The 57,671-nt window shown below is 59.1% G+C and carries 48 protein-coding genes (2 of these 48 running past the window's edge); 30 read left to right on the top strand and 18 right to left on the bottom strand.

Annotated elements, in window-relative coordinates:
- Positions 1–2,932: the 3' portion of a DUF7133 domain-containing protein gene (locus AC3RLQ_RS06340; RefSeq protein ID WP_493035389.1), read on the top strand. 1,529 nt of this gene lie to the left of the window's left edge; 2,932 of the gene's 4,461 nt are visible here — the last part of the coding sequence; the start codon falls outside the window, past its left edge; it ends in the stop codon at positions 2,930–2,932.
- Positions 2,933–3,004: 72 nt separating this feature from the next.
- Positions 3,005–4,225 (top strand): AAA family ATPase, encoded by a 1,221-nt coding sequence (locus AC3RLQ_RS06335; protein WP_493035387.1) that lies wholly within the window; start codon positions 3,005–3,007, stop codon positions 4,223–4,225.
- 55 nt (positions 4,226–4,280) lie between these two features.
- On the opposite strand, the gene AC3RLQ_RS06330 is transcribed toward AC3RLQ_RS06335, so the two are convergent.
- Both AC3RLQ_RS06330 and AC3RLQ_RS06325 read right to left on the bottom strand, forming a co-directional pair.
- On the bottom strand, positions 4,281–5,189 hold the full coding sequence (locus AC3RLQ_RS06330) for a hypothetical protein (protein WP_493035386.1): 909 nt from the start codon (positions 5,187–5,189) through the stop codon (positions 4,281–4,283).
- A 27-nt stretch (positions 5,190–5,216) separates the two neighbouring features.
- Entirely contained in the window at positions 5,217–7,535 is a 2,319-nt protein-coding gene (locus AC3RLQ_RS06325) for a Kelch repeat-containing protein (RefSeq protein WP_493035384.1), read from the bottom strand.
- Positions 7,536–7,840: 305 nt separating this feature from the next.
- On the opposite strand from AC3RLQ_RS06325, the gene AC3RLQ_RS06320 reads away from it, so the two are divergent.
- Genes AC3RLQ_RS06320 through AC3RLQ_RS06310 form a run of 3 tightly spaced genes read left to right on the top strand, consistent with a single transcriptional unit; the run spans position 7,841 to position 11,259 of the window.
- Positions 7,841–8,443 carry an Ntn hydrolase family protein gene (locus AC3RLQ_RS06320; RefSeq protein WP_493035383.1) on the top strand — a complete coding sequence of 201 codons (603 nt, stop codon included), beginning with the start codon at positions 7,841–7,843 and terminating at the stop codon, positions 8,441–8,443.
- A gap of 32 nt (positions 8,444–8,475) precedes the next feature.
- Complete coding sequence (locus AC3RLQ_RS06315) at positions 8,476–10,494, top strand: prolyl oligopeptidase family serine peptidase (RefSeq protein ID WP_493035380.1); 2,019 nt, start codon at positions 8,476–8,478, stop codon at positions 10,492–10,494.
- A 3-nt stretch (positions 10,495–10,497) separates the two neighbouring features.
- Positions 10,498–11,259 (top strand): formylglycine-generating enzyme family protein, encoded by a 762-nt coding sequence (locus AC3RLQ_RS06310; RefSeq protein WP_493035378.1) that lies wholly within the window; start codon positions 10,498–10,500, stop codon positions 11,257–11,259.
- 49 nt (positions 11,260–11,308) lie between these two features.
- Here the strand turns inward: AC3RLQ_RS06310 and AC3RLQ_RS06305 are convergent, their stop codons facing one another.
- Together AC3RLQ_RS06305 and AC3RLQ_RS06300 are read right to left on the bottom strand one after the other, a co-directional pair.
- Positions 11,309–11,641 carry a hypothetical protein gene (locus AC3RLQ_RS06305; RefSeq protein ID WP_493035376.1) on the bottom strand — a complete coding sequence of 111 codons (333 nt, stop codon included), beginning with the start codon at positions 11,639–11,641 and terminating at the stop codon, positions 11,309–11,311.
- Between the two features lie 18 nt (positions 11,642–11,659).
- Positions 11,660–12,040 (bottom strand): ApaG domain-containing protein, encoded by a 381-nt coding sequence (locus AC3RLQ_RS06300; RefSeq protein WP_395739355.1) that lies wholly within the window; start codon positions 12,038–12,040, stop codon positions 11,660–11,662.
- Between the two features lie 86 nt (positions 12,041–12,126).
- Between AC3RLQ_RS06300 and thiD the strand changes: the two genes are divergently transcribed.
- From thiD to AC3RLQ_RS06285, 3 genes are read left to right on the top strand one after another with little or no spacing between them, the layout of a single operon-like run.
- Positions 12,127–12,942: a bifunctional hydroxymethylpyrimidine kinase/phosphomethylpyrimidine kinase gene (thiD, locus tag AC3RLQ_RS06295; protein ID WP_493035374.1), complete on the top strand. Its 816-nt coding sequence runs from the start codon at positions 12,127–12,129 to the stop codon at positions 12,940–12,942.
- Positions 12,939–14,036: a S41 family peptidase gene (locus tag AC3RLQ_RS06290; RefSeq protein WP_493035372.1), complete on the top strand. Its 1,098-nt coding sequence runs from the start codon at positions 12,939–12,941 to the stop codon at positions 14,034–14,036. Before thiD ends, AC3RLQ_RS06290 begins: the two co-directional genes overlap by 4 nt.
- On the top strand, positions 14,036–14,245 hold the full coding sequence (locus AC3RLQ_RS06285; protein WP_493035370.1) for a hypothetical protein: 210 nt from the start codon (positions 14,036–14,038) through the stop codon (positions 14,243–14,245). Before AC3RLQ_RS06290 ends, AC3RLQ_RS06285 begins: the two co-directional genes overlap by 1 nt.
- Before the next feature lie 174 nt (positions 14,246–14,419).
- Here AC3RLQ_RS06285 and AC3RLQ_RS06280 read toward each other — a convergent pair whose 3' ends face one another.
- Positions 14,420–15,934 (bottom strand): Gfo/Idh/MocA family protein, encoded by a 1,515-nt coding sequence (locus AC3RLQ_RS06280; protein WP_493035368.1) that lies wholly within the window; start codon positions 15,932–15,934, stop codon positions 14,420–14,422.
- 83 nt (positions 15,935–16,017) lie between these two features.
- Here AC3RLQ_RS06280 and AC3RLQ_RS06275 point away from each other — a divergent pair, with 83 nt between their 5' ends.
- The 5 genes from AC3RLQ_RS06275 (at position 16,018) to AC3RLQ_RS06255 (ending at position 21,497) form a co-directional block, all read left to right on the top strand.
- Positions 16,018–17,490 carry a sulfatase family protein gene (locus AC3RLQ_RS06275; protein WP_493035366.1) on the top strand — a complete coding sequence of 491 codons (1,473 nt, stop codon included), beginning with the start codon at positions 16,018–16,020 and terminating at the stop codon, positions 17,488–17,490.
- Positions 17,491–17,553: 63 nt separating this feature from the next.
- Positions 17,554–17,799: a DUF433 domain-containing protein gene (locus tag AC3RLQ_RS06270; RefSeq protein ID WP_493035364.1), complete on the top strand. Its 246-nt coding sequence runs from the start codon at positions 17,554–17,556 to the stop codon at positions 17,797–17,799.
- Entirely contained in the window at positions 17,796–18,125 is a 330-nt protein-coding gene (locus tag AC3RLQ_RS06265) for a DUF5615 family PIN-like protein (protein WP_493035362.1), read from the top strand. Before AC3RLQ_RS06270 ends, AC3RLQ_RS06265 begins: the two co-directional genes overlap by 4 nt.
- A 194-nt stretch (positions 18,126–18,319) precedes the next feature.
- Positions 18,320–19,978 (top strand): sulfatase, encoded by a 1,659-nt coding sequence (locus AC3RLQ_RS06260; RefSeq protein WP_493035360.1) that lies wholly within the window; start codon positions 18,320–18,322, stop codon positions 19,976–19,978.
- An 82-nt stretch (positions 19,979–20,060) separates the two neighbouring features.
- On the top strand, positions 20,061–21,497 hold the full coding sequence (locus tag AC3RLQ_RS06255; RefSeq protein ID WP_493035358.1) for a Gfo/Idh/MocA family protein: 1,437 nt from the start codon (positions 20,061–20,063) through the stop codon (positions 21,495–21,497).
- Between the two features lie 58 nt (positions 21,498–21,555).
- On the opposite strand, the gene AC3RLQ_RS06250 is transcribed toward AC3RLQ_RS06255, so the two are convergent.
- Entirely contained in the window at positions 21,556–22,812 is a 1,257-nt protein-coding gene (locus tag AC3RLQ_RS06250) for a hybrid sensor histidine kinase/response regulator (RefSeq protein WP_493035356.1), read from the bottom strand.
- Positions 22,813–22,817: 5 nt separating this feature from the next.
- The gene (locus tag AC3RLQ_RS06245) at positions 22,818–24,173 is read right to left on the bottom strand and encodes a sensor histidine kinase (protein WP_493035354.1); all 1,356 of its coding nucleotides are present in this window, start codon (positions 24,171–24,173) and stop codon (positions 22,818–22,820) included.
- Positions 24,174–24,517: 344 nt separating this feature from the next.
- Between AC3RLQ_RS06245 and AC3RLQ_RS06240 the strand changes: the two genes are divergently transcribed.
- Genes AC3RLQ_RS06240 through AC3RLQ_RS06230 form a run of 3 tightly spaced genes read left to right on the top strand, consistent with a single transcriptional unit; the run spans position 24,518 to position 27,179 of the window.
- The gene (locus AC3RLQ_RS06240) at positions 24,518–25,657 is read left to right on the top strand and encodes a glycerate kinase (RefSeq protein ID WP_493035352.1); all 1,140 of its coding nucleotides are present in this window, start codon (positions 24,518–24,520) and stop codon (positions 25,655–25,657) included.
- Between the two features lie 48 nt (positions 25,658–25,705).
- Positions 25,706–26,629 (top strand): ACP S-malonyltransferase, encoded by a 924-nt coding sequence (gene fabD / locus AC3RLQ_RS06235; RefSeq protein ID WP_493035350.1) that lies wholly within the window; start codon positions 25,706–25,708, stop codon positions 26,627–26,629.
- Between the two features lie 4 nt (positions 26,630–26,633).
- Positions 26,634–27,179, top strand: coding sequence for a redoxin family protein (locus tag AC3RLQ_RS06230; RefSeq protein WP_493035348.1), 546 nt, complete (start codon positions 26,634–26,636; stop codon positions 27,177–27,179).
- A 169-nt stretch (positions 27,180–27,348) separates the two neighbouring features.
- Here AC3RLQ_RS06230 and AC3RLQ_RS06225 read toward each other — a convergent pair whose 3' ends face one another.
- The gene (locus tag AC3RLQ_RS06225) at positions 27,349–27,879 is read right to left on the bottom strand and encodes a GNAT family N-acyltransferase (RefSeq protein ID WP_493035346.1); all 531 of its coding nucleotides are present in this window, start codon (positions 27,877–27,879) and stop codon (positions 27,349–27,351) included.
- A gap of 192 nt (positions 27,880–28,071) precedes the next feature.
- On the opposite strand from AC3RLQ_RS06225, the gene AC3RLQ_RS06220 reads away from it, so the two are divergent.
- The gene (locus tag AC3RLQ_RS06220; protein WP_493035344.1) at positions 28,072–29,466 is read left to right on the top strand and encodes a phenylacetate--CoA ligase family protein; all 1,395 of its coding nucleotides are present in this window, start codon (positions 28,072–28,074) and stop codon (positions 29,464–29,466) included.
- Positions 29,467–29,480: 14 nt separating this feature from the next.
- On the opposite strand, the gene AC3RLQ_RS06215 is transcribed toward AC3RLQ_RS06220, so the two are convergent.
- The 6 genes from AC3RLQ_RS06215 to AC3RLQ_RS06190 all read right to left on the bottom strand — a co-directional run bounded on the left by AC3RLQ_RS06215 (position 29,481) and on the right by AC3RLQ_RS06190 (position 39,535).
- On the bottom strand, positions 29,481–31,079 hold the full coding sequence (locus AC3RLQ_RS06215; protein WP_493035342.1) for an arylsulfatase: 1,599 nt from the start codon (positions 31,077–31,079) through the stop codon (positions 29,481–29,483).
- A gap of 111 nt (positions 31,080–31,190) precedes the next feature.
- A complete protein-coding gene (gene gyrA, locus AC3RLQ_RS06210) occupies positions 31,191–33,821 on the bottom strand; it encodes a DNA gyrase subunit A (protein ID WP_493035340.1) in 2,631 nt (876 codons plus the stop codon).
- Positions 33,822–33,865: 44 nt separating this feature from the next.
- A complete protein-coding gene (locus AC3RLQ_RS06205) occupies positions 33,866–34,324 on the bottom strand; it encodes a four helix bundle protein (protein WP_493035338.1) in 459 nt (152 codons plus the stop codon).
- Between the two features lie 48 nt (positions 34,325–34,372).
- Positions 34,373–36,934 carry a DNA gyrase subunit B gene (locus tag AC3RLQ_RS06200; protein ID WP_493035336.1) on the bottom strand — a complete coding sequence of 854 codons (2,562 nt, stop codon included), beginning with the start codon at positions 36,932–36,934 and terminating at the stop codon, positions 34,373–34,375.
- A 153-nt stretch (positions 36,935–37,087) separates the two neighbouring features.
- Positions 37,088–37,744: a gluconate 2-dehydrogenase subunit 3 family protein gene (locus AC3RLQ_RS06195; RefSeq protein ID WP_493035334.1), complete on the bottom strand. Its 657-nt coding sequence runs from the start codon at positions 37,742–37,744 to the stop codon at positions 37,088–37,090.
- Between the two features lie 12 nt (positions 37,745–37,756).
- The gene (locus AC3RLQ_RS06190; protein ID WP_493035332.1) at positions 37,757–39,535 is read right to left on the bottom strand and encodes a GMC family oxidoreductase; all 1,779 of its coding nucleotides are present in this window, start codon (positions 39,533–39,535) and stop codon (positions 37,757–37,759) included.
- 187 nt (positions 39,536–39,722) lie between these two features.
- Here AC3RLQ_RS06190 and AC3RLQ_RS06185 point away from each other — a divergent pair, with 187 nt between their 5' ends.
- Entirely contained in the window at positions 39,723–41,849 is a 2,127-nt protein-coding gene (locus AC3RLQ_RS06185) for a beta strand repeat-containing protein (protein ID WP_493035330.1), read from the top strand.
- A gap of 4 nt (positions 41,850–41,853) precedes the next feature.
- Here the strand turns inward: AC3RLQ_RS06185 and queD are convergent, their stop codons facing one another.
- Entirely contained in the window at positions 41,854–42,219 is a 366-nt protein-coding gene (gene queD / locus AC3RLQ_RS06180) for a 6-carboxytetrahydropterin synthase QueD (protein WP_395732432.1), read from the bottom strand.
- A 101-nt stretch (positions 42,220–42,320) separates the two neighbouring features.
- Positions 42,321–44,348 carry a sulfatase gene (locus AC3RLQ_RS06175; RefSeq protein ID WP_493035328.1) on the bottom strand — a complete coding sequence of 676 codons (2,028 nt, stop codon included), beginning with the start codon at positions 44,346–44,348 and terminating at the stop codon, positions 42,321–42,323.
- A 459-nt stretch (positions 44,349–44,807) separates the two neighbouring features.
- Here AC3RLQ_RS06175 and atpB point away from each other — a divergent pair, with 459 nt between their 5' ends.
- From atpB to AC3RLQ_RS06130, 9 genes are all read left to right on the top strand, one after another.
- Positions 44,808–45,671: a F0F1 ATP synthase subunit A gene (atpB, locus tag AC3RLQ_RS06170; protein ID WP_493035326.1), complete on the top strand. Its 864-nt coding sequence runs from the start codon at positions 44,808–44,810 to the stop codon at positions 45,669–45,671.
- A gap of 83 nt (positions 45,672–45,754) precedes the next feature.
- Positions 45,755–46,009, top strand: coding sequence for an ATP synthase F0 subunit C (locus AC3RLQ_RS06165; protein WP_493035324.1), 255 nt, complete (start codon positions 45,755–45,757; stop codon positions 46,007–46,009).
- A 73-nt stretch (positions 46,010–46,082) separates the two neighbouring features.
- Positions 46,083–46,604: a F0F1 ATP synthase subunit B gene (locus AC3RLQ_RS06160; RefSeq protein WP_395732436.1), complete on the top strand. Its 522-nt coding sequence runs from the start codon at positions 46,083–46,085 to the stop codon at positions 46,602–46,604.
- 21 nt (positions 46,605–46,625) lie between these two features.
- Positions 46,626–47,024, top strand: a complete 399-nt coding sequence (atpH, locus tag AC3RLQ_RS06155) for an ATP synthase F1 subunit delta (RefSeq protein ID WP_493035322.1) — start codon at positions 46,626–46,628, stop codon at positions 47,022–47,024.
- Between the two features lie 51 nt (positions 47,025–47,075).
- Entirely contained in the window at positions 47,076–48,605 is a 1,530-nt protein-coding gene (atpA, locus tag AC3RLQ_RS06150; RefSeq protein WP_397381613.1) for a F0F1 ATP synthase subunit alpha, read from the top strand.
- A gap of 43 nt (positions 48,606–48,648) precedes the next feature.
- Positions 48,649–49,527, top strand: a complete 879-nt coding sequence (gene atpG / locus AC3RLQ_RS06145; protein ID WP_422320034.1) for an ATP synthase F1 subunit gamma — start codon at positions 48,649–48,651, stop codon at positions 49,525–49,527.
- Between the two features lie 39 nt (positions 49,528–49,566).
- Positions 49,567–51,024 (top strand): F0F1 ATP synthase subunit beta, encoded by a 1,458-nt coding sequence (gene atpD, locus AC3RLQ_RS06140; RefSeq protein WP_493035319.1) that lies wholly within the window; start codon positions 49,567–49,569, stop codon positions 51,022–51,024.
- Between the two features lie 71 nt (positions 51,025–51,095).
- Positions 51,096–51,512, top strand: coding sequence for an ATP synthase F1 subunit epsilon (gene atpC / locus AC3RLQ_RS06135; RefSeq protein ID WP_422320032.1), 417 nt, complete (start codon positions 51,096–51,098; stop codon positions 51,510–51,512).
- A gap of 259 nt (positions 51,513–51,771) precedes the next feature.
- Complete coding sequence (locus tag AC3RLQ_RS06130) at positions 51,772–52,788, top strand: IS630 family transposase (protein WP_493032190.1); 1,017 nt, start codon at positions 51,772–51,774, stop codon at positions 52,786–52,788.
- 117 nt (positions 52,789–52,905) lie between these two features.
- Here AC3RLQ_RS06130 and AC3RLQ_RS06125 read toward each other — a convergent pair whose 3' ends face one another.
- A complete protein-coding gene (locus AC3RLQ_RS06125; RefSeq protein WP_493035318.1) occupies positions 52,906–53,445 on the bottom strand; it encodes a hypothetical protein in 540 nt (179 codons plus the stop codon).
- 189 nt (positions 53,446–53,634) lie between these two features.
- On the opposite strand from AC3RLQ_RS06125, the gene AC3RLQ_RS06120 reads away from it, so the two are divergent.
- From AC3RLQ_RS06120 to AC3RLQ_RS06110, 3 genes are all read left to right on the top strand, one after another.
- Positions 53,635–54,624 (top strand): SPFH domain-containing protein, encoded by a 990-nt coding sequence (locus AC3RLQ_RS06120; protein WP_422320030.1) that lies wholly within the window; start codon positions 53,635–53,637, stop codon positions 54,622–54,624.
- Positions 54,625–54,680: 56 nt separating this feature from the next.
- Complete coding sequence (locus tag AC3RLQ_RS06115) at positions 54,681–55,613, top strand: SPFH domain-containing protein (protein WP_493035316.1); 933 nt, start codon at positions 54,681–54,683, stop codon at positions 55,611–55,613.
- A 196-nt stretch (positions 55,614–55,809) separates the two neighbouring features.
- Complete coding sequence (locus AC3RLQ_RS06110) at positions 55,810–57,018, top strand: saccharopine dehydrogenase family protein (protein ID WP_493035315.1); 1,209 nt, start codon at positions 55,810–55,812, stop codon at positions 57,016–57,018.
- Positions 57,019–57,136: 118 nt separating this feature from the next.
- Here AC3RLQ_RS06110 and AC3RLQ_RS06105 read toward each other — a convergent pair whose 3' ends face one another.
- Positions 57,137–57,671, bottom strand: the end of a protein-coding gene (locus AC3RLQ_RS06105) for a PP2C family protein-serine/threonine phosphatase (protein WP_493035313.1). Its footprint extends 1,247 nt past the window's final position; the window shows 535 of its 1,782 coding nt (coding positions 1,248–1,782); the start codon falls outside the window, past its right edge; its stop codon occupies positions 57,137–57,139.

Raw genomic sequence — 57,671 nt, 5'->3', positions numbered from 1 at the left:
CTACCAGCCCGATTTCCCACCTCAGGCGGAGTTCCGCATGGGCGGCACCGGTTTGAGCGGCCTTGCATTGATTGAGAGCGGCTCTCTCCGCGACCCCAAAGCGGCGCATACCATGGCCGTGGCGAATCCCATCACCTCCAAGATTCAAACCCTCGGCATGCACCGCGACGGCGCGTATTGGAAACTTGAACAACTTCCGGACCTCATCACCTGCGACGATCCTTTCTTTCGCCCTGTGGGACTTACCAATGGGCCCGACGGCTGCATTTACATCGTGGACTGGTACAACAAGATCATCTCCCACAATGAGGTGCCGCGAACGCATCCGGATCGCGACAAGACGAGGGGGCGTATCTGGCGTGTGAAGCCGAAGGGGGCCAAAGCGGAAGTGGCTGACTTCACGAAGCTGAGCAGCGATAAACTCATCGCAATGCTTGGCACGGAGCCCGTCGCAAAAGCGCATCTGGCATGGCAGACACTGGCGGACCGCAGCGGTGAATCCGACGATACCCTAGTCAGCCTCAGTCACACAGCCAGCCAAGCCGTGAAAACGACGGCGATGACAGCCCAGGCTTTGTGGGCTTTTCAAGAGCACGGCACGAGGTCGTTCCAAACAGAAAACTTGGACATGCTGCCCATCAAACACGCCGATCCCCTGCTTCGGCGGACCGCAGCCGAGTTCCTCGGCGGCAGGCTTTATTCCTTCGATGCTCACGGTGTCAGCACCTCTCGTTCCACCGCCCTGCTGCGCGGCCTGGCGGAAGATGCAGATCCTGCGGTGCGAGCTGCAGGCATTCGTTCGCTCGGATCATTGCTGGCCTTCGTTGAGGGGCCAAACCATGGTGAAGAAGAAACGGAGGCCATTGATGCATTGCTGGCCTTCGCGAAACCCAGCCTCCCCGGCCCGACCATTCAATCCTCCCGTGGGCCGAAACAGATCCCTGTGCGTGAGGCTTATGACCGCGAGTTCGAACGCTTCCTAGTGCGCATGTTCCTTGAGCGGCATCCTGTCGTCGTCGCGAAGTTCCTCGATTCCGAGACCTCTGAGAAGCTGCCTGTGGAAGCCCGCGTGCTCGCCTCGCTTGCATTGGAACCGAAGGCGAGCGCACCGCGTGTGGCGAAGTTGCTGCCGCATCTGGATCGTGCTCCGAATGATGAAGAACTCCTCCGTCTCGCCCAGTTCCCGGCGGAAGCCGGAGTGGGCGATGCCCTCAAGGCGCTGCTGACGAATGAAAAATCGCGCACCGTTGTTGCTGAGAAGCTGCTCGCCCAGCGCACGAAGCTCGACGCGAAACAAATCGCGCCATTGCTGACGGAAACGGCGAAAGGCATGATCAGAAGTGCTGATGGCTCTGTCCGCAACCTCGCTCTCCAGCTCATCGGCGGCTTCCAACTCGTCGATTTGGAAGACAGTCTTGTTCAGCCTTTGAAAATGGCGATCGCCATCAGCGGAGGTGATCTTCGCATGGTGGTTGATTCAAAAGGCACGAATTCCAGTGATCCCAAAGACTTCATCGCCTCGCTTCAGGTCTTGAAGGATTTACGCAGCGGGGCTGCAGATGTTTTCGTTTCGCTCGCCACGATTGGAAAGCCTGAAGTGCGCAACGCCGCACTCGAAGCTCTCGCGGCATCACGTGCGCCTGATGCCGCTGCCAAACTCCTCACGCTTTATCCCTCGCTGCAGCCTGCGCAGCGCCGTGCGGCCCTGAACACTCTTGCCAGCACCAAGGCGGGCGCGCAGACCATCGTCGCCGCGTTGCTTAATAAGACTCTGCCACAAGCGGATCTGGATGGGCCCACGGTCGAGAGGCTTGCCACCGTGCTGGGCAATGACCCTGCGCTGGAAAAACTACAGCAGCAGCTCGGGGGCATTTTCCGTGAAGTTTTGCTGCTTGATGGTGAGGATGCAGCCGTGGTTGATTCCAAGATCACGCTCGATGGTCCTTTCACCGTTGAGGCCTGGGTGCGGCTTGCCGAAGGCATCAGTAACGCCGACAGCCTTCTCGGCACGCCCGGTGGCGTCGATATGAACTTCTTCGGCTCCAAGTTCCGCGTCTATGCGGGCTCCGAATTGAAAGATGTCTGCGTGGCAACCAAGCCCATGACGCCCGATCTGTGGACGCATCTCGCTGTCACTCGCGATGACAAAGGAATCATCCGCATCTATCAAAACGGAGAGCTGGATGCCACGGGCAGCAAGGCCGCGCCTGCGAAGTGGGAGAACTGCAAGATCGGCTGGAGTGGGCCGAAGCAAGGTACGGAGGGTGTGATTACCGAGTTCCGCGTGTGGAAAAAGGCCCGCAGCGCGCAAGAGATCCGAGCTACGTTTGACCGCATTGTCGTCCCGGCTGCAGCCGGTTCTGATCTTGTATATTCTTCCACGGACCGGCTCAAGCCGGGACTGAAAAACATGTTTGGCAAAGGCGCGCGACTGGCCAAAACCATCGACACACCGCCGCTGCTCACGGAGGAGCAGGCGAAGGCGCTGGATACGAAGTTCGCCCGGTTCACGGCTCTCGCCCCCAAGGGAAATGCGGCGAATGGCAAAGTGCTCAGCGCGCTGTGCATGGCCTGCCATCAGATCGGCAGTGCGGGCGGGCAGATCGGTCCGAATCTCAGCGGTGCGGGTGCCATGGGGCTGGAGGCGGTGCTGCGTAATATTTTGACCCCGAATGCTGCCATGGAGCCGGGCTACCGCATTTACCGTGTGGAGATGAAAAACGGCGATCTCATTGATGCGTTCTTTGTCAGTGAGGACAAAAACGCCACGATCATCCGCATGCCCGGCCTGCCCGACCGCCGACTGGACAAGAAGGACATTCGCAGCACAAAGTTTATCCGGCGTTCACTGATGCCTGAGGGATTGCTCGATGCGCTGCAGGAGCAGCAGGTGGCGGATTTGCTGGCGTATTTGATGACTCTCAAGGGGTAGTTGCGAGGAGCGGGACTGCTCAAGGTCGCTCGTTGTACTTGGCAAGCGGCCATCCTTGGGATAATCGCAGCGATGCCGACTGCCACGAACGAACCTGCCACCAAACCTGCCGCACCGGCAGATCTGGAAATCAAAGACGCCCAGCTCATCTTCAACCACGTCTGGAAGCAGCTGGAGGAAGAATATGGCCGCGAGAAGCTGCGTTTTCCAAAGGAGCTGATCCTGCTGGGCGGAGCGCCCGGTGCCGGCAAGGGAACGAACACGGATTTCATCCGCGAGGTGCGCGGCATCACGGCGCAGCCGATTGTGGTCAGTGCGCTGCTCGACAGCCCGGAAGCGCAAAAACTCAAAGCCCAGGGCGGCATGGTGGGCGACCGCGAGGTGGTGGGCATCCTCATCCGCAAGCTGCTCGAACCCGCGCAGCAAAACGGGGCGATTCTCGATGGATTCCCTCGCACCAAGGTGCAGGTGGAGTGCCTCAAGATGCTCTTTGATGAGATGATCCGACTGCGCCGCGATTTTTCGGAAACGCCCGACGCCGCGCATTTCAAGCAGCCCATCTTCCACATCATGGTGCTGTTCGTCGACGAGGCGGAAAGCATCGCACGCCAGCTCAAGCGCGGCCAGGAGGTGCTGGCGCACAATGCTGAAGTCCGCAGCTCAGGCCTGGGCGAACTGTGGGAGGAGCGTGCCACGGATTTTGATCCTGCGCTGGCGCGCAATCGCTACCAGGTCTTCAAAGAGAAGACCTACGACGCGCTGGTCTCGCTGAAGGAGATCTTCCACTACCACTTCATCAATGCGCAGGCGCCGCTGGAACTGGTGCAGGACAACATCATTCGCGAGCTTGAATACCAAAGCTCCCTGGAGCTGGATCCGCGCACCTTCGACCAGCTGCGCGATCTGCCGCTGGCCAGTGAGATCATTCGTCATGCGCGACAGGATCTCGTGCGCCGTCTAGATGGCTACAAGGTCGGCAAACCGGATCTCATGCAGGCGGTGGTCACCTTCATCCAAGACAAGATGATGCCCATCATCGTCCGTCATGCTATCTCCGGCCGTGCGGACATCAACACCGAAGACAAACTCTTCCATGATCCCGAAGCGCTGGCGATGCTCATCGACATCTTCTCCGAGCGCGGCTACCACGCCACAGCGGACCTGCACCGCATCGAGATCCCCGAACGCTTCGACCTGCAGACCGGACAGATTCAGTGCCGGAAGAAGAAGGTCTTCCGTTTCAGAATCATCTTCAAAGGCTCCGAAATTCGCCGCGGCCAGTTCCTGCCGTGAGTCATGACGAGCTTCTCACCTGCTCATTCAGGCAGCCCCCCGCTCTGGTATCTGTCTACGGCTTGGTAATTTCCACATGGTAGAACTTGCTCGTCCCGGTGGCGTCGAGATCCGTGATGGTGCGCTCGGTGCCGTTGTCACTGATGCTGAAGCTGGTGAGATCACTCCACACCACCCCCGAACCGAGCGTGGTACTGGCCTTGACGGTGTAGGTGCGGTCAGCCAGTCGGGGACTGATGACAATCTGCATCTGGCCGGGCTGGGCTGGCACAGAGGCGCTGCGGAGCAGGAAGCGTGAGCTGGGATCATTGGGCACCAGCCCGGCGGTGTATTTAAAGAGATTCGTCAATCCGCTGGCATCGCTCACAAAGCCGGGCGCGGCGTGCGGATTATTCTGCCCGAAGTACTGCACCTGCCAGGGGTCATCAATGCCATCGCCACCATAGCTGCCGAGATCATCGTTGCCGGTATTGAGGATCGTGAGTCCCAGCGTGCCGCTGGCACCGAAAAAGCTCCCCTCCACCAAGGCGGCGGTGTCTTGATACACATGGCCGGCGGTGACCAGACCACTGCTGCTGATGCTGGTGATGGGGCCGCTCACCACGCTCCATGACACGGCGCTGGCGAGCGAGGCCAACATGGTGCCATCATCAAGTGAAGCGGTCACGGCAAGCTGCCTTGTGCTGCCTTCATTCACCGTCGCAGGTGTTGCAGTGACCTGCACAACGGTCACTTCATAAAGCTGGCCGATGTAGCCGCTCTTCGCCGTCTCTGCGGGGGCGGCCACGCTGGAGATGCCGGTCACACCACCCGTGCTGCCGTCGTTGGTGTAGTTCACACTCGTTGCGCGTCTGCCGCCACCATCGCTGCTCTCAGTGGTGATGGCGTAACTCGTGCTCGTGCGCGGACCGGCATGCAGCGCGCTGGAGAGAAGCAGCAGGACGAAGGCGGATGCGGTTTTCATGCGCGGTGCTCTTTGGGAATTGGAATGCTAGTTTCGTTGATAAAGATACAACGTCCGTGAGGGGGAATAACGTGCGCCGTCTGCATAGCTGCCGGAGCTGCCGCCCCAGATCAGCATCTCTGATCCGGACCACACCCCCGGAATGTCGGCCCTGCCGCTGAGTCCGGAACTGGGCAGCGCCGTCCAGGCATCGGACGTGGGGGAGTAGCTGGCTCCCGTCGAGAGGTAGTTGCCGCTACCGCCATACCCCCCCCAGATGATCATCCTTTCGCCAGTCCACACGGCGGTTAAATCGGCGCGGATGGACGGAGCATTGGTGGCAGGCAGAGCCACCCAGGTGTCGGTGGTGGGATTGTAGCGGGTGCCATCGCCATAATAGGTTCCCGAATACCCACCCCACACAAGCAGCTCGGTCCCCGTCCATGCAAAACCAGGACCCGATCTGGCACTCGGTGCGTTGGTGCCGGAGATAGCAGTCCAAGTGTTCGAGGTAGGATTGTAGCGAAACCCGTCATTGAAGTATCCAGATCCGTTGGTGCCGCCCCACAGGATCATTTCCGTCCCGGTCCAGATCGCCACATGCTGACTGCGCGCAGCAGGCGCGTTGGTGGTGGACATGGCCGTCCAGGTATCGGTCGTGGGATTGTAGCGCGCCCCGTTGGCGAAATAGGTGGGGCCGTTGCTCACACCTCCCCAAACGATCATTTCCGTGCCCGTCCACACCGCCGTGTTTTGTGTGCGAGCACTCGGCGCATTGAGCGTAGCAGTGGCAGTCCAGGTATTAGTGGTTGGGTTGTAACGTCCTCCTGTGTTGTAATGGATCGAAACTCCGTCATTGCCACCCCACACGATCATTTCTGTGCCAGTCCACACCGCGCGTTGTTTGTAGCGGGCGACAGGCGCGTTGGTGGTGGAGATCGCGGTCCAGCTGTTGGTCGTCGGATTGTATCGCCCACCTGTGTTCAAGACCCCGCTGCCGTTCTTCCCACCCCAGAGGATCAATTCTGTTCCGCTCCAGACGGCGCAGTGGTAAGCCCGCCCCGTCGGCGCGCCCGCAGTCTGCGTGGAGGCCCAGGACTCCGCCACGGACACCGAGGACTGCCCCAGCTTGGTGTAACCAGCCGCGAGAAGGCTGGCAGAACTGGCATCTGCCGACATGACCACTCCGCCGCTGGCGACCGCACTTTGATTGTCAGCTGCCAGGCTGGTGGCCACGGCACCACTCGCGAGCTGTCCGCTTCCCACGGCGCCGCTGGCGATCTGTGTGCTCGTCACACTGTTCGCCGCCAGATTACTCGAGGTGATCCCAGTCAGCCCCGAACCGTCTCCATGCACCACACCTGCAAGATAGGTGTCAGTGTGTGTGCCGCTGGTCCCGATGCGTATGATGTTGGACTCTCCAGCCAAGCCCGAATGGCCGATGTCGATGTTGTTGCTGCCGGTGGTGAGGTTTTCACCTGCTCGCCTGCCCAAGCCGATGTTGTTACCACCCGTGGTATTGTTTGTCAGCGCCAGCCAGCCGAAAGCGGTGTTGGAACTCCCGCTGGTGTTGGACTGCAGGGCACTGTAACCATTCGCGGTGTTGTTGCTGCCGGTATCTGTGGTGGACAATGCATAATTGCCGGAGGCGGTGTTCTGACCGCCAACGGTGGCGAGTGAGAGCGCCTGCATGCCGATGGCGGTGTTCGAACTCGCGGTGGTGTTTGCAGCGAGGGCACCGCTGCCGATGGCAACGTTTTTATGCCCGGTGGTGTTAAGAGCGAGCGCATTGAAGCCGACGGCTGCATTGTCACCGCCGGTCATGGTAAAATTGCCCACGCCAGCTCCGGCAAACAGATTGTTTGAACCAAAAGTATGCAGCAGGCTGCCGCCATTTTGCAATATGACTCCATCGGTCGCACCGGTGGTGGCAGGAAGATTCACACCTGCCGCCATGATTGCATAGCCGACGGCCGCGATGCGCTGATCGGGCGACAGCAATTGAGAGCCGTTCGCTCCGTCATTGAACCAGACCCGCAGGCGCACGTCGGCGTTGCTGAAGACGGTGGCAGGAATGACGCTCATGTTCACGAGCGAGGTGTCGCCGAGCAGCACGGAATAGAGGCCCTGGGTGACGTTGAGAGTGACTGCGGCCGCCGGTTCACCGCCTCCACTGCTGCTGCCATCGTTGCTCCAGTAAGTTGTGCTGCCATTGGTGTTGACCAAGGCGAACTTGAACAGGCCGGGACCATTGAAGTTCGCGGTGCCTACCGCGAGACGGCCCTGATAGTTGATCAGCTGAGGCAGCTCCGCATGGAGTGTGGCAAAGCCGAGTAAAAAGAAGAGAAGAATGGCAGCGAGTCTCATCAGAAGTCGGATTTGAAGGTGGTTGGGACCGAACGTGCTTGCACCCTTTGGATAAAATGAGATGCAATCAGTGCTTTGCTTACAACAAGCCGGAATGATTGGCTGTCAAAGCACTCTGGAATCTTATATGCGTGGCGTTATTTACTACAGATTATATGGTTTCATGTACAAGGGGGGGGACAACCTCCGATCTGGGCACTCCGTATGAACCTCTGCCCCAGCGGCATCATTTGTGAGGCGTCAACTGACGACATCGACTTGAGATGCTTGCACGGAAGCCGGGCCGCCGCTAGTCATGCGATCTCATGTCCACCATCGTTGTAACTCAAAAGAATGGCGTCGCCTGCATCGGCGCTGACACGCTCAGCTGTCTCGGTTCGTTGAGGCAGAAGGCGCAGCACGTCGTCAACAAGACGAAGATCACCAAGATTGCGGACACCTTCATTGGTCTCACCGGCACCTCGGCGAGTCTGGTGGTGATGAACAGCTACTTTTCCAACCCGGACCGCCCGCGTGATTTCTCCTCCTGCGAGGCCATCTTTGAAACCTTCCGTCATTCGCACGCCTGGCTGAAGGTGGAGTACTTCATGGCCGCCATGCCGGACAAAGGCGAGGAATTCGAGACCACGCAGTTCTACGGACTGCTGGCCAACCCGCACGGGATTTTCGCCATTTATTCGTACCGCTCCGCGCAACAGTTTCACAAATTCTGGGCCGCAGGCTCGGGCCGGGACTACGCCCTGGGTGCCATGCAGACGGCGTATGACAAGTGCAAGACCGCCGAGGAAATCGCGCGCGCCGGACTGGAAGCCGCCGCTGAGTTTGACAGCGCCACCAGTGCGCCCTTTGAAATTCACAACGTGCCGCTGCTCTCCGCTGCGAAACCGAAACGTTCCCGCAAGAAATAGTCTCTTTTGTCTTTCTTCTCTCTTCTCCAACCATGAAGCGTCTCCTCCTCCCCTTCCTCGCTCTCAGCGCCGCCCTTGCCGATGGCCCCAAGGACAATCAAGCCGAAAACGTGCGTCCAGTGCCACCTCCGGGGGTTGCTGTTCCTGATGCGGATCGTGCCCGGCTCACCGAAGGTTTAAAAAAACTCCGCACCGCCATCGATGAAGCCACCAAGGCGCAGGCGAAGAATCCGCAGCTCGCGGATCTGCTGCCCGACATCGAGATCTACCACAAGGCCGTGGACTGGGCGCTGCGCTACAATGAGGTGCACAAACTGGGTGAGCTCAAAAGCGCGGACGAAATCATCGCCGAAGGCCTGCAACGCGCCGAGCAGTTCAAGACTGGACAGGCACCGTGGACAAAGCAGAAGGGCCTGGTGGTGCGTGCTTACCGCTCCAAGATCGATGGCTCGGTGCAGCCCTACGGCATGGTGATTCCTGAGAGATATGTGGGCGCTCCGGTGCGCATGGACATCTGGTGCCATGGTCGTGGCGAGACACTCAGCGAACTCGCCTTCCTGGATCAGCGGCGCAAACAAGTGGGTCAGATCACTCCCAAGGGCGCGCTCGTGCTGCATGCCTACGGTCGTTACTGCTGTGCAAACAAGTTCGCGGGTGAGATCGATTTGCTCGAAGCGATTGATCATGCTTCCAAGTTCTATGCCGTCGATGAAGATCGCATCATCGTGCGCGGCTTCAGCATGGGCGGCGCAGCTGCGTGGCAGTTTGCGGTGAATTACGCGGACAAATGGTGCGCGGCGAATCCGGGCGCGGGCTTCTCTGAAACACCTGAGTTCCTCGGCGGCTTTCAGAACGAGGATGTGAGCGGCGCCCCCTGGTATCAGCAGAAGCTCTGGCACTGGTACAATGCCACCGACAATGCCCTGAATCTGGAGAACTGCCCCACCGTGGCGTACAGCGGCGAGATCGATAAACAAAAGCAGGCTGCGGACATGATGGAGAAAGCCCTGCGTGGCGAGAACGTGGATCTGCTGCACATCATTGGCCCGCAGACTGGTCACAAGATTCATCCTGATTCGCTGATCGAAATCGAGAGGCGTCTTGCCAGCATCGCGGCCATTGGTCGCAACCGCATGCCGAAGGAAATCCATCTCTCCACCTGGTTCCTGCGGTACAACCACATGTTCTGGGTCACGGTGGACGCCTTGGAAGAACATTGGGTGCGCGGTCGCATTCATGCACGCATCACCGGTCCGTCTGAGATCACGATCAAGCTGCAGAACATCAGCGCCTTCACGCTCGACATGCCCTCCGGCACCTGCCCGATGCCCCTGCTCTACAAGCCCGTTGTCAGCATCGACGGCCAGTTGCTTGAAGTGACCCGCCCGAAACTGGACCGCTCATGGCTGGTGCATTTCCAGCTGAAGAACGGCAAGTGGACGCAGACGCTGGACAACGAAGGTGACGGCAAATTGATCAAGAAGCACGGCCTCGAAGGCCCGATCGACGATGCCTTTATGGACAAGTTCCTGTTTGTGAAACCCACCAAGGCTGGAGCCAGTGAGAAGGTGGACGCTTGGGCCAAAGCGGAGCTTGAGCGCGCGCAGTTTGAATGGCGTCGTCAGTTCCGTGGCGATGCTCCCACGAAGGACGACACCGCCGTCAGCGATGCCGACATCGCCGCAAACAACCTCGTGCTGTGGGGAGATCCGCAGAGCAACGTCATCCTCGCGAAGATCGCCGACAAGCTGCCGATCCAGTGGTCCAAGGACAAGCTCGTTGCCAATGGCAAGACCTATGATGCGGCCACAAACGCACCGGTGCTCATCTACCCGAACCCGCTCAACCCCACGAAGTATGTGGTGATCAACAGCGGCTTCACTTACCGCGAATACGATTACCTCAACAACGCGCGTCAGGTGGCCAAGCTGCCCGACTGGGCGGTGATCGACCTCACCAAACCCAAGACCAGCCAGGCCCCCGGTGGCATCAGCGATGCGGGATTCTTCGGCGAGAGCTGGGAATGGAAAGCCGCCCCCGTGAAGAAGTAAGCCATGCAGCGCACGCTCACCGCCCTTGCATTGCTGCTGCTGGCTCAGTGTGCCGGTGCTCAGCAGACCAAGATCGAGACGGAATTCTCCAACAGTCTGGAGATGCCGTTTGTGAAGGTGGCGAGCATTGGCGTGCTGGTCTGCCGCTATGAGACGCGGGTGAAGGATTATCAGCCGTTCGCTGCGGCCACGAACGTGGAGTGGAAGAAGCCTGAGTTTCCGCAAACGCCCGATCATCCTGCCATCAACGTGAGCTTTGCGGAGGCGCAGGCTTTCTGTGAATGGCTGGGCAAGAAGGAAGGGCGCAAGTACCGCCTGCTCACCGATCAGGAGTGGAGCGTGCTGGCAGGCTTGCAGGAGAAGGCAGACATCGCCCCGAATCAACAGCCGCCGAGCACGGGCCAGCATCACTGGGGCAAGGGTCCGCTGAGCAATGAGGTTGGCAACTTTTGCGATGAGGCTTTTGGCAAAAAGTATCGCAACAGCTACGACGCCAAGTGGCTGGAGATGGACGACGGTTATCCAGATACCGCGCCCGTGGGCAGCTACCCCGCCGATGCCAACGGTCTCTACGACTTCGCCGGCAACGTCTGGGAATGGGTGGATGGCTGGTATGATCCACCGAAGAATAGCCTGCGCATCGTCCGCGGCGGCTCCTTCCGTGCTGGCAGTGAGAAACGCCTGCTGGCCTCGTTTCGAGGACCCGATCCGCACAATGTCCATCTGGACAGCGTGGGGTTTCGGATTCTGTGTGAGAAGGAGTGAGTTTCCAGAACGAGCTGAAAATCTCGACCAGATTATGAACAGATGCCTGTTACATGAGGCCAAACCACATCACTAACATCACGTAAATATGGACGGCCAACAAACCTCCGAGCGTAAGGAAGAAATTGATGGCGCGAATTTTACACTCGCCGCGAAGCGAAAAATCTGACCTTGGCCGAAATGGAGCTATCACCAGGAGCACCCATAGAAGCAAGTAGGAGGTCGAGATGAGAGTGAAGCCTGCAGCAGCAAAAAAGTGCGATACCGAACGGGAATAACCCCGGGTCAAATTATCAAAGACTCCACAGAGAGCCGCCACAACTGCAATCCACGCAGCGGCAGAAATAAACCATTCGGTTTGAATTCGGATGAACGACTTCATTCAAAGATCATCCTCCGTTCACACCATCAGCGGCGGATGCATCTCGATCGGCGGAATCTTGGTGCAGACGCGGCGGCCATCGGGGGTGGTGCCGAAGAAGGAGCCGGTGGCGGTGCTTTCGGTCTTGATGACGTGGTAGGAATTGTAGCTGAAGGTTTCCCCGGGGGAAAGATTGGGGAACTGGCCGACGACGCCGTCGCCTTCGACGACCATGGTGTCGCCGTCTGTGTCACGCACGATCCATTTGCGGCCAAAAATGCGCACAATGTCGGGTGAGTCGTTGTGGATCGAGAGATGATACACAAAGGGGTGGGGCCGGTCCGGCGGAGCAGGCCGAGTGGGATCGTAGGCGATGCTGTCCACCGTGACCGTGAGTCCTGGCAACGGATCGAAATTCATGGAATGAGTTTAGTCCATACGCAGGATGCCACAAGCCGGGGTTTGCAAAAAGCAGCCGGACTCGTACCATCCAGCCAACCGCCACCATGCCATCCTCCCCCCCCGTCGTTCTCACCATTGCAGGTTCAGATTCTTCATGCGGAGCGGGGGTGCAGGCGGATTTGAAGGCGATTTCAGCCCTCGGTGGCTACGGCCTGAATGCACTGACCAGCGTGGTGTCAGAGACGCCGGGCCTCGTTTCCCAGGTGCGCCTTCTGGATGCGGACTTTATTGCCGATCAGGTGCGTGTGCTGTTTGGGGGATTTCCCATTGCCGCTGCGAAGACCGGCATGCTGGGTGGGCGGGATCAGGTGCATGCAGTGGCGGAAACCTGGCTGCAGCTTGGCCATGGCCGCATCCCCCTGGTGGTGGATCCGGTCATGATCGCCACCAGCGGAGGCAAGCTGCTGGAAGACGCCGCCGTGCGGACCTTGATCGACGAACTGCTGCCGCTGGCCTCGCTGATCACGCCTAATCTAGACGAGGCCCGCGTGCTGTGGGATCGGGAGGTGCCTGACCTCGAAGCCATGGAGGACTGTGCCCGCGACCTGAGCGCCCGTTTTGATGCCGCTGTGCTGGTGAAAGGCGGGCACCTGAAGGGGGATGCCGCTGATGTCCTGTGCCTGGATGGTGAGCTTTTCTGGCACACCGCCCCGCGCACGCCGGGGGTGCGCACCCATGGTACAGGCTGCACGTTTTCCGCCGCCATCGCCACCTGTCTGGCGCAGGAAATGGGGCTGAATGAAGCTGTCGCCTCTGCGAAGGAGTTCGTCAGTCGCTCCATAGACCAGCATTTCATGTGGCAAAGTGCTGGCGCAGGGCCCGTACATGCTCTCAATCATCTGCAGCAGACCGACGCATGAGACGACTCGCCATCCTTTTGACCTTCACCTCCTCCGTGTTCGCCGCCAGCGGCCCGGAGCCGAAGGACGTCAGCCAGGCAGGCATCCAGACGGCGTTTCGGATTCTGCAGAAGGAATACATCCGCAGCAGCGATCTGACCTTTGATGTGCTGAACCGTGCGGCACTTTCGGGTTTGCTGCAGCGTCTTGATTTCGGGGCGGAACTGGTCCCCCGCACCAGCGAGGCCAAATCCGGCGCGCTCACCGGCGTGCAGGCCGAACTGCTGACGCCGCAGACCGGCTACCTGAGGCCCCGTGAATTCACGCCGAGTGAAACGAAGGAACTGGAGAAGCATCTTCAGGATTTTGTGGCTAAAAAGGTGAGCCACCTCATCCTGGATCTGCGCAGTCCGGCTCCGCCGGGGAACTTCAATGACGCGGCGGACATGCTGAGCCTGTTTGTGCCCATGGGCGAAGTGCTCTTCAAAATGAAGCAGATGGGCCAGGCTGCCTCCGAAGTCGAAACCAACCTGCGCGAGCCCGTGTGGTCGCAGCAGATTCTTGTCCTCGTGGATGATGAGACCAACAATCTGGGTGAGACCATGGCGGCGGTGCTGCGTCAGCGGAAGCAAGCTCTCCTGATTGGTGCGCCCACACGCGGTGGGGCCGTGCGCTATGAAACGGTGCCCGTGGATGCCGAGTGGTCCCTGCGCTTTGCCCGCGCCGAGGTGCTGCTGACGGACGACAGCTCCGTGTTCAAAAAGGGCCTGCAACCTGATTTTCCGATCTCCATGCCGACCACGCTCAAGCGGCAGGTGTTTAGCGCCACTGATGCCAAGGACGTCAAAAGCTCCATCATCGACAAACCACGTGCGCGATTCAATGAAGCAGCGCTCGTGGCCAACACCAATCCTGAACTCGACTCCTACCTAAGGCGCTCCGCCGGGAAGGCGCTGCCTGAGGATGCGCCGAAGCCCTCCGACACCGTGCTGCAGCGCGCAGTGGATCTCATCACGGCACGCACTCTGTTTCAATCCGCCAAAATCGACTGGAACCGCAAGCCTCCAGCCACCAATGAACCTCCGGCACGACGTGCCATTCCCGTGACCCAGTGATGGATATTATCACCCGAGTTGAAACCACCGCCACGATCCGTCGTGTGATCAGTCCACGCACCTGCCACGCCTTGCTGCCGAATGGGAAAGAGATCTTTGGCACCATCCAGAAAGAGCTGCCGGATTTTCCACTGGCGGAAGGCGCGATGGTACGTGTGCGCATGCACGTCTGTGATTTTTCCTATGGGGAGATGATGGGCGCAGCTTGAGTACGATGGACACTCTTGTCCGTCGATCAGCGGGACCTTTAGAACTCAGAGTTCACGAACGAACTACGGTGCCGCAGTGACGGATCGAAGCCACCCTGCGTCAGCTTTACTGTGGACGGGGTGCAGGGTGGCTGGCGCTGCCGCTGATCGACAGGCAGGAGTGCCTGTCGCACTTCACACCTCATCCGGCACGACGAAGGGCGGACGATACTTGTCCTTGAGCATGGCGTTGGCGGCGTCTTGATCGATGAAGCGTTCGGTTTTGCCATCCATCTTGAGCACGGGGCCGAGGGTGAGGAGGTCTTTGGTGATATCGACCTCGTTTTTCCCCAGGTGCTCCTTCATGCGCTCAAAGCTTTCGGTGGCGAAGGTGTCGCCTTTGATCTTTTCCATGATCGCTTCAGGCTTCTCTTTCTGGCCGAGACGATAGCTGATGTTGGCGGTGTGGCAGAGTGCGCTGGAGAGGTGGCCTTCGAGGATGTCGGCGTTCAAATCGTCCACCCGGCGGCTGCGGCAGGCATTGATGAAGTTTTTGAAATGGTCTTCGCTGCCTTCGAATTTCTTCACCTCCTTGCCTTCTTTGTCGAAGACCACGCAACCCGAGTAACTCGGCACCACGATGGTTCCGCCTTCGCACTCGATGATGACACCGACGCCTGCGCCGGAGATGCCTTCCTTGCCATCTTTGCCGGGGAGAGGCTGAAACTTCACGCCTTTGCTGGTCTGCGTGAGCTTGTCCATGTTCTTGCCGTCCTTCGCGTCCGGCAGGCCGCGCACTTCAAAGATGAGCGGGGCCTTTTCATAGCCGTGGTAAATGATCTGCGTGTTGGCGGTTTCGCCGTCATCTTCATAGCCGAGGCGGCCACCCACGCTCCAGACGCTGGGGGAGAGTTCCGATTCGCCGAGGAACCAGCGGGCGATGTCCATCTGATGGATGCCCTGGTTGCCGAGGTCGCCGTTGCCGTAGGCCCAGGTCCAGTGCCAGTCGTACTTCAGCTGTTTGCGCATGAGCGGGCCTTTTGGGCCGGGGCCGCACCAGAGATCGTAATCGATGGATTCAGGGACCGGCTGCGGGCCTTCGGTCTTGCCGATGCTGGGGCGGCGCTTGTAGCAAAGGCCGCGTGCGAGCAGGATCTTTCCGAGATTGCCTTCCTGCACATACTTCACTCCTTCAGCGAGCCCTTTGCGGCTGGACCGTGATTGAGTGCCGGTCTGCACCATCTTGCCGTACTTGCGTGCGGCCTTGACCATCTGCCGGCCTTCCCACACGCAGTGTGACACGGGCTTTTCGACATACACATCTTTCCCTGCCTGCACGGCCCAGATGGTGGACAGGGCATGCCAGTGGTTGGGCGTGGCGATACTCACGGCATCGATGTCCTTGTTCTCCAGAAGTTTGCGCAGATCGGAGTAGCCGGTGACTTTGATTTTTTCCTGGTCGTAGGACTGCAGTCCTTTTTCGAGGGTCTTGCTGTCCACATCACACAGAGCGGCGACACGCACTCCGGCGCCATCTTTGTTGAGCTTGTTGTATCCGCTGATGTGCGAGCCACCACGGCCGCCGAAGCCGATGACGGCCACGTTGATGGTGTCCCCGGGACTCTTCTGGGCCCAGGAGGTTTTGGCGATGTAGAACACGCCGGTGGAAGCGGCGGCGGACTGTTTCAGGAAGGAGCGGCGGTTGGTCATGGCATGAAGAAAAACGTCACCCGCAGCGCAGCCTTTCCTTTTTGACAGAGACGCCAGCATTCCTTCGTTGGCAGGGCCCGACCATGATCCGAATCCTCGCCCTGCTGTTTACATCTTTTGCCCTGCTGCAATCATCCTTCGCAGCACAGCCGAATGTGCTGTTCATCCTCTGCGATGACCTGCGCCCGGATGCCCTAAGCTGCTATGGCTCCAAGCATGTGAAGACGCCGAACATCGACCGGCTCGCGCAGGAGGGCGTGCGGTTTGCCAACACGTTTTGCACCACCTCGCTGTGCTCGCCGAGCCGTGGGTCCATTCTCAGCGGGCTGTATGCGCATGCCCATGGCGTGACGAACAACTTCACCGAATACCCCGCCACACTGCGCAGTTTTCCCTCCGTGCTGCATGATGCGGGCTACGCCACCGCCTACTTTGGCAAATACCACATGGGCGAGGAGAATGATGATCCGCGTCCGGGTTACGACACGTTTGTGACGCACAAAGGCCAGGGCAAATACTACGACACCGAGTGGAACCTCAACGGCAAGCGTGAAGTCATCAAAGGCTACTACACCAACGTCGTCACGGACCTCGCCATGGACTGGCTGAAGCAGCAGAGTGCAAACAAACCCTGGTGCGCGTGCATCGGCCACAAGGCCCCGCACAGCTTCTACACACCAGAGCCGAAGTATGAGCACAGCTTTGATGACGTGCGCGTCCCCTACCCGGCCACGGCCTTCATGCTGGATGACAAGCCCGAGTGGATCAAGCAGCGCCTCTACACCTGGCATGGCATCTACGGCCCGCTGTTTGAGTGGCGGAAAAAATTCCCCGATGACAGCCCCGCCGCCGTCAAAGATTTCGAAAACATGGTGCATGGCTACTGGGGCACCGTCTTGAGCGTGGACGACAGCGTGGCACGCGTGCGCGACTGGCTGGAAGAGACCAAGCAGCTCGACAACACCATCATCGTCTTCATGGGTGACAACGGCCTGCTTGAAGGTGAAGACGGCATGGTGGACAAACGCACCGCGCATGAGGCCAGCCTGCGCATCCCGCTCATCGTGCGCAGCCCTCAGCTCACGAAAGAGGCCAAAGTCATCCCACAGCAGGTGCTCACCGTTGATGTGGCGCCCAGCCTGCTTGCACTTTGCGGTGCACCGCCCATGGAAAACATCCACGGCAAATCGTTCGTGAAGCTGGTACAAAGCGGCGATCCCGACTGGCGCAAGAGCTGGTTCTACCACTACAACTACGAGAAGCAGTTCCCCTACACCCCCAATGTTCGCGCCGTTCGCACCGACGACTGGAAGTTCATTCACTACCCACATGGCGACGGCACGGCCGACAAGCACATGGCCGAGCTGTATGATCTTAAAAATGATCCCGGTGAAACCAAGAACCTCATCGGCAAACCGGAAATGGTCGGCAAGATCGAGGAGTTGCAGGCCGAACTCGCCAAACTGATGCTCGCCACCGGCCTCGACTCCAAGACTGACAAGATGCCCATCGACGAAGGCGTGAAGAGTGCGCTGCCGGATGCGAAGATCCGGTGACACGAACGGGTCATGGTGCTCTTTGTGGAGTCAAGACTTCGTCGTCTTGACTCTTTTGGCTGCATGAGCAATCTTTCCCTTATGAACCTGCTGGATCGCATCACCATCGAAAGCGGAAAATGTGGCGGTCGTCCTTGTATCCGTGGCTATCGCATTCGTGTCAGTGACATTCTCGAACTGATCGCCGCAGGTGCCAGTCACGAGGAAATTCTGCAGGACTACGACTTTTTAGAAGCCGACGACATTAAAGCTGCGCTCACCTATGCGGCACGACAGACAGATCACACGATTCTGGCCATCGCCGCGTGAAATTTCTGGTGGACAATCAGCTGCCCGCAGCCCTCGCCCGCTGGCTGAGTGCCAGAGGATATGATGCCGTACATGTTTTGGATCGTGGCCAAGGACAGACTGATGATCGCAAGATCTGGGCTGAGGCTCTCTCGGAAAATCGAATTGTTGTTTCCAAGGACGAAGATTTTTTTATCTTGGCGACACGTCCGGGAGAACAGGGACAACTTCTCTGGCTACGACTTGGCAATTGCCGGACCCAGCATTTGCTTTCCAAGCTTGAGCAAATCTGGCCTTCCATCGAAGCCGCATTTTCTTCAGATCAGAGAATTGTCGAAGTGCGATGAGCCAGAATTCGAGCTATTATACGCTGCTGAAATGCACTGCGTGGGGTGAATCGGTCAACAGGCCATCCGCTCCATTTGATCAAAATGCCATCCCCTTAATCTTCGCCCGGAAATCAGTTCCCGTTTCACATAAGTTCTTGTCAGGGAGCAGGAGATGAGACAGCGTCTCAATTCATTCCTCAGCCCGTTATTTCATGCACCGCTTTTTCGCTCCCTTCCTTTGCATGGCAGGTCTTCTGACCGCCCAAACTCCCTCGGTCAATCCAACGCCCGCGGTGCCTGAAACCCCGGCTGCACCTAGTGCTAATTCGGTTCCGGCCACACCAGCGCCCCCAACGCCTCCAGCAGTACCGACTCCCTCGCCAGCCGCCACCGCCACACCCGGTTCACCCGCTGCCGCAGAAACGCCCCCGCCTGCTCCCCTGCCTCCCATTCAGCCGCCGCCAGTGAAAGTGCCTGTGGTGCCCACGCTGCCAGCAGGACCGCCACCGAACATCATCGTCATGCTCATTGATGACATGGGCTGGACGGATCTGGGATGCTACGGTTCCAAGTATTACGAGACGCCGCACATTGACCAGCTTGCGAAGGACGGCATGCGCTTCACCCAGGCGTATTCGGCCTGCACCGTGTGCTCGCCCACACGTGCGGCCATGCTGACGGGCAAATCGCCTGCTCGCTTGCACATCACCGACTGGATCGCCGGCCATGTGCCAAGCAATGGACGTCTGCTCATTCCCAATTGGACGATGAAACTGCCCTTGGAGGAGGAGACCATCGCAGAGCGCCTCAAGACGAAGGGCTACGCCACGGCAAGCATCGGCAAATGGCACCTCGGCGAGGAGGAGTTTTATCCGACCAAGCACGGCTTTGATGTGAACATCGGCGGCATGCACATCGGGTCACCGCCCAGTTACTTCTCGCCTTACAGGATCGCCACGCTGCCGGATGGACCCAAGGATGAATTCCTGAGCGACCGCCTCACCGATGAGGCCGTGAAATTCATCGACAAGAACAAGGAGAAACCTTTCTTCATCTATCTCCCGCATTACGGCGTCCACACACCCATCATGGGCAAGCCGGAAGTCATCGCGAAGTATCAGGCCAAGAAAGCCGCCGGCGGCCACAGCAACCCTGTGTATGCCGCGCTGGTCGAGAGCATCGACGACAGCGTGGGCAAGCTGCGAGCCAAACTGAATGAACTGAAGCTGACCGAAAACACGATCTTCATCTTCACCAGCGACAACGGCGGCCTCAGCGGAACCGTCAACGCCAACGGCTGGTCACGCGGCCCCACGGACAACAGTCCCGCTCGTCTTGGCAAAGGCAGCGCGTATGAGGGCGGCGTGCACATCCCACTCATTGTCTCCTGGCCCGGACTGGTGAAACCCGGCAGCACCTGCGACGTGCCCGTGATCACCTACGACCACGTTCCCACCTTGCTCGCCGCCACGCAGACTGCGCTCGCGAAGGATCAGGTTGTTGATGGCGAGTCCCTGCTGCCGCTGCTCGGCGCCACGGACACCCTCGCCCGCGAGGCCATCTACTGGCACTACCCGCATTACCATCCAGGCAGCGCCACGCCTTACAGCGCGATCCGCGAAGGTGACTGGAAGCTCATCTACTTCCATGAGGACAGCCACGTTGAACTCTACAACCTGAAACTCGACGCAGGTGAAGTGGACAACCGCGCCCCGTTTGACTCCGTGCGCGCCCTGCAGCTGCGCGACAAACTCATGGCATGGCTCAAAGACACCGGTGCCCAGATTCCCGAACACAATCTGAAGTACGATCCCGACAAGCCGATCAATGAGCCAAGGAAGCCCGGAGCGGGGAAGAAGAAAGCGCAGTGATTTGGAGAAGTGCGGGCACTTTGTGCTTCTTGACGTTTCCTCGGAAACTCCGCCGGTGACCGTGCGTTGTAAGTAGACAACCATGAGTGCCAGCCAACCTGTCTCGTCCCGCCGTCAGTTCCTCACCCGCAGCGCCTCCGCCGCTGCGGCCCTGGGATTTCCTGCCATTGTCAGCTCACGTTCGCCGAACGAGCAGCTGAACCTCGTCTTCATTGGTGTGGGCGGGCGCGGCGCGTCCAACATCAAGGAACTCACCGGCGTCGCGCTCTACACGCCGCCGCGTGGCAAGGATGCCAAGCCCGGTGCGGTCGCGCCTCCGCCACCGCCAGTCGTCGAGCCTCGTGAAAACGTCGTCGCCATCTGCGATGTGAATGGCGAGAACCTTGATCGAGCTGGCGTGGCGTTTCCGCGAGCACAGAAGTTCAGCGACTTCCGAAGACTGTACACCACTATCAGACCCGACGAGATCGACGCCGTCATCATCAGCACCACCGAGCACACGCATGCCTACGCCACGCTGCCTGCACTGCTGATGAAGAAGGCGGTGTACTGTGAGAAGCCGCTGTCCCACAACGTCGCGGAAGCACGTTTCATTGCCGAGGCTGCGGCCAAAGCTGGAGTCGTCACGCAGATGGGCACGCAGATTCACGGCATGCCAAACTACCGCCGCGTGGTCGAATTGATTCAGAGCGGTGCTATCGGCAAAGTGACCGAGGCCCACGTGTGCGTCTCGCGCGCCTGGGGTCTGCAAAGTGCGGAAGACGCGCAGAAGAACGGCGACATCGTCCACGTCACCGAGCGGCCCACGGTGGCCGAAACACCGCCACCGTATCTGGATTGGGACCTGTGGATCGGCCCAGCGCCAATGCGTCCTTACAACAGTGTTTATTTCCCCGGGCCCAAGTGGTACCGCTGGTGGGACTTTGGCAATGGCACCATGTCCGATCTCGGCAGCCATTGGAACGACCTCCCCTTCTGGGCGCTAAAACTCGATGCCCCGCTGAGCGTCGAAGCCTTTGGCCCTCCGCCGCATCCCGAAATCGCCCCGGCTTCGATGCACGCCGTGTATGAGTACGGCCCGCGTGGCGACATGCCCGCGTGCAAGATCCACTGGCATCAGGGCGCGGACAAACCCGACGTGTGGAAGAACGATCCCTTCATCAGCAAGTGGAGCAACGGGGTGCTCTTCATCGGCGACAAAGGCATGCTGCTCTCCGACTACGGCAAGCACGTCCTGCTCCCCGAAGCCACGTTTAAAGACTTCCAGGCGCCGAAGCCTTTCATCGCCGACTCACCCGGGCAACATGCGGAATTCCTCGCGGCCATCCGCAACGGCACGCCGACCGGCAGCCCCTTCAGCTACGCCGGTCCGCTGACGGAAGCCAATCACCTCGGCAACGTGGCGCACCGCGCGGGTGGCAAGATCCTCTGGGATTCCAAAGCCATGCGCATCACGAACAATGAGGCGGCGAATCGCTTCCTCAGCCGTGTGCCGCGTGAGGGTTGGAAGCTGGGGTGAGCACGAGTTCGCTGGTTTAGCAGGGAGCGGGACTTGGTAAGTGCCGCTCTTTGCCGCCTTACGCAGCAACCATCTCGTCACGCATTTTCCAGCGCTGCTCGTGATTGAGCAGGGTGCGGAAGAAATCTTCTTCCTTCTTGGGTTCCAAGTTGGTTTGGACGGGCAGGCTGAATTCGAGCTCCAGGCCACGCGGTTCCAGATGGCGGGCCTCGGCGGTGCCGCCATGCAGATGCATGGTGACGTAGCAGGCCATCATGTTCACGCCAAAATCATCCGGCTTGCGGCTGCGGGTGTAGAAGGGATCAAACAGATTCACCGGCTTGTCCCCGCCTTCCCAGACACCGGTGTCACGCACATACATGACCAGATGCGACTGACCTCTCGCATCCTGACGAACTTTCGCGCTGATGTGTATGCTGTCGCCGGGGCTGAGGTGCGTGAGCTCCTCCATGAAAATCAAACGCCACATCTGGCGGAAGCGCGCACCATGAACCAGGACCGGAGGGAGACTTGGATCGATTGAGACTTCGATTTTCAGGTTCTTTTCCTTCATCTGCACGGCAAACAAGTCGAGCATCTCGTTGATGACATTGCTGAGATGGCATTGATCCGTGCGCTCCAGGCGTTTGGAGTGAGAGGCCTCGGCCAGACGAGCCAGCATGGACTGAATGCGTTCGAGCTGTGATTGCGCCTGATTCTGCACATCGATCCAGAATGAGGGATCACGCGGGTGGGCACCGCCAATCTCCTCCATCAGTTTCATCGGAGCCAGGTCAATGAATGCGCGCACGACCGTGAGCGCATTGCGCAGGTGATGGTTGAGACCTTCCGCGAGGATGCCGAGGCCGGACACCTTGTCTGCGGAGAGCATGTTGCGCACGGACTCCGCCTTTTCCACCAGCAGGCGCTCGCGCTCGACGAGCGCATGGTAATAGTCCAGTCCGTGCTTGATCACCACACTCAGCTCATCCGGATCCCAGGGCTTGTGCAAATAGCGGAAGCAGCGCCCGGAGTTCACCGCGTCCACCGCCGCCTGATAGTCCGTGTAGGCCGTGACGAGGATGCGCACCAGGTTGGGATTGAGCTTGCGTGCATGCTCCATCAATTCAATGCCGCTGGGCCCCGGCATGCGCTGATCTGTGAGCAGCAGACCGATCTGCGGACCGTAATTTTGCAGGATGCGGTAGCCGTCCATCGCGTTGTTGGCGACGTGGATCGTGTACTCATCCCCAAAGATCTCCTTGAAGTAATGCAACGCCTTCTCCTCGTCATCGACGTAGAGAATGTGATATGGCGATAGCAGCGGGCTCGGCATCAGTATCAGGTAGTCGCAGGTTTTTTCAGGCTCAAGGTGAACTGCGTGTGGCTGCCCACCGCAGTGTCGATTTTTATTTCGCCTTCCATCTGCTGGATCATGCGGAAGCAGATGCTCAGGCCCAGGCCCATGCCCTGCCCCACCTGCTTGGTGGTGAAGAAGGGATCAAAGATCTTCGAGAGGTTTTCCTTTGGAATGCCCGGGCCGTTGTCCCGAACGATGAAATCCACACCGTTCGCGGTCTCGCAGGCTTTGAGCCAGATGGTGGGCGAGGGGCGGCCTGCCAGGGCATCCAGGCTGTTTTGCACCAGATTGAGCAAAATCTGGATGAGGTAGTTCTCGTCTCCCTGCGCTATGACGTCCGCCGGAATCTCATCCACCAGCGTCACTCCGCGGTCACCGATCTCCTTGGCCAGCAGGCGAAGTGCCTTGCGCGAAGTCTCCTGCAGATTCACCGGTCTGGAACCACGGTTTTCCGGATGCGCAAAGGTGCGCAGATCCGACACGATGGCAGCCACGCGGTCAATGCCTTCACCGATGTCTTCGGCAATGCTGGTGAAGGTCTCGGCAATATCAGGCGGCAGCGCCCTGCCCTTTTTCTTCAGCAGATAGATTGCTGACTTCACGTAGTTCAGCGGGTTGTTGATCTCATGCACGATCCCGGCGCTGAGCCGTCCGATGGAGGCCAGCTTTTCACTCTGATCCAGCTGGGCTTCCGTTTCGCGCAGGCGCTTCAGCGTGGCGGTGAGTTCCTCATTGCGTGCGGCCAGCTCTTCGCGCTGATCCTCCACCTTGCAGCGGTTGGCGAATTCCCGCAGACGGATCGCGTGATGCTGGCGGCTGCCGAAATAGAGGACCACACAGTTCAACAGAATGAAGCCGGTGTTGTTCACGAAAATCCCCAGGGCATGAGAATCGCTGAAATTGAGATTGGGCAGGGTGGCGGCAAAGTAAGCCAGCACGACGAGGCCCAGCGTGATGCCAATCTCACGGAACGTCCAATGGAAGACAAATGACGTGGCCACGATGCACAGCGTGAGACCCGCGTAATAGCCGGAGCCGGGATCACCGCTGAGGTAGATCATGAAGCAGATCATCAAAGCCGGCAGCAGTGGCAGGATGATCGGATACGCACGGCAGTATTTCCGCCCGAGTGATCCATTCAACGCGAGCAGCAAAGGCACGCAACTGGCCGCACAGGCCAGACGCAGGACCAGAAACTGCCAGTAATCAGCAGGATAGGCCATCCAGTCGAGGAAGCTGCATAAGGGAACAAGAACCATCACAAACCAGGCCCCCATTCTCGCATTGCGCAGATTAAGCTCCATCTGTTCCTTCTCGAAACGGTTGGGTGGAGGCACAATTTTTTCTAAACCTTTCCTTACGGGGCGGTCTGTGCTGGATGCGATCAGAGGTGAGCTGATTTCTGCCAAGGCGGCGATTGACATAATTACTATAAAATTAATAATAATTACGTTGTTAAATCAAGGCCAATTCAAGGTTTTTTACAATTCCCTGACAAGAGGCACGGTGCGACCGAATGGACTCAACCACAACAAGTCAGCGGGTCAAGGAGCCCTGCTGCGTGGCGGATTCAGAGCAACCTCCCCACGTACCATGCACCGCTGAGACGGCTTGAAGATGCAGCGCCATTCTCTTCTTGATCGCTTGGCAGCCTGCCGGGGCTTGGCATCATACGAGGCTCATGCGCATTCTCATCGCCATCGACAAGTTCAAAGGCTCCATCCCGGCCGCCGAGGCTGCTCAGGCCATCGCCTCGGCCCTGAACCAGACTTTGCCAGAGGCTGTCTGCGACCTCTGCCCGATAGCCGACGGGGGGGAAGGCACCGCTGAGGCGGTGGTGACCGCACTGAATGGCGAGTGGTGTGAGACCGCGACTTTTGACGCCCAAAACCGGCCGGTCACCGCCCGCTATGGTCTCATCCCCGCCGCAAACCAGCTGGAAGCCATCATGGAAATGAGCGCTGCGTCCGGCCTCGCCATGGTCAGTGACCTTCCGCTGAATCCTGCCATAGCCAGTACGCACGGTACAGGATTGATGCTGCAGGATGCCATGGAACGCGGCGTGCAGCGCATCGTCATTGGCATCGGCGGCAGTGCCACGAATGACGCCGGGATCGGCATGGCGGCGGCGCTGGGGTTTCGCTTTCTGGATGCTTCCGGTGCACCGCTGGAGCCCATCATCGCCAACATGGATCGCCTGGCCAGGATCGAACCGCCAGAAGGTGAGTTTCCCGAAATCCTGGTCGCCTGTGACGTGAACAACCCCCTGCTCGGCCCCCATGGCTGCACGCGGGTTTATGGAAAGCAGAAGGGCGTGGCGGATTTCGAGTTCTTTGAGAATCGACTGCGGCACCTCGCGGATATCGCGAAACGAGATCTCAGGGTCGATCACCGAGATATTCCCGGTGCAGGTGCTGCCGGTGGCCTCGGCTTTGGCCTCATGACTTTCTGCGGAGCCAGACTCACCAGCGGCTTCGATTTGATCGCCGATCTTGTTCATCTTCGCCAGCGTATCGCCGCCGCCGACCTCGTCATCACCGGTGAAGGCCGCCTGGATGCCCAGACGCTCCACGGCAAAGGCCCCATGGGCGTCGCCGACATGGCCCGCGAACTCGGCAAACCTGTGGCCGCCTTTGCTGGAGCCATCGAGGCCGAAGATCAGCTCCGCGCCCGCTTCGACCTGCTCTGCGCCATCAAACCCAAAGAAATGCCCCTGGCCGAAGCCATGCAGCGCGGCCTCGAACTCCTGACGGAAACGGTCATCGCCCAGAGCCTGGCCATTCGCGACCTCTTGACCGGCCCCACTGACCGTGCTCAGTGATCCCCTCCCCTCATTTAACAACCAGTCTCCCGTATCCAGCATCCCCGAATGAACGCAGTCCTCCTCTTCGCCGGTCAAGGCGCCCAAAAAGTCGGCATGGGCAAAGATCTTGCCGAAATCTATCCCACCGTCCGTGCTCTCTTTGACCAGGCCGATGCCACCCTTGGCTACTCGCTTTCCAACATCATGTTTGAAGGCCCGATGGAGGAACTGACGAAGACATCCCGCTGCCAGCCTGCACTTTACGCCCACGGCCTGGCCATCCTCGAAGTGCTTAAGAGCAAAGTGCCCGCCCTCAACATCACCGCCACCGCAGGACTCTCCCTCGGTGAATTCACCGCGCACGCCGCCGCCGGCACCTTCGACTTTGCCACAGGACTCAACCTCGTCTTCCAACGTGGCAGCTTCATGGAAGAAGCCTGCGAAAACACCAAGGGTGCCATGCTGGCATTGATCGGTGGTGAGGAGTCCGCCATCCGCGAACTCGCCAAGGAGTGCGATGTGGATGTCGCCAATCTCAATGCACCCGGCCAGATCGTGCTTAGCGGCGGCGCTGAAGGCATTGCCGATGCCGCGGCCAAATCCAAGGACAAGGGCATCAAGCGCGCCATTCCCCTGCCCGTCGCCGGTGCTTATCACAGCCGCCTGATGAAGTCTGCTCAGGACAAACTCGCGGTAGCTCTCGCTACGGCCTCCATCCAAAGCCCGAAGGTTCCGGTGGTGTGCAACTTCGAAGCACGTCCCGTTTCCACGCCCGAAGAAATCCGCTCCACGCTAACCAGCCAGGTCACCGGCAGCGTCCGCTGGGTGGAGAGCATGCAGCACCTCATCGCCGCAGGTCACACCACCTTCATCGAACTCGGCCCCGACGCCACCCTCGCCGGACTCATGGGCAAGATCGACAAATCCGTGAAGGTCATCAGCATCAAGGATGCTGCCTCGCTGGATGCGGCGGTGGCTCAACTGCAATAAGACCATGAAGCTCCTGCTTTGCGCGATGCTGCTTCTCACCAGCATCGCTTCCGCACTCGAACTGCCGGCCACCGACGGCAAGAGCTACGATCCTGCCGCGGTGGGTGACAAGAAAGCCGTCGTGCTCTTCTTCGTCTCGCCGTTCTGCTCGACCACCAAGTCGTTCATGAAGGAGATCAACCAGATCACGGCCGATTATAGCGACCGCGTCGTGGTTTACCTCGTGCACTCCGATCCGGAGATCACGAATGAAGTGGCGATGGAGCATGCCATCCTCTCCGAGGTGAAGGCCACCGTGCTGCTCGACAAGGAACAGGCGCTCGCAAAGCAGGTGCAAGCCAGGATCACGCCGGAGGCTGTCGTGCTCTCACCCAAGAGCGAGACGCTTTACAAAGGCCGCATCAACGACCTCTACCTCGGCCCCACCAAGCGTCAGCGCACCGCCACCACCAAAGATCTGAGGGATGCGCTCGATGCCGTTCTCGCTGGGAAGCCTGTTCCCGCTCCGCAACACGAGGCGCAGGGCTGCAAGATCGGCGGCATGAAGTGAGAAATGTCTGGCATGATGAGTCCGCCTGCCTTCGACCGCTCTTTCGGAGAGTGTTTTGTCAAAAGCCGGGCCTGCCGCGCCTAATCCTTCACGACGCACTTGGCAAGCGCGCTCCTCGGGTGCGCGAAAGACACTGCAATGAATCTTGCCTCAAGCTTCTCTGGCGTGGTCACCACACCAGCACATCTTCCTCCGGCTCTTCTTTCCGCACGACGGTCCAGCGGTACATAATGGGATAAATCGGACGCTTATCCTCGAAGAAATCCGAGACGAAGGGCGGACCAAACGTGGTGAAACCAAAATGCTGGTAGAGGGGCAGCAGATGCTTGCCAGTCTTCGTGATCAGATACTCGGCCTTGTTTTTCACCGCGTAATCATTGATGCCCATGCACAGCTTCAGAAGATGGACGCCCGCGCTCCCCTTCACGGTACAAGCGCGTGAAAGTTCCAGGCTCAGTTTTGCAGGAGGCAGCACCACATCCTTGAGCTGCGATTCATGCATCATTTCAAACTGCCGGACCTCATCACTGCGCAGCACTCGTGTGACCCCCAGGACGTTGTCCTTTCTGTCAAACAGAGCAAAATGATGAGCCTGCTCATCAAACTCATCCAACACATGGGTGATGGACGCGCCATAGGAGGCCCGCCGGAATGATTCAATCGTATTCCGATAGGCATTAAATTCAATTTCTCTGACCATTGGATTAAGCTGAGGATCCTATTGAAATCGTATTTCAACCCCATCCCGGCTGGGTGAAGCCGCAGTCAATTTGGGGGAGGAGTTGAAGAAAATTGTCCGAAGGATAATCACGCATCAATTCAGCTGACAGAGGCGTACCGAACAGCGTGCTTCAGCCATCGCGGGATGTGATCGCTGCGGCATCTCACAACCATGAAAAGGCTGCTCAATCTTTACCGTGCCTCCAAGTCCATCCGTCATGCTCAAAGCCTGAGCCGCGTTGAGCTGATGCAGCTTCAGGAACGACGCTGGCGCGCGCTGGCCCACCGGGCCTTTGCCTCCAGTCCGTTTTACCGCCGTCAGCTGGCGGGTCTGGATCTTGACCGCTGCGCCTTCTCTGACATTCCCGTGCTCACCAAAGCCAGCTTGATCAAGAACTGGGATGAGATCGTTCCAGACCCACAACTTCACCGGGAGGCGCTTGAGCGATATCTCAAGGATCCGCACAACTGGGGCAAGCTTTTGAATGGCCGCTGGATGGTGAGCATGACCTCGGGCACCTCCGGCGCTGCCCTGGCCATCCCGCATGAGATCACCTCAGTGGACTGGAATCACTCGGCCCATGCCATCCGCAGTGCGCCCACGGCAGCCAAGTCTGCGACACCGAAGCCGTCGCTGTTCCGGAAGCGACCTGTAGCAGCCTCGTTCATCTGCTCGGCGGCCCCATCCGTTTCCGCAGCCCTGCTGCAAACACGTCCATGGATTGGTTCTTTGTTCTGTGACTATCAACCCATCAGTGTCACCGCGCCATGGCAGGAGATCATTGATCGGCTGCACGAGATGAAGCCCACCATCCTCATCGGGTATGCATCCCTGATAGGGCGCCTCGCACAAGCCAAGCTTGATGGCACTCTCAAACTGGAACTGCCCATTCCTGGCGGTGCCATTTCCACCGGAGGCGACTGCCTGACGCCTGGCATTCGTTCATTGTGCAAAAAGGCCTGGGGCATTGAGCCGCTCGATGGCTATGGGTGTGGCGAGTCTCTTGGCATCGCCCGCCAGTGGGCAGGCATGGAATCCTTGGTCGTTTTTGAAGACCTTGCCGTCTTTGAAGCGGTGGATCAAAACGAGCAGGAGTCTCCGCCAGGAGTACTTTCAGATCATGCTCTGGTCACCCCGCTGTTCAATACGGCTTTGCCACTGCTGCGTTACCGCCTTGATGACCGAGTTCGTTTGGGGGCACCACCTGCAGGCTGGCCCTTCAAAGTCATTCAGGAACTGAGCGGGCGCAGCGCGATGACTTACACTTTCAAGGCCCCTGAAAAATTGATTTTTGTCGGGACCAAATTTCTCACCGTTCTGGAGCATCAGCCCGAAGTGACCTCCTATCAGTTTCGTCAATCCAGCGCAGACGCCATTGAGTGCCTCTTTGTCGTCCAGCCAGGTTCTGATAAGAACGAAATCCAATCTCGACTGGAAGCTTCCATTCGCAGATGCCTAGTTGAAGGAGGCTGCGCCAATGTCAGATCCAAGGCGATCCCAGTTCACCATCTGGAACCCGATCCGCGCACAGGCAAAGTGGAGCAAAATGTTCCCCTAAAAGAATAGCGGTTGTTGGCTTGCTAATCCTGCCCGCCCTTCCCCTTCTTGGCCTTGCCTTTCGGTTTTGGTCCTGCTTGGGCGACGTATTCCTTCTCCAGTTTCTCCCAGCGTTCAGCCATTGCCTTCACACGTTGTGGATCCTTTGAAGCAAGGTTGTTGGACTCTGCGCGATCTGTGGTTAGCTCGTAAAGCTCCCACCCATCTCCGTTGTCAGCGGCACTGACGATTTTCCAGTCTCCTTCACGCAGGGCACGATTGCCGGAGTGGTGCCAGAAAAGGAAATCGCGGCTGATTGTCTCGTCTTTCGCAAAGGCGGGCACCAGACTGCGTCCCGGAAACGGTGGCGCATTCTCCGGCATGGCGGAGATATCACCACCGGCGAGCGTGAGGATCGTGGGCACGATGTCGATGACATGTCCCGGTGTGTGGCACAGCTCGCCCTTCGCGCTGATTCGCTGCGGCCAGTGGGCGATGAACGGCGTGCTGATACCACCTTCATGCACCCAGATCTTGTGGCGGCGGAAGGGTGTATTTGACACCGTAGACCCTCCGGGCCCGAGGCAGAGATAGGATGCGGCCGCCCCCATGGGTGCGGCTTTGTCATGTCCGAGTCCGCGCACCATGATCTCCGCGCTCGCGCCATTGTCAGAGAGAAACAGGATGAGCGTGTCCTCGTAGGCGTTCATGGCTTTCAACTGGGCCAGCACACGTCCCACTTCCTGATCCAGTCGGTCGATCATTGCCGCATGGATGGCCTCTTTGGTGGCCTGAAACTGCATCTGCTCAGAGGTCAGACTCTCCCAGGGCACGGCGTGGCGCGTCTCACCGGGGCCGAGGATTTCCAGATCGCTCTCCTTGCCGCTTGGCGCGGTGATTTGCGGTTCAGGATCAGACAGGGTGGTTGAGACAAGCCCCAACTGTTTCTGCCGTTCAAAGCGCGCCGCCCGTGTCTTCGGCCAGCCTTGTGTGTAGGTGTCTTTGTATTTCGCAATGTCCTCCGGCAGAGCCTGAATCGGAAAGTGCGGCGCCGTGAAGGCCACGTAGCTGAAGAACGGCGTGCCCGCATGCTGCTGTGCGTGCTCTTTGAGGAAATCGATCGCATGATCCGCGATCGCAATGCTTGAATACCACGGCCCTTCCGGCTCTGGCAGCGGCTTGTCATCCAGCTCATGCCTTTGCGGATGGAAATGATTGTCCTGCTTCGCCACATGGTAGGAATGGTCAAAGCCCGCATCCGCCACCACTCGCGGAGTGTTGCCCACATGCCACTTGCCCGAGTGATAACTCCGATACCCCAATGGCGCGAGACGCTGGGGCAGTGTGCGCACCCAGGCCGGGAATTTGCCATACTGAGGATCCATCCCTATCTGCTGTGCATAGTGCCCCGTCATGAGCACACTGCGTGTGGGCCAGCACCGTGCGGTGTTGTAGAACTGCGTGAACCGCAGCCCGCCTGCGGCCAGCTTGTCGAGATTCGGTGTCGCTATCTCACTTCCGTAGCAGCCAAGATCCGAGTAGCCGAGGTCATCCGCGAGGATGATGACAAAATTGGGTTTTGCAGACGCAGCGTGAAGCGTGGCGCAGACGAACAGCAGGAAGAAAACGGTCAGGCGAATCATTCTGCATCCAAACGATCCCCCGCCCCTCTTTCTACGTCTATTTCCGCGGTCAAACATGATTCAAAAAAAGAGGCGCAGTTGCCTGCGCCTCTTTGGATTTGTGGGGTCGGCTTATTCCACCGCAGGCGTGTCTTCCGCTGGCGTTTCCTGAGTGGGTTCAGCAGGAGCAGCTTCCACCACGACCTCAGCCTCTTCCGCAACCACGGTGGCCACGTCCTGGATGGTTTCGCCTTCCTTGAGACCCATGAGCTTGACGCCCTGGGCATTGCGGCCGGTCTCGCGGATGTCACAAACGCGGATGCGCACGCTCTGGCCCTTGGTGGTCATGAGCATGAGCTCGTCTTTGTCATGCACCGCCATGGCAGCGACGACCTTGCCGGTTTTCTCCGTGACATTCATGGTGGTCACGCCTTTGCCGCCGCGATTGGCGAGGAGGCGGTACTCATTGAAGGCGGTGCGCTTGCCGAGCCCGTTCTCAGACACGACGAGCACCATGGTATCCGGCTCGTTGGTGATGCAACTGACGATGAAGTCGCCATCGTCCAGCGTGATGCCACGCACACCGGCGGTGGCGCGACCGATCGGACGCAGGTTCGGTGATGTTGGATCATCGCCCGTCTCATGGAAGCGGGCGCACATGCCTTCATGAGTGACAAGGCAGACCTCCTTGTTGCCATCAGTGAGCACGACATCGACGAGGTCGTTGCCTTCATCCAGCTTGATGGCGATAATGCCGTCTTTGCGGTAGTTCTTGAATTCTTCGAGGGCGGTCTTCTTCACGGTGCCGTCCTTTGTGGCGAAGAGGACATACTTGTCCGCCGCCCACATGGCTTCGTCTTCGGCACCCTGTGCCTTGAGGATCAGCACGCTGGCGATCTTCTCTTCGGCGCGCAGATTGAGCATGTTCTTAATGCTACGGCCCTTGCCGGTGCGCGAGGCTTCTGGGATCTGGTACACACGCTCCACATACATGCGTCCGGTGTTGGTGAAGAAGAGCAGGAAGTCGTGTAGATGCGCGCTGAATAGATGCTCCACGAAGTCGGTGGCTTCGTCCTCGCCCTGCGCATCGCGGGTTTCCATGCCTTTGAGGCCCTTGCCGCCACGACCCTGCACGCGGTATTCGGCGGTGGCGGTGCGCTTGATGCTGCCCATGTGCGTCATGGTGACGACGGTCGGGTCGTTCGGGATCAGGTCGATGTTTTCGATCTCGCCCTCGGCGGCTTCGATGCGTGTGAGGCGCGGGGTGGCGTGCTTCAGGCGGATGGCCTGCAGCTCGTCCTTGATGATCTGGAGCACGCGGGACTCACGGGCCAGAATGTCCATGAAATCGCGGATGCTGACGAGCACGTCATCGTAGTCCGCTTTGATCTTGTCACGCTCAAGTCCGACGAGCTGATAGAGGCGGAGTTCCAGAATGTCTTCGACCTGCTTGTCGGTGAAGATGTACTTGTCCCCCACGATGCTCGCCTGGGCACGAATCATGATGCCGAGCTGCTCGGCAGTGCTGATGGAGAAGTTGTAAGCTTTGAGGCGTTCGCGGGCTTCGTCGCGGTTCTTGCTGTCGCGGATGATCTTGATGAAGTCATCTAGGTGGCCGAGCGCGAGGAGCTGGGCCTCCAGCTTTTCAGCCTTGAACTCGGCCTGCTTCAGCAGGAAGCGCGTGCGGCGGATGATGACCTCACGGCGATGCTCGATGTAGCATGCGATCGCGTCCTTCATGCTCAAGACACGCGGCTTGCCACCGTCGATGGCCAGCATGTGGATCGAGAAGCTCGACTCCAGCGCCGTGTGCTTGTACAGATTGTTCAGAACAATTTGGCCACGAGCATCGCGTTTGAGATCGATGACGACGCGGGTGTTTTCGTCCGACTCATCACGCACGCCGCTGATTTCGGTGATGACCTTTTCATTGGCCAGTTCCGCGATGCGTTTCACCAGCTCAGCACGGTTCACGTTGAACGGAATCTCGGTGATGATGATCTGCTCGCGATTGCCGTTTTCGACGATCTCCGCCTGTCCACGGGTGCGCACGCTGCCATGGCCCGTTTCCATGTATTCGCGGATGCCGTTGGTGCCGAGGATGACGCAGCCCGTCGGGAAGTCCGGGCCTTTGATGTGAGCCTGCAGCTCCGTGCAGGTGATCGCTGGATTGTCGATCTGCGCGCACACCGCATCGACGACCTCGCCGAGATTGTGCGGAGGCATGTTGGTGGCCATGCCCACGGCGATGCCTGTGCCGCCATTGACGATGAGGTTGGGAAACGCCGCCGGGAACACGGTGGGCTCGGTGAGACGTTCATCGTAGTTCGGGACGAAATCGACGGTCTCCTTCTCCATGTCCGACATCAAGGTGCCGCCCAGGTGCGTCATGCGGGCTTCCGTATAACGCATAGCTGCCGGAGGGTCGCCTTCCACGGAACCGAAGTTCCCCTGTGGATCGATCAACGGCTCACGAATGGCCCAGGGCTGCCCCATGTGAACGAGCGTCGGGTAAATAACGGCCTCACCGTGCGGATGGTAGTTACCAGAAGTGTCACCGCAGATCTTCGCACACTTCATGTGCTTCTTTGGCGGATAGAGCGACAGCTCATGCATCGCATAAAGGATGCGGCGCTGGGAGGGCTTCAGACCATCACGGACATCCGGCAGCGCACGGGCGATGATGACGGACATCGAGTAGTCGAGGAAGGAGTTCTTCACTTCTTCAGCGACAGAGATGGGGCGAATGTTGGGGTCTTGCATGAGATGGGAAAGGTCAGGGCTGGCGACGGGGCGCCGTCAAAAGGTCAATTGTGCCAGGCGGAAGTGCGTGGGTGGAAGAACTCCTCCAGGGGCAGAAGGTGGATGGAGCTGTCTTGGGAGGAGTCGCGAGCGGAGTTGGAGTGAGTGGGCTCGAAAGTCGCGATGTAGTTGTCGAGCTGACGACGCAGGGTGTCGAGTTTCAGCGAGAGTTCTCTGGCCACGGAATCGATCACGAGCCTTCGAGCCGCAGCCTTTTCCAGCCACGTTTGCGTCTGGCGGAGAGCCCCCAGAGCATAGTGGCAAAATTGGACAATCTCCTGGGCGGAGCTGCGTCCGGCGCCTTCGGAAATGTAGGCAGCGATGGAATCGGCAGCGCGCATCCACTGCAATCCGACCGTCTGCTTCGCGAACAAATCCCAGCCGGCAGTCACAGACCATACGTCCTCCCCAACCCGCATCGCGAGTTGATAGACTTTAAGTTCATGTAGATCGACCGTGCCCATTCCAGCTTCTTGGCGATTCCTGACAACTGCTTGCTCTCTGACTCGCTCCTACACGTCGAGGTTGCGAACGTTGAGGGCGTTCTCTTCAATGAAGTGTTTCCGCGGCTCGACCACGTCGCCCATCAGAATGGTGAACATGCGTTCGGCTTCGTGGGCGTTGGTTTCGTCGAGCTTGATCTGGAGCAGCGTGCGCTTGTTCGGGTCCATGGTGGTCTCGAAGAGCTGCTTGGCGTTCATTTCACCCAGACCTTTGAATCGTTTGATCTCCATGCCGCGCTTGCCGATCTCCATGACTTTGTCGAGGATTCCGGGGATGCTGAAGACGGGGTGCACCTTGGCGTTGTCGCCATCGCCTTCGATGACTTCAAAGAGCGGCTTGTCCTGGCTGCTGAAGTGATCCACGTGCAGGCCGAGTTCATCAAGCTGCTGGAAGCGCTTCTTCATGCCGTGGGCTTCGTGGATCTCAATGAGACGGGCGCGACGGTGTGACTTTGGCAGTGCGACGGCTCCGTTGCCATTGGCCTCGACTGCTGCCGGGTTGCCAAAGAGATGCAGGTCACTGTTGTCACGGGAGAAGGCGGCAATCTGCTCATTGCTGTGGAAGTAATGAATCTTGACCTCGTTGCCCTCACGAATCACCACGAGGTGATGCGGCAGGTTGCCAGTAGCTTCATCGCGCGCCTGGAGGTAGTGCTCAAAGTCAGCGCCATGGCGGCGGATGATGTCGGCAAACTTGGCCACGGGCACGAGCAGATCGAGGATCGCCTTGAGGCGGTCGGCGGCCAGCTTGCTGCCGTCGGCGATGTTGCGGAGGCTGATTTCACCAGAACCGAGTTCGAGCAAGATGGCGTCCATTTCGGCGTCGCTCTGCACATACTCTTCGCGCTTTTTACGTGTCACCTGATACAGCGGCGGCTGGGCGACGTAGATGTGGCCGCGCTTCACGAGCTCAGGCATCTGGCGGAAGAAGAAGGTCAGCAGCAGGGTGCGGATGTGGCTGCCATCGACGTCAGCATCGGTCATGATGACGATCTTGTGGTAGCGGAGTTTGTCGATGTTGAAAGAGCCTTCCACTTCGCTATCACCACCGATCCCGGTGCCGATGGCGGTGATCATGGTCTGGACTTCCTTGTTTTGAAGCACCTTCTCCAGGCGGGCTTTCTCCGTGTTGATGAGTTTACCACGCAGCGGGAGGATCGCCTGATTGTGGCGGTTGCGGCCCATCTTCGCGGAGCCGCCGGCGGAGTCACCTTCGACAATGAACAGCTCGGTCTTCGCGGGATCGCGTTCTGAGCAGTCGGCCAGCTTGCCGGGCAGACCGCCGCTGCTCATGGCGTCCTTGCGGATCGCTTCACGGGCCTTGCGCGCAGCTTCGCGGGATTTCGCCGCGATGATGATGTTCTTGATGATCTCGATGGCCGTGTCGGGATTCTCATCAAAGAAGCGCAGCAGGCCTTCATAGACGATGGAGTTCACCACGCCTTCGACTTCGCCGTTCACCAGCTTCACCTTCGTCTGCGAATTGAAGCGCGGATTGGTGAGCTTGACGCTCAGCACGCAGATCATGCCTTCGCGGCAGTCATCGCCTTCGATGTCGGGCAGCTTTTCTTTGAAGCTCTTCGGGTTGGCGTTGATGTATTGCTTCACCGCCTTGGTCAGAGCCGTCTTGAGGCCGCTGTAGTGCGTGCCGCCGTCCGGGTTCGGAATGGCATTGGCAAAGCAAAGCGTCTGCTCATTGAGCCCCTTGTTCCATTGCAGCACGCAATCGACGAGGATGAACTTCTTCTTGTCATCGATGGGCACTTCACGGCGACCTGCGAGCGCGACGGGTTCAGGGTGAATCTTGTCCTTGTCCGCACCCATCTCGCGCACGAACTGCTTCACACCTTCCTGATAAAAAAGGATATCCTGACGCTGCGGCTCCGTGCGCTCGTCAGTGAGTGTGATGTGGATGCCGGGATTGAGGAAGGCAAGCTCGCGCAGACGAACCAGCAGACGGTCAAAGTTGTACGTCGTGGTGACGGTGAAGATCGAGGCGTCCGGGAAGAAGGAAATCTTGGTTCCTGTGGTCTTGGGATCATCGAGATCGCCCAGAACCGTCAAAGGCTCCGTGGTTTTGCCACGCTCAAAACCGATGGCGTGGATCTTGCCGTCGCGGAAGACCTCGCACTTGAACCAGTCGGACAGCGCGTTCGTACACTTGGCGCCCACGCCGTGCAGACCGCCGGAGAACTCATAGGCGCCGTCGCCAAATTTACCGCCGGCATGAAGGCTGGTGAGCACGAGCTCGACCGTGGGAATCTTCGCCACCTTGTGCATTTCCACCGGGATGCCACGGCCATCGTCCTGAATGGTGATGGAGCCGTCCGTGTGGATGGTGATCCAGACGTTTTTACAATGACCGGCGAGATGCTCGTCGATGGAGTTGTCCACCACTTCAAACACGCAGTGGTGCAGACCGCGCTCATCGGGATCTCCGATGTACATTCCGGGTCGAAGCCGGACGGCTTCGAGACCTTCGAGTTTTTGAATTTGATCGGCACCGTAGGCCTGGTTTTCGGCCACACCGGTATTGAAAGCAGTGTTCTGCTCAGAGGACTGTTCGGACATAAGATTTGAAGGGCTGCCCATCGACTGAATCCGTCCTTGAAACCGCTACCGGAAACGTGCTCGATGATGACCGTTTTAGACTAGCAAGATGAAGAGGCGAGCAAAGGGATTTTTTGCTCCCAAACGAAGTCTTTTTCGGCCCCAAATCAGGCCTTAGACGACATCCTGCAGCCCCAGCTTCTCGATGACCTCCGGCAAAACCCCGGGATAGGGGCCGCCGATGCTGATATTGCCCACGTAGCCGAGGCTTTTCCAGGTCTGACTATGGCTGTAATAACCGCCGACACAGAGCTGGCGGAAGCGCTTGAAAAAGACCGCCCCGACACGGTGCTCCGGTTTGGCCTTGGCCGCATCGCAGATGTCATCGGCGATCTGGGACTGCTGATCGACGCCCAGCTCCTCAAAACGCTTCGAAAAGCGCTTAAAACTCTCCGTATTGAGCCAGCCAAGGCCCCCGCGCAGGGTCTCACGGTCCTCCTGATGCGCGGGATAATCGGCGCTGACCCACTCGTTGATAAAATCTGGAACGCCCACTTCCGAAGCGGCGGGAGAGGTTTCATCCTTTGGCAGGATCAAATCCGCCAGGGCCTGCGTGGTGGCCAGTTCCTCGGCAGACAGCAGCTTTTCCCATGGAAACTTCAGCGGCTGCATGAAGTCGGGGTCGTGAAACACAAACCGCGACGGATGCGCCGGTGGTGCCGGCTCCGTTTGGTTTGGCGCGGCAAAGGCAGGAACGGCTGCTGCACCAGCAGCACCGCTGAGGAGGCCTTTAAGGGCGTTGCGACGGGAAATGGGAGAGGACTCAGACATGGCGCAGATCGGTTAAATGTTCCCCCGTTTCATCTCCTCCATCAGCCATTCGCTGGAACGCCAAGCGAGGGCAAGGATGGTGAGCGTGGGGTTTTTGTCGGGATTGCTGGGCAGGACGGACCCGTCCATGAGGAAAAGGTTCTTCACGTCCCAGGTCTGGCAGTATTGATTGGTGACGCTCTCAGCAGCTTTATCTCCCATGCGAGCGGTGCCGACCTCGTGGATGATCTCGCCGGGCCGCTGGATGGCATCCGCTCCGCTGAGCGGCTTGGCCTTGCCGCCCATGCCTTCGATCATGGCCGCAAAGGTCTGCTGCATGTGTTCCGCCTGCTTGATCTCATGATCGCTCCATTTCCAGTGGAAACGCAGCACCGGAATGCCCCACTGATCCACCACATTGGGATCAAGCTCGCTGTAGCAGTCCTTGTTCGGCAGCATCTCACCGCGACCGGAGAAACCGAACTGAGCGCCGTAGTAACGGCGTGCTTCCTCCTTAAGTTTGCGGCCATAGACACCCGGCGAAGTCGAGTCCAGATAGCCAAAGCTCTTCGCCTCGGGCATCTGCCGGCCGCCGCCCATCTCGATGTGGTATCCTCGGGCAAAGCCTAGCTTGGAGTGTTCATTCACCAGCCACCAAGGCACATAGGTGTGCAATCCACCCGCACCATCCTCATTCATCGGCGGCAGGTCTTCCATGGCGGGAATGTGTGCCCCGAGTCGTGTGCCGACGCTGTCCATCAGATTGCGCCCCACCTGCCCGGAGGAATTGGCCAGCCCCGCCTTGTCGCGGGACTTCGAATTCAGCAGGACGCGCGAGGTTTCGCAGGTGCTCGCGGCGAGAATGACCACGCGCGCTTTCGCGATCGCATCCCGGCGGGTGACCTTGTCAATGTAATGCACGCCCGTGGCCTTGCCGTTGTCATCCATCACCACTTCACGCACCATCGCATCCGTGATGATGTCCAGATTTCCCGTGGCCAACGCTGGTGGCAGCAGCACCGTGGTGCTCTGGAAATTCGCACGAATGCTGCAGCCACGGATGCAGTTCGTGGCCCAGAAACAGGCGGCGCGCGACATCATGTCCTTGCCGAGAATCTCCTGTGCCTTGGGATTGTTCGGGAACAGCACCTTTGGCAGGTTTTTCCAATCCATCGGCTGACTGAGCACCGCACGATGCGCGGCGACGACTGGCACGCCGAGCTTCCTGCCCGCCTTCTTCGCGAGCAATTCACCCACTCGTGGTTTCGGTGGCGGCATCAGTACACCAGGTGATGAATTCGGTGCATTCGCAATGCCGTCGTTCTCACCATAAACTCCGATCAACTGCTCCACGCGATCATACCACGGGGCCATGTCAGAGTAGTTCATTGGCCAGTCAACTCCGAGGCCGTCACGGGATTTTGGTTTGAAATCAAACTCGCCAAAGCGCAGCGAGATGCGGCCCCAGTGATTGGTGCGCCCGCCGAGCATGCGTGCACGCCACCACCAGAAATCGCCCTCTGTGCCCTGCTTGTTGGTGTACGGCTCCCCGGGCACCTGCCAGCCGCCGATGTTCGAATCATAAAAGCCGAAGGGGCGGTCCGGCGTGGCCGCACCACGGAGCGGCGCCATCTCGGGTGTGTTGAACATCGGCGTCTCCTTTACCGGCTCATAATTGCGCCCCGCCTCGATCATGAGCACCTTCACACCGTTCAGGGCCAGGATCATCGCCGCCATGCCGCCGCCGGCTCCAGAGCCCACGACAATGACATCATACTGCGGCTGCGTTTTGCGTTCGGTGAGGACAGGCATGGCGCGACTATAGCCATGAGATGGAAGCGACAAGTCATGTTACGATTTTTCCATATTGGAGCCGGTGAAAGCCAAAGATTTTCAGCCCGAATGTGCCGGGATTGCCACAAGGCGAAATCGTCACGCCGCGCCTTTCGACAACGCGGAACGCAGCAGGCATAGGCGCGCGCTTTCGCCCCCTCCCGACATGAAAAACCAGCATCGCAACATCTCCGCAGCCGCCTTGGCGCTTGCCAGCATCCTCTCGGTTGCCTCGCTTCAAGCGGCAACTTTTGTCATCAGTTCCAACTCCACCACCGCCCAGACACTGGGCAGCGGCTCCGGCCAAACCGGCACCGTCAACAGCGGCGTCTCGCTCACCGTGGGCGGCAGCACAGTGGCCGTCACTGTCACTGGCAACAACGCCAGCATCACGAACAATGGAACCATCAGCCAGACTGGTACTGGCAGAGCGATTGATCTCAACACGGCAAGCATCACGATGGCCATCACCAACAATGCGGGTGCTTTGATCCAGTCTGCTGATTCCGACACCGTCCGCGCCAACAAGGCATCCGACAATGTCACGGTGGACAACTACGGCAGCATCATCTCCCTCAATGCCTCAGCCGGAGGCGCACAGGCGCTGGATCTTGCCGCCGTCACTTCCGGGACGACCACCATCACCAACTACTCCACCGGGCTGCTCAAAGCCACGGCGGCGGATGCCGTGCGTCCAGGCGTGAACGGTACTGTTACCAACAGCGGCTCCATCCTCGCGGTGCCCATCGTTGATTCCGCTGTCACAACGCAGATTGCAGCCACGAGCAGCGATGGCATCGATGCGCAGACCAACACCGGGGTGCAGGTCACCAACAACAACGGAGGCACCATCTCCGGTCGCCATGGCATCACCGGTGGCGCCGCCACTGACACCGTCAACTCCTTCACGATGACCGTCACGAACAACGTCGGCGGCACCATCACGGGCGTTAACGGCTCCGGCATCAACATTGACAACTTCAGCTCCTCCGCAGCCTCCTCCTCCGCCACTGTCACCAACTACGGCACCATCACCGGCAACTATGACAGCGCCCACTACGACGTTGGCGATGGCGATGGTGTCGATGTGGACGGCATCACCACTCTTTACAACCATGGCATCATCCGGGGTCTTGGTGCCAATGGCGTGGGCTCAGATACTTTGACCAATAACCCCGAAGGCGTCTCGATTGGCGGCGGCACGATCATCAACTACTCCGGCGCGGAAATTACTGGCGGAGCATTGGACGGTACCGGCATCGAGGGGCATGGCATCCTGGTTGACAACTCCAGCACTGGAAGCGCCTTCGCTGCCACCAGCATCACCAACAGCGGTCTCATCCGAGGCACCACAGGCTACGCGATTCAGATGGTCAGCACCTTTAACAACACTGTCACCAACAACGCTGGCGGGATCATTCGCGGCGCAGGTGATGCTTTGACGGTCGGAGCCGCCATCCAAACTGGCAATGGTAATGACAACCTCAGCAACGCTGGGACCATCACGGGAGACAACGGCAAAGCCATCGCCATGCAGGGCGGCAATGACACACTCACCGTCACCGGCGGCTCCATCACTGGCGACATTGACGGCGGCACTGGCACCAACACAGCCACATTCAATCCAGGCGCAGGCAACACCTTCAGCTATGCCGGAGCGATCTCCAATTTCAGCAGCGTGGACATCTCCAGCGGCAACGTCATCTTGTCCGGAGCCAGCACCTACAGTGGCAACACCACCGTCAGCGGCACACTCAGCGTCACCAACACCACAGGCAGCGCCACGGGTTCGGGTAACGTCACCGTCAACTCCACCGGCACCTTGAAAGGCACGGGCGACATCGCTGGAAACGTCTCGGTCGCCAGCGGCGGAACCATCGCCCCCGGCCTCAGCCCGGGCACCCTGAACATTGATGGCAACCTCAGCATCGTGGACGGATCTCACTTTGCCTTCGAACTCGGCACCACGTCAGATCTGCTCAACATCGGCGGGGCCCTGAACTTCACGGGAGGCGGCACCGCCTTGTTTGACATTCTGAACAGCGGCAGCATGACCTCGGGCCCAAACTACACGCTGATGAACTACAGCTCCGTCTCCGGTTTGGCGCTTTCAAATCTCGCTTTTGGCTCCACTCCACCTGGATTCGCCGGTCAGTTCACCATCGGTGCCAACTCGCTTACGCTGCATGTGGACGCCGTGCCTGAGCCCTCCCGCGCGGTGCTGGGCGGTTTGGGCCTGGTCGTCCTGACCCTCCGCCGTCGGCGCAAAGCGCGACATCTGGCCAAGGCTTGATCGATCAAAACTCGCCACGAAACACGCAACGGGCGTTGGGTGTTTCGTGGATCACGATCTCGCAGAGGCCGGGCAGTTGCGGGGCCAGCTTTTTCCAAAGCCAGGCGGCCATGTATTCGATGGTGGGATTCTCCAGACCTTCGATCTCATTGAGATAGGAGTGATCCAGCTGGTCCATGATTGGCTTCATCGCCCGGGAAATTTCCGCGTGGTCATAGACCCAGCCGATCTTCGGATCCACCTCGCCCTCGATGGCAATCTCCAGTTTGAAGGAATGGCCGTGCATCTTGGTGCACTTGTGGTCGCCAGGAAGATTGGGCAGCGTCTGGGCGGCCTCGAAACGGAAGTCTTTAATGATGCGTGCGCGCATGTTTTTTGGGTGGGGGAGTCTTTAACCCACGAATATCCACTCACCAGCACAATTGATGTGCGAAATTTGATAATTGAGGATTCAGAGCGCCTGAGTGTTTGCTACGGAACCTTCTCTGGCGGTGGGGCGGCTGACTGTACAGGCACCTTGTGCGGAGGGAGGATCGTCAGTTTCAAACGATAAACCACACCATCAAACGGCGTGCTGTTGGGATACTGGGCGAGCTTTAAAATGCCGAAGCTTTGTCCTGCGGCGATGCCAGCCTTGGGCTCCTGAGGGAAGCCTTGTTCAAAGGCAGCCACGCTCAACACCTCGCTGTGCCCTGGCACAGCGAGCGTGATGACACCGCCGGTGTCAATTTGCGCACGCATGTTCACACGGCCTTTCTCCAGCGCCGCCCCGCTGATGGTCGTGCTCTTGCCGTTGGTAAACACGGTCAATGTGGGCTGGGAGGCCACCAGATGCAGGGCGTAACCGGACTGCTCATCCCCCTGCGCTACCAGCGTGTTGTCCTGATCCACCAGCGGATCAAACTCAAAGGAGGCATCCATAAAAACACCCCTGCCCTGCAGCTTGGGCGCGTCCGCAGCGCTGAGGACATCGCCGATATTCAGCGCCAGATCGACCGAACCCGCCGGGCTTGCAGCGCCGATGATTTCAGCCACTGGGCGCACGGCGCTTTTGAATTCCTTCGGGAAAAAACCAGCCAGCGTGGCCTTCAGCGCCGCATGTTCCGGCTTCGCTGCGAGGTTGGTCCACTCGTTTGGATCGGTTTGATGGTCGTAGAGTTCCTCGCTGCCATCCGCATAGCGGATGTAGCGCCAGCGTTCATCGCGCGCGGCATACCCGGCGTTTGAGCCACCACCCATGCAAGTGATGGCGGGGTGATCACGCTTGGTCGTCGGGTCCAGCAGCAGCGGCTTCAAACTGCTGCCATCCAGATGCTCAGGCAGCGGCAGCTTGGTGAGATCGCAAAGCGTGGGATACAGATCAACGAGGGCCACGGGCTGCGCAGAGAGGCTGTCAGTCTGCGTGACTCCCGGAACGTAAATCGAGAGCGGCACGCGCGTCGTCGGCTCCCAGAGCTTTCCTTTGTGCCACATCTGCTTTTCTCCGAGATACCAGCCATGATCGGAGGTGAAGACGATGATCGTGTTCTTCGCGTTCGGCCCCTTTTCCACAGCTTCCAGAATGCGCCCCAGCATGGCATCGCAAAACGCCACGTTGGCCAGGTAGGCGCGCACGGCCTCCTTCCAAAGGTTCTTTTCGAGGATCTGTTTATGCAATCCATCCTTAAGATGAGTTTTCGCAATTTCAGGCACATCACCTAGGTCATCCACCTTCACTTCCGGCAGCTTGATCGAATCAAGCGGCAGCGCATCGAAGTACTTCTGCGGCACATACCAGGGTGAATGAGGGCGGTAGAGACCCAGCGCGAGGAAGAAGGGTTTCTTCTGCGTTTGCGTCAGAAACTCAGTCGCAAACGTCACGATCTGGCCGTCGTCAGTCTTTTCGTCCGCGACAGGAATGCCACCCCAGTCCCAGTGCCAGATGTTGAGTCCGTTGAAGTTTTGTCCTGTATGCACCGGCAGATCTGGAATCTGCACACCCGTCTGCGGAAAGCGCAGGTCCCACGCCGAATCCAGTTCAAAACCACGCCGCCCACCATGCCATCCGGCGAGTCGGCCTTCGGGTCCGCCGTGGTTGGCGTGGAAGATTTTCCCTGCCCCAGCTGTCGTGTAGCCCTGGGCCTTGAAGTGCTCCGGCAGCGTCGGCTTGCCCGCGATCTGGATGCTGCGCCGCCAGTCCTGCTCATTGCCAAACACACCGCTCGATGAAGGCAGCATGCCTGTGAGCAGCGAGGTGCGTGAAGGATTGCACAGCGCGTAGTTGCAGTGCGCATTGCTGAACCGCATGCCCATTTTTGCCAGACGATCCATGTTGGGCGTCACGGACTGCGGATGCCCGCCCATCCAGCCTGCGTAATCACGCAGATCATCCGCGATGATGAACAGCACATTCGGCTTTCCGTCTGCGGAGATCACCTTCGTCTTCGATTTCACTGCGGCATCAGCTGTAGCAGCCAGCAAAACGAGGGTGAAAAGGACGATACAGGGGCGGAATGACATCAGGAAAAAGCTCGCACGTGGCGGATGGAATGTCGAGACATTGGCCTCACTGATTCAAGTCCGAAGCAGTCCATGGCAGATTCCAGATGCCCGCTGCATCGGATCCAAATCGTAACAATCATCTCCACGCCACGAACAGTCCAGTTAACCATAGGAAATTAAGAAAGGCACCAGTTCAGGAAACGCTACAGGGGAACAGCTCCATAAATGGACCTGTCACCAACGCACCTGCCCCTCTAAATCATTCGAAAGCGGCCCAAAAGCGCCTCTTTTCATCCCCAAATAACCCGCACTCAAGCCCTCCAAGGGGGTAAATATGCCCTCATAAAACCCGCCAAACGGCGACTTTGTGAAATTTTTCACAAATAGATCTTGCTACCCCCCTTTCATGTGGCTAAAAAAACGGCCCACCATCCCGGCCAGACCCTACACTGGCCCTCCCCGGTAGCCCCTACCCCCATGTTGCTTAATTTTCTCCAACCAACCTCCTTCTCGCCGCTGCTCGCGAACGTGCACAGCTATGCGTCGGAGTTTCTCAAAGAGAGCAGCAATCTTGGCTTTTTGACCAATTCCTTGCTCGTCGCTGGTGTTGTGGTCGGCCTGATTCTGTGGTTCGCCACCAAGGCAACGAAGAACATGACGCTGATCCCTCACAAGGCGCAGAACTTCTTCGAACTCGTGGTCGAGTTCCTGTATGGCCAGGTGGAATCCATCGTCGGTGCCAAGATCGCCCCACGCGTCTTCCCCCTTCTCGCGACCATCTTCATTTACATCCTTGTTTCCAACTGGTTCGGCCTTCTTCCGGGCGTCGGCACCGTGGGCTGGGGCGAAGGCACTGGCTTCATGAGCGTCAAGGAAGTGCATGATCCGCTGCTCCGCGCGCCAACGGCTGACCTGAACATGACCTTCGGTCTTTCGGTCTCCATGTTCCTGGTCTGGCTCTATATCACCATCAAAGAAGTGGGCGTCTGGGGCTTCATTGTCCACACGTTCGGCGCCAAGGGCGGCCTGAAGGGCCTTATGGGTGCCATGGTTGCTCTTGTCTTCCTCTTCGTCGGCGTCATCGAAGTCTTCTCCATCGTTTTCCGCCCCGTCACGCTTTCCTTCCGACTCTTCGGCAACGTGCTCGCCGGTGAAAACGTGCTGCACACCATGAGCGGCATGGGTGGCTTCATCGGCAGCGTCCTCGCCCCCTTCCCCTTTTACTTCATGGAACTTCTGGTCGGCCTGCTGCAGGCCATCGTGTTCACCCTGCTCAGCGCGGTTTACATCCAGCTTTCCACTTCTCATGACGACCACGGTCACGAGGACGCGCATCACTAATCTCTGACTTTGCCTGCGGGACCATGCGCAACGCGTGGACGCTGGTGACACAACAAAACACAAACTCGACACATATTATGACAATGGAACTCCTCTCTCTGGCACAAGAAGCCGCCGCCCACGCTCCAGCCGCCGCAGCAGCCGCTGGCGTCACCGGCAGCATCGCCACCGGTATCGGTGCAGGCAGCGCCGCCATCGGCGTGGGCCTCATCGGCTCCAAGGCTGTGGAAGCCGTCGGCCGCAATCCTGGCGCTTTCGGCAACATCCTGACCCTCGGCATTATCGCCATGGCCCTTGCAGAAGGTCTGGGCATTCTGTCCTTCATTCTTGGCAAGTAAGCCCTGAATTTCGCGGCGGGCTGAAGGCAGCCCGCCGCAGTTAACTCTCTCTTCTCTCTTTTTTTACACTGTCATGGACCAGATTAAAGGCATCGCATATCAGATCGCAGGCGACTTCGGACTCGCTTGGGGCAAGTTCTTTGCCCAAGTCATCATTTTCATTCTGGTCTACACCGTCCTCAAGAAGTACGCCTTCGGTCCGATCATGGGCATGCTGGAGCAGCGCCGCCAGCGCATCGCCGATGGCGAAGCCAAGCTCGAAAAAATCACCCGCGACGCCGCCGAGGCCGCTAAGAATTCCCAGGCCATCCTCGACAAAGCCGAGGCTGATGCAGCCCGCCTTGTGAAGGAAGCTGATGACGCCGCCAAACTCATTCAGGAGCGCCGCCAGCAGGAGGCCGTCTCCTCCGCCAACACCATCATCGCCAAAGCCCGTGAAGCCGCCCAGCTTGAACAGGAGCAGCTCATGTCCCAGCTCAAGCGTGAATTCGGCCGCATGGTCTCCGACGCCACCAGCCGCGTCACCGGCAAGGTCCTCAACTCCGAAGACCAGTCCCGCATCAATCAGGAAACCTCCGCCCAGGTCTCCGCTTAATTTTTCCGCCGCTTCGCCACCATGAAGATCACCAAAGAAGCCCGCCGCACCTCCCGCCAGCTTTTCCGCGCCTGTATCGCAGACGGGAAACTGGATGAGTCCCGCGTGCGCACCGTGGTCAACAGCGTGGCCAAAAGCAAACCCCGTGGCTTCATCGGCATTCTCGATGCCTTCGCCCGTCTCGTGGGCAATGAAGTGGACCGTCAGCGTGCCGCTGTGGAAAGCGCCACCGCACTGGCTCCCGCCACACAGTCCGAGCTCCAGGCCAGCCTCTCCAAGAAGTACGGCCGCCCGCTCACTCTCGAATTCAGTGTCAATCCAGAGCTGCTTGGCGGCATCCGCGTGAAAGTCGGTTCCGACGTTTGGGATGGCAGTGTCAAAGCCCGTCTCAAAGCCCTGTCTGACTCCCTTTCCGCTTAATTTCTCTTCCGCCCTCAGCCCCTCTCTCAGTTTTTTCAAACAAGCAATACCATGAGCAACATCCTCCAGGAGATCGAATCCCAAATCGCCGGCCTCAAGACCGCCGTCACGAAGTCCAATGTGGGCATCGTACGTGAAATCGGTGACGGCGCAGCCAAGATTGAAGGCTTGAGCGATGTCATGCTCAACGAAATGATCGAGTTCCCCGGCGGTGTCTACGGTCTCGCTCTGAACCTCGAAGAAACCGAAGTCGGTTGCGTGCTTCTCGGCTCCGGCGAAAACGTCCGTGCAGGTGATGAAGTCAAGACCACCGGCCGCCTCCTCTCCGTGCCAGTCGGCAAGAGCCTCCTCGGTCGCGTCGTGAACGCCCTCGGTCAGGCCATCGATGGCAAAGGCGACATCAAGGGTGAAACCCAGTATCCTGTCGAAAAGCTCGCTCCTGGCATCATCGCCCGTAAGTCCGTGTCCGTCCCCGTGCAGACCGGCATCATGAGCATCGACGCCATGATCCCGATCGGCCGTGGCCAGCGCGAGCTGATCATCGGTGACCGTTCCACCGGCAAGACCACCATCGCAGTCGACACCATCATCTCCCAGGCGCAGCAAAACAAGGCCGCCGAACAGGGCAAGCTCAAGGGCCACAAGCCTCTCTACTGCATCTACGTCGCCATCGGCCAGAAGCAGTCGAACATCGCCCGAGTCGTCAAGACGCTCGAAGATGCCGGCGCCATGGAATACACCACCATCGTCAGCGCTTCCGCTTCCGACTCCGCGGTGAATCAGTATCTCGCTCCGTATTCCGGTTGCGCCATCGGCGAGTGGTTCATGGATCAGGGACAGGACGTCCTCATCGTGTTCGATGACCTTTCCAAACAGGCCGTTGCCTACCGTCAGGTTTCTCTCATCCTGAAGCGTCCTTCCGGTCGTGAAGCGTATCCGGGTGACGTGTTCTATCTCCACTCCCGTCTCCTTGAGCGTTCCTGCCGCGTCAGCGAAAACTACGGCGGTGGCTCCATGACCGCTCTGCCGATCATCGAAACCCAGGCTGGTGACGTGTCCGCTTACATCCCGACGAACGTGATCTCCATCACCGACGGTCAGATCTTCCTTGAAACCGACTTGTTCTATCAAGGCATCCGCCCTGCCATCTCCGTGGGTCTGTCCGTGTCCCGCGTGGGTTCCGCCGCTCAGACGAAGGCCATCAAGAAGGTCTCCGGCACAACGAAGCTCGACCTCGCTCAGTTCCGCGAACTCGCCGCTTTCGCCCAGTTCGGTTCCGACCTCGACGCCGGCACAAAGGCCAAGCTCGACCGCGGTGCTCGCATCGTGGAACTCTTCAAGCAGCAGCAGTATCAGCCGAAGAGCCTGCCGATCATGGTCAGCACGCTTTACGCGATGCAGAAGGGCTACTTCGATTCCGTTTCTGTGGATCGCGTGAAGGAATTCCAGGCCAAACTGGAAGACTACCTCAGCACCCGCAAGAGCGAGCTCATGGATCAGCTCGCCAACGAAAAGACCCTCGACAATGTCGAAGCCGGCCTCAAGTCCGCCCTCGACGACTTCAAAGCCTCCTGGAAGTAACGCTCTCCGGTTTTCTGCTACACGCTCCTAGCTCCCCGCTCACATGCCCTCCACCCGCGACATCCGACGCCGAATCAAATCGGTCAAAAACACGGCCCAGATCACCAAGGCCATGCAGCTCGTCGCGGCTGCGAAGATGAAAAAAGCGCAGGACCAGGCCAGCCATGGCCGTGCCTACGCCGAAATGCTCAACAAGGTTCTCGTGAACCTGAAGGCGCACGCCGAAGAAGGCATCCACCCCTTCTTCGCCGAAGGCAAGGGCGACAAGACCCTCGTCCTCCTCATCGCTTCCGACAAAGGTCTCTGCGGCGCCTTGAACACCAACCTGTTCAAGAAGCTCATCACCTCGCAGATCGAAGGTGAAGTCGAATACGTCACCATCGGCCGCAAAGCCGTGCAGGCCATCAACCGTCTGCGCCGCACACTGGTGGCTGATTTCCCGATCAAGGACCCTGCCAAGTTCGCCGAAGTGCGCGCAGTCAGCCGCTTTATCCAGGAAAAGTATCGCACCGGCGAATACAAGAAGGTGCTCGTGATCTTCAACAACTTCATCAACACCGTCACCGTCCTTCCATCGGTCGAGCAGCTGCTGCCCGTGAATCCGGTGACTCTGGGTGGCAAGCGTGACTTTGGTCACGAAATCACCCCGACTGCTGCGGACTCTCTGGAGTACAAATTTGAACCCAGCGCTCAGGTCGTCTTTGAAACCGTGCTTCCGCAGTATGTGAACGACACCGTTTACCAGATGGTGCTCGAATCCCGCGCCTCCGAGCACTCCAGCCGAATGGTGGCCATGAAGAACGCCACCGACAACGCCAAGCAGATGATCAAGGACCTCAGCCTTGAATACAACAAGCTCCGTCAGGCCGCGATCACCAACGAACTCCTCGAAATCACCACCGCCAAGATGGCTCTTGAATAAGCCCCCTTCACTTCTCCCTTTTCACTTTTCCCTTCTTTTATGAGCAACATCGGCAAAATCGTTCAAGTCATCGGTCCCGTGGTGGACGTGGATTTCTCCGCCACTGGCAAGCTGCCCGGCATCTACAACGCCCTCGAAATCAACTTCAACCAGGCTGGCAAGCAGGTCCGCCTCACTTGCGAAGTTCAGAGCCACATGGGTGACGGCTGGGTCCGCTCCATCGCCATGATTTCCACGGAAGGTCTCAAGCGCGGCATGGACGTCCTCGACACCGGCGGCCCGATCACCGTTCCTGTGGGTGAAGAAGTCCTGGGTCGTATCTTCAACGTCACCGGTGACGCTTGCGATGACCAGGCCGCCCCCGTGACACAGAAGCGCTACGCCATTCACCGCGCCGCTCCTGCTCTCGTCGATCAGAATCCTTCCGCTCAGATCCTCGAAACAGGCATCAAGGTCATCGACCTCATCTGCCCTTTCACCAAGGGTGGTAAAGTCGGCGCCTTCGGTGGTGCTGGCGTCGGCAAGACCGTCGTCATCATGGAACTCATCAACAACATCGCCAAAGGCCACGGTGGTTACTCCGTGTTCGCCGGTGTGGGTGAGCGTACCCGTGAAGGTAACGACCTTTACCATGAAATGATCGAGTCCGACGTTATCAAGGTGAAGAAGAACGGCCACGACATCGTGAAGAACGACCAGGGCGGTTACATCAGCGAGCCCGGCTCCAAGGTGGCCCTTGTTTACGGCCAGATGAACGAGCCTCCAGGTGCCCGTCTCCGCGTCGCCCTCTCCGCCCTCTCCATGGCCGAGTACTTCCGCGATGAAAAGAACCAGGACGTGCTCTTCTTCGTGGACAACGTCTTCCGTTTCTCCCAGGCCGGTTCCGAAGTGTCCGCTCTCCTTGGACGTACGCCTTCCGCCGTGGGTTACCAGCCGACTCTGGCCGCTGAAATGGGTCAGATGCAGGAACGAATCACCTCCACCAAGACCGGTTCCATCACGTCCTTCCAGGCCGTTTACGTCCCTGCTGATGACTTGACCGACCCTGCTCCGGCCAACACCTTCGCCCACCTTGACTCCACCGTCGTGCTTGAGCGTTCCCTTGCCGAGCTGGGCATCTACCCTGCTGTGGATCCTCTCGCTTCCGTGTCCAAGGCCCTCGCGCCTGAAATCGTCGGTGAAGAGCATTACCGCGTGGCCCGTGGCGTGCAGCGCGTCCTTCAGCGCTACAAAGACCTTCAGGACATCATCGCCATTCTCGGCATGGACGAACTCAGCGAAGAAGACAAACTCACCGTCTTCCGCGCTCGTAAGCTCCAGCGCTTCCTCTCCCAGCCCTTCCACGTGGCCGAAATCTTCACCGGCACCAAAGGCGAGTACGTCAAGGTGGCCGACACGATCAAAGGCTTCGCCGAAATTCTCGACGGCAAGCACGACAGCGTCCCTGAAGCCAACTTCTACATGAAGGGCGGCATCGACTCCGTTAAGAAGGACTAATCCACTGCGCTGCCAACCAACGGCGTATTCATTCGTCATTCTGATTTCGTCATTCGTCATTTCTCCATCTCATGCCTCTTAAACTGGAAATCGTCACCCCTGAAGCCCGCATCTACTCCGATGAGGTCGATACCGTCGTGCTTCCGGGGTATGAGGGTGAAATGGGCGTCCTGCCTGCGCACAGCAATCTCGTGACCACCCTGGTCCCCGGTGAGCTGCGCATCACCAAGGGCGGCAAAACGATCGAACTCGCCGTCGGCGAAGGCTTGGTCGAAGTCACCGGTTCCGTCACCCGCATCCTCACCGATGCCGCTGTGGACGCCGACAAGATCGACGAAAAAGCCGCAGAGGAAGCCATCGCCCGCGCGAAAATGGCCCTCGAAAACCTCAAGCCCGGCGAACATCAGGAAGAAGTCGCCGCCGCCATGGCAGCCATCCAGCGCGCCACCATCCACCTCAACATCAAGCGCAAGCGCAAGACCATTTGAGTTGGAGCAACTAGATTCGCTCCTCACCCGAGCACAGCAGACCATGAGACTTCCATCTCATGGTCTTTTTTTGGACTGCGCTTGCGCGGCGAGGAACGAAGGCCGCAGACCATGTATTGTAGTCCCGGCTTTAGCCGGTTCCGGCGTGTTATAGCGATTTCCAAAACTGATTTCCGGATAGCGGAGCAAAAAGTGCTGTACAAAACGTGCGGCAGTGCTTTGAGGATGGTTGTTGAGAGCGCAAGAACTCAGACCTGATGTGGACAACGCCACGCTGGAGCAACTCCAGGCGGCGATGGAGGCCGCGCCCAACAAGCGCAGCTACATCAGGCTGGCCGCCATGCGCTGCCTGCTGCGAGGCATGGACCGTGTGGACGTCTGCGAGACCTTCTGCCGCAGCGAGCGCATGGTTCGGCTCTGGATCATCAAATACAACCATGGAGGCATCGACGCGCTCATCAGCAAACCCACGGGAGGCAGAAGACGCAAGATCGCCCTGCAACGGCTCGAAGAGGTGCTGGTGCCCGTGCTCAAAGACCCCGCCCAGGCGGCCATGGAGCACTGGACCGGCGTGAAGGTCCACGGCTGGCTGCTCGGGCGGCTCCAGGCCGAGCTGAGCTACAGCACCGTGGTGCGCTATCTCCATGACCTGGACTTTCACCTGCGCGTGCCGCGTCCCTGGCCGCTGCCCCTGCTGGATGAACCCGAGCGTGAGGCGCAGCGCCAGAGCTTCCGCACGCAGATCGCCACACTGGCCGCAGACCCACAGGTCGAGCTTTGGTTCGGTGACGAGTGCGGCGTGGATGGCGATCCCCGGCCAAGACGCCGGTGGGTGCAGCCGGGCAGCAAGCCCAAGGTGCCGCATCTCGGCAAGCATATCCGCCGCAGCGTCGTAGGGGCCGTCTGTCCGCAGAGCGGCGAGTTCTTCAGCCTCATGTTTGATGGCGTCGATGGCGCTGTCTTCCAGTGCTGGCTTGACGAACTGGCGCGCAGCGTGCCAGCGAAACCGGATCTGCGCCGGGTGCTGGTGCTCGACAACTCCTCCTGGCACAAGGTCAAAACGCTCAACTGGCACCACTTCGAAGCGCTGTTCCTGCCGCCTTACAGCCCGGACTTCAACCCTATTGAGCGGCTGTGGCTGCGCCTGAAGGCCGACTTCTTTGCCGACTGGATCGCACGCAGCGGCGCGGAGCTCGAAGACCGTCTCTGCCACGCTCTCAACCACTTCATGTCATCGGCCTCTCAGACCGCCTCCATCTGCTCGATCCGGAAATGAGTTTTGCGATTTGCTATATGCGCCCACCTTGCTTGCCGCAATTCGCACACCTTTATCAGCACGCCGCGCCCCCAAGGAGCGGAACTTGCCAAGTCCCGACCTGCTCCCATTCTCGCTTCAGCGTATCGAGAACGAATCCACAATCCGCTGCACCGCGGGGCCACGCGAGATCGGCATGCCATAATAGGCAAACAGCAGACCGACCATCCGGCCTTTATCAATGAACGTGTAGTTCAAGAAGGATTGATTGGTCTCCGGCTTGCGCGCTTCGCAGCGCATCGCTTCACGTCCGCCTACCGTCACCAGTTGCGGCTTGCTGAACTTCGTGAAGCCCTTCGCACTCCAGGCGCGCTGGTAATCCTTGATGAAATAAGGGTCTTTGACTCCCTTGTGGCTGGTATCAGGCGCCGTGATCAGAGCAAACACGATGCCCCCGGGTTGGTCGCCGTTATCATGCGCCGCGCCCAGCAGCCGCCCCTCCCCCTTCGTTTTCGGCATCACCTTCCAGCCGTCTGGCAAAAAGAACGAGATGTGCTGGCTGGGAAAGAAGACCATCTCACCACCCGCCACAGGCTGGCGTTGGGGCTTGGAGGCCGTGGCGCAGCTCATCAATGACAGGGCGCTCGTGAGCAGGATGAACAGGGAAATTTTCTTCATGGTAGGTTCCCGCAGTTGCCTCGTACCCCGCCCGGGGTCAAGCGGCAAAGTGGCCAGTGGCCTGCCCCGAGCCGCTCATCAGCTCCAGCCCCCAAATTCTTAAGGCGGTGAATTCCAACGCTTCCGCACCTTTGTAGTTGGCATGTGCGGCTTTCCCCCGGAGTCTCCCGCCAGCAACCTATCCTACCTATGTCCACTGCCTTTGGCTGTTTTGTTGGATTCCTCGTCTGGTTCCTCATGCGTTACCTGATCGCTGGTTTTTATACGGTGAATCAAAACGAGCGCGCGGTCAAAACCAGCTTCGGCCGTGCGCAACGCGTCGGCAATCTGCGTACGATTGATGACCCCGTCGCCGAGCATCTCACCGCCGATCAGAAACTGCGCTACGACTACCCGCAGGTGCGCGTCATCCAGCCGGGCGGCCCCTATTTCAAATGGCCCTGGGAAAAGGTGTACAAGGTGGACATCGCCACCAGCACCGTGAACATGGCCTGGGATCCCGATGATCCCTCCGCCAACAACTCCGGCAGCATCCTCGATGCCGTCACCAAGGACCAGCTCAACGTCGGGCTCAATGGCCAGATCCGCTTCCGCGTTTCAGAGCGCAATCTCTACGCCTTCGTCTTCGGCGTGAAGAACGCCTACGCCCACGTCATGGGCTACTTCGTCAGCGTCCTGCGCGAGCGCATCGCCACCTTCGAGGCGCCGCCTGATCCCGCTGCCGATCCGGAGCACTCTGCAGCCGCCTCCACCATCGGCATCTCAATCAACGACATCCGCAAAAACATGCGCGATCTCAACGAGCACATGGACCACGAATGCCAGAGCTCCTCCGCCCGCTACGGCATCGTGCTGGATGCCTCCCTGATCACCGGCATCGACCCGCCGCATGAAGTCGAGTCCGCCCTCGCCGCCATCAACACCGCCTACAATCAGGTCTCCTCAGACATCAGCCTCGCCCAGGCCAGCGCCGACCAGAAAATCGTGCAGTCCCAGCGCGCCGTTGAAATCGAAACGCTCAAAGCCCAGGCCGAAGTCGAGCCCCTCAAGTGCCTCGCCTCCCAGCTCCTCGATTTGAAAACCCGCGGCACCGCCGCCCTGCGCTCCTACGTGCGCAATGTCCGCCTCGCCCTCTTCGACAAGGCCAGCCAGGTCTTCGTCGAAACCCGCAGAGATTAAACCCAGCACCAAGAACCAGGAACTCTGAACTGAGAACCGAGAACAAAGAACTTCTTATGGACGCTTTCTCCCATTTCCTTCTCGCCGCCGCAGTCACCTTCATCGGCTGCAGCATTGCGGTGCCGCTCATCCTTTCCATCGGGCGCATCATCGGGCTCTATGCCGTCGTGCAGGAGCGCCGCAGCCAGGTGTACCTGCTCTTTGGCAAAGTCGTCGGCACCCTTGATGAACCCGGCCTGCACTTCCTGCCCGCGAAACTCGGCCCCGCTGCATTCCTGGTCAACTGGCTCGGCAAATGCCACATCGTCGATCTCCGTCTGGATCAGATGTACCTGCGCAGCCAGCCGGTCAATTCCGAAGAAGGCGCCCCCATGGGCATCGGCATCTGGTATGAGATGTTCGTCAGCGATCCCGTCTCCTTCCTCTTCAAAAACACCGACCCTCGTGGCTCCCTCTCCGCCAACGTCAGCAACTCCACCGTCCGCTGCCTCAGCAACCTGCCGCTCGCCAAAATGCTCGTGAACCGTCACGTCATGAGCGACACCGTGCGCAGCGAAGTCACGCCCAAGTCTCACGAATGGGGTTTCAAGCTCGGCAGCGTTTACATCCGCAAGGTCCACTTCCGCGATGCCATGATGATCAAGCAGATCGAAAGCAAGGTCGTCAACCGCCTCCGCCAGGTCACCTCCGCCATCAAGCAGGACGGCGTCAATCAGGTCAGCGTCATCACCAGCACCGCCGAAAAAACCGCCGCCATCGAGCTCGCCAAAGCCGCCGCCGTCCGCCCCGAAATCGTCGGCAACGCCCTGCGCGACATCTCCAACGACCCCGACGTCGCCCAGGCCGTCTTCGACGTGCTCGAAGCCCAGAAGATCATCAACGGCAAAGCCACCGTCACCCTCATGCCCGCCTCCTCCAGCGGCCTCCTCACCGATCTCCTCGCTGCACAGCCTGCGCGAGGAAACGGTGGTCCGCCGCCAGTAAAGTAGTGCTGAGCTTTAGCTCATTCTGGAAAGGTGCTCGCATGAGCAGCAGGATCGAGGACGGTTAGGTGCATGAGGACGCCCTCATCCCTGCCCCACACCACCATTTCCGTCGCTTGCATTCCCCCCATGACTGCTACACTCGACCTCCCGCCAAATTTGGCATTCCACCTTCCCTTTTCGTCATTCCCCTTTCCCCCACATGTCTCACAGAGTCCTCATCATCGGAGCCGGCGGCGTTGGCCGCGTTGTCGTTCATAAATGCGCCCAGCTTCCCGATGTGTTCGGAGAGATCATGCTGGCCAGCCGCACCAAGTCCAAGTGCGACAGCATCGCCGCAGAACTGAAGCGCCCGATTCAAACCGCCGCCGTGGATGCGGACAATGTGCCGGAGCTGGTCAAGCTGCTGAAAAGCTACAAGCCCGAAGTCGTCATCAATGTGGCGCTGCCCTATCAGGATCTCACCATCATGGACGCCTGCCTTGAGGCCGGCGTGCATTACATCGACACCGCCAACTACGAGCCGCGTGATGTGGCCAAGTTTGAGTACCACTGGCAGTGGGCCTACCAGGACAAGTTCAAGAAAGCAGGCCTCACCGCCCTGCTCGGCTGCGGCTTTGATCCGGGCGTGACGAATGTGTACACCGCCTACGCGATGAAGCACCACTTCTCGAAGATCGACACCCTCGACATCCTCGACTGCAACGCCGGTGATCACGGCAAGGCCTTCGCCACCAACTTCAACCCTGAGATCAACCTGCGCGAAGTCACCGCCAACGGCCGCTACTGGCAGGATGGCAAGTGGGTGGAGACCAAGCCGCTCGAAATCAAGCGCAGCTTCCCCTTCCCGGACGGCATCGGCCCCAAGAACATCTACTGCCTCTACCACGAGGAGTTGGAATCCCTCACCAAGCACTTCGACATCCGCCGCGCACGTTTCTGGATGACCTTTGGCGACGCCTACATCAAGCACATGGAAGTGCTCGTGAACGTCGGCATGACCGGTATCCATCCCGTGAAGCACAAAGGCGTGGACATCATCCCGATTGAGTTCCTCAAAACCCTCCTGCCAGAACCCGGCACCCTCGGTGCAGACACCAAGGGCAAGACCTGCATCGGCAACTGGATCGAAGGCACCGGCAAGGACGGCCAGCCGCTGCGCTACTACGTGTACAACATCTGCGACCATCAGGAGTGCTTCAAGGAGACGAACTCCCAAGGCGTCAGCTACACCACCGGCGTGCCCGCCATGATCGCCGCACGTCAGCTCCTCACCAATCCCACCGAGTATCGCCAGCCCGGCGTCTGGAACATCGAGCAGCTCAATCCAGATCCCTTCATGGCTGATCTGAACGCCTACGGCCTCCCATGGCTGGAAACCTGGCCGACGGAGCCGCTGCCAGGAGAGTGAGGCAGGAAGGCGCGCCTTCATGGACGCGTTCACAACCAGCCGTGGAAGAATGGCGCTCATTCAATGGGTGCCCGCCATGCGCCGTACTGACTGAAACGCGACAGCGTCTTGGTCTTGATCACATGACCACCGCCGGCGCACTCTTTGAAGACTCCCTGGCCGCCGGAGCGGCTTCTTTTTCGCGTTTCTCCGCGCCAAGCACACATGCCATTTCAATGCCGAGGATGCACACGTCATCATCGAAATCACTGCGGTGGGAGTAGCCGTGGACTTCGGCGAGCACGGACTGGAAGAGCTCGCTCGTGGGAAAATGCAGGCGTTCATCGACCACTTTGAAGAGGTCGTCCTGGCTGAACAAATTGCCCTCCTCGTCCTCGACTTCAAACAAGCCGTCGGTGTAGAGCATGAGGAGATCGCCGGGGGCCATGGTGGCACGGGTGGTGGTAAATACCACATCCGGGAAGAGCCCCAGTGCTCCGGCCCTTCCATTCAGTTCGAGAAACACCGTCTGGCCGGCCTTGCGCTTGAGATGCAGGGGTGAGGGATGCCCGGCGATGGCGTACTGGAATTCGCCTTTGGCCGCATCGGCGATGATCATCACGCCGGTGGCATACATCGTGGTTCCGGCCTGCTTGAGGATGGAATGCAGGCCG

The sequence above is a fragment of the Prosthecobacter sp. GW821-HT29F12 genome, assembly GCF_058803405.1.
The sequence above is the reverse complement of the archived record's forward strand: the minus strand, read 5'-3'. Positions and strand labels throughout refer to the sequence as shown.

Excerpts from the sequence above, each read along its gene's own strand:
- AC3RLQ_RS06335 (WP_493035387.1), top strand. The coding sequence starts at position 3,005 with ATGCCGACTGCCACGAACGAACCTGCCACCAAACCTGCCGCACCGGCA.
- AC3RLQ_RS06330 (WP_493035386.1), bottom strand. The coding sequence starts at position 5,189 with ATGAAAACCGCATCCGCCTTCGTCCTGCTGCTTCTCTCCAGCGCGCTG.
- AC3RLQ_RS06325 (WP_493035384.1), bottom strand. The coding sequence starts at position 7,535 with ATGAGACTCGCTGCCATTCTTCTCTTCTTTTTACTCGGCTTTGCCACA.
- AC3RLQ_RS06320 (WP_493035383.1), top strand. The coding sequence starts at position 7,841 with ATGTCCACCATCGTTGTAACTCAAAAGAATGGCGTCGCCTGCATCGGC.
- AC3RLQ_RS06315 (WP_493035380.1), top strand. The coding sequence starts at position 8,476 with ATGAAGCGTCTCCTCCTCCCCTTCCTCGCTCTCAGCGCCGCCCTTGCC.
- AC3RLQ_RS06310 (WP_493035378.1), top strand. The coding sequence starts at position 10,498 with ATGCAGCGCACGCTCACCGCCCTTGCATTGCTGCTGCTGGCTCAGTGT.
- AC3RLQ_RS06305 (WP_493035376.1), bottom strand. The coding sequence starts at position 11,641 with ATGAAGTCGTTCATCCGAATTCAAACCGAATGGTTTATTTCTGCCGCT.
- AC3RLQ_RS06300 (WP_395739355.1), bottom strand. The coding sequence starts at position 12,040 with ATGAATTTCGATCCGTTGCCAGGACTCACGGTCACGGTGGACAGCATC.
- thiD (WP_493035374.1), top strand. The coding sequence starts at position 12,127 with ATGCCATCCTCCCCCCCCGTCGTTCTCACCATTGCAGGTTCAGATTCT.
- AC3RLQ_RS06290 (WP_493035372.1), top strand. The coding sequence starts at position 12,939 with ATGAGACGACTCGCCATCCTTTTGACCTTCACCTCCTCCGTGTTCGCC.
- AC3RLQ_RS06285 (WP_493035370.1), top strand. The coding sequence starts at position 14,036 with ATGGATATTATCACCCGAGTTGAAACCACCGCCACGATCCGTCGTGTG.
- AC3RLQ_RS06280 (WP_493035368.1), bottom strand. The coding sequence starts at position 15,934 with ATGACCAACCGCCGCTCCTTCCTGAAACAGTCCGCCGCCGCTTCCACC.
- AC3RLQ_RS06275 (WP_493035366.1), top strand. The coding sequence starts at position 16,018 with ATGATCCGAATCCTCGCCCTGCTGTTTACATCTTTTGCCCTGCTGCAA.
- AC3RLQ_RS06270 (WP_493035364.1), top strand. The coding sequence starts at position 17,554 with ATGAGCAATCTTTCCCTTATGAACCTGCTGGATCGCATCACCATCGAA.
- AC3RLQ_RS06260 (WP_493035360.1), top strand. The coding sequence starts at position 18,320 with ATGCACCGCTTTTTCGCTCCCTTCCTTTGCATGGCAGGTCTTCTGACC.
- AC3RLQ_RS06255 (WP_493035358.1), top strand. The coding sequence starts at position 20,061 with ATGAGTGCCAGCCAACCTGTCTCGTCCCGCCGTCAGTTCCTCACCCGC.
- AC3RLQ_RS06250 (WP_493035356.1), bottom strand. The coding sequence starts at position 22,812 with ATGCCGAGCCCGCTGCTATCGCCATATCACATTCTCTACGTCGATGAC.
- AC3RLQ_RS06240 (WP_493035352.1), top strand. The coding sequence starts at position 24,518 with ATGCGCATTCTCATCGCCATCGACAAGTTCAAAGGCTCCATCCCGGCC.
- fabD (WP_493035350.1), top strand. The coding sequence starts at position 25,706 with ATGAACGCAGTCCTCCTCTTCGCCGGTCAAGGCGCCCAAAAAGTCGGC.
- AC3RLQ_RS06230 (WP_493035348.1), top strand. The coding sequence starts at position 26,634 with ATGAAGCTCCTGCTTTGCGCGATGCTGCTTCTCACCAGCATCGCTTCC.
- AC3RLQ_RS06225 (WP_493035346.1), bottom strand. The coding sequence starts at position 27,879 with ATGGTCAGAGAAATTGAATTTAATGCCTATCGGAATACGATTGAATCA.
- AC3RLQ_RS06220 (WP_493035344.1), top strand. The coding sequence starts at position 28,072 with ATGAAAAGGCTGCTCAATCTTTACCGTGCCTCCAAGTCCATCCGTCAT.
- AC3RLQ_RS06215 (WP_493035342.1), bottom strand. The coding sequence starts at position 31,079 with ATGATTCGCCTGACCGTTTTCTTCCTGCTGTTCGTCTGCGCCACGCTT.
- gyrA (WP_493035340.1), bottom strand. The coding sequence starts at position 33,821 with ATGCAAGACCCCAACATTCGCCCCATCTCTGTCGCTGAAGAAGTGAAG.
- AC3RLQ_RS06205 (WP_493035338.1), bottom strand. The coding sequence starts at position 34,324 with ATGGGCACGGTCGATCTACATGAACTTAAAGTCTATCAACTCGCGATG.
- AC3RLQ_RS06200 (WP_493035336.1), bottom strand. The coding sequence starts at position 36,934 with ATGTCCGAACAGTCCTCTGAGCAGAACACTGCTTTCAATACCGGTGTG.
- AC3RLQ_RS06195 (WP_493035334.1), bottom strand. The coding sequence starts at position 37,744 with ATGTCTGAGTCCTCTCCCATTTCCCGTCGCAACGCCCTTAAAGGCCTC.
- AC3RLQ_RS06190 (WP_493035332.1), bottom strand. The coding sequence starts at position 39,535 with ATGCCTGTCCTCACCGAACGCAAAACGCAGCCGCAGTATGATGTCATT.
- AC3RLQ_RS06185 (WP_493035330.1), top strand. The coding sequence starts at position 39,723 with ATGAAAAACCAGCATCGCAACATCTCCGCAGCCGCCTTGGCGCTTGCC.
- queD (WP_395732432.1), bottom strand. The coding sequence starts at position 42,219 with ATGCGCGCACGCATCATTAAAGACTTCCGTTTCGAGGCCGCCCAGACG.
- AC3RLQ_RS06175 (WP_493035328.1), bottom strand. The coding sequence starts at position 44,348 with ATGTCATTCCGCCCCTGTATCGTCCTTTTCACCCTCGTTTTGCTGGCT.
- atpB (WP_493035326.1), top strand. The coding sequence starts at position 44,808 with ATGTTGCTTAATTTTCTCCAACCAACCTCCTTCTCGCCGCTGCTCGCG.
- AC3RLQ_RS06165 (WP_493035324.1), top strand. The coding sequence starts at position 45,755 with ATGGAACTCCTCTCTCTGGCACAAGAAGCCGCCGCCCACGCTCCAGCC.
- AC3RLQ_RS06160 (WP_395732436.1), top strand. The coding sequence starts at position 46,083 with ATGGACCAGATTAAAGGCATCGCATATCAGATCGCAGGCGACTTCGGA.
- atpH (WP_493035322.1), top strand. The coding sequence starts at position 46,626 with ATGAAGATCACCAAAGAAGCCCGCCGCACCTCCCGCCAGCTTTTCCGC.
- atpA (WP_397381613.1), top strand. The coding sequence starts at position 47,076 with ATGAGCAACATCCTCCAGGAGATCGAATCCCAAATCGCCGGCCTCAAG.
- atpG (WP_422320034.1), top strand. The coding sequence starts at position 48,649 with ATGCCCTCCACCCGCGACATCCGACGCCGAATCAAATCGGTCAAAAAC.
- atpD (WP_493035319.1), top strand. The coding sequence starts at position 49,567 with ATGAGCAACATCGGCAAAATCGTTCAAGTCATCGGTCCCGTGGTGGAC.
- atpC (WP_422320032.1), top strand. The coding sequence starts at position 51,096 with ATGCCTCTTAAACTGGAAATCGTCACCCCTGAAGCCCGCATCTACTCC.
- AC3RLQ_RS06125 (WP_493035318.1), bottom strand. The coding sequence starts at position 53,445 with ATGAAGAAAATTTCCCTGTTCATCCTGCTCACGAGCGCCCTGTCATTG.
- AC3RLQ_RS06120 (WP_422320030.1), top strand. The coding sequence starts at position 53,635 with ATGTCCACTGCCTTTGGCTGTTTTGTTGGATTCCTCGTCTGGTTCCTC.
- AC3RLQ_RS06115 (WP_493035316.1), top strand. The coding sequence starts at position 54,681 with ATGGACGCTTTCTCCCATTTCCTTCTCGCCGCCGCAGTCACCTTCATC.
- AC3RLQ_RS06110 (WP_493035315.1), top strand. The coding sequence starts at position 55,810 with ATGTCTCACAGAGTCCTCATCATCGGAGCCGGCGGCGTTGGCCGCGTT.